Annotated in this window: 50 protein-coding genes and 3 tRNA genes (1 of these 53 running past the window's edge); 27 read left to right on the top strand and 26 right to left on the bottom strand. The window is 56.6% G+C overall.

Annotated elements, in window-relative coordinates; genetic code table 11:
• Window positions 1-191: 191 nt before the first annotated feature.
• Window positions 192-500: a hypothetical protein gene (locus tag ON16_RS03875; RefSeq protein ID WP_202949444.1), complete on the bottom strand. Its 309-nt coding sequence runs from the start codon at window positions 498-500 to the stop codon at window positions 192-194.
• A 683-nt stretch (window positions 501-1,183) separates the two neighbouring features.
• Between ON16_RS03875 and ON16_RS03870 the strand changes: the two genes are divergently transcribed.
• Window positions 1,184-1,492 (top strand): hypothetical protein, encoded by a 309-nt coding sequence (locus ON16_RS03870; RefSeq protein ID WP_040659533.1) that lies wholly within the window; start codon window positions 1,184-1,186, stop codon window positions 1,490-1,492.
• A gap of 43 nt (window positions 1,493-1,535) precedes the next feature.
• Window positions 1,536-1,889 carry a hypothetical protein gene (locus ON16_RS03865; RefSeq protein WP_040659531.1) on the top strand — a complete coding sequence of 118 codons (354 nt, stop codon included), beginning with the start codon at window positions 1,536-1,538 and terminating at the stop codon, window positions 1,887-1,889.
• A 217-nt stretch (window positions 1,890-2,106) separates the two neighbouring features.
• On the opposite strand, the gene ON16_RS03860 is transcribed toward ON16_RS03865, so the two are convergent.
• The 5 genes from ON16_RS03860 to ON16_RS03840 all read right to left on the bottom strand — a co-directional run bounded on the left by ON16_RS03860 (window position 2,107) and on the right by ON16_RS03840 (window position 5,010).
• Window positions 2,107-2,193: transfer RNA gene (locus ON16_RS03860), tRNA-Leu, on the bottom strand.
• Between the two features lie 90 nt (window positions 2,194-2,283).
• Window positions 2,284-2,370, bottom strand: a tRNA-Leu gene (locus ON16_RS03855).
• Between the two features lie 53 nt (window positions 2,371-2,423).
• Window positions 2,424-2,510 (bottom strand) — tRNA-Leu (locus ON16_RS03850).
• Window positions 2,511-2,676: 166 nt separating this feature from the next.
• Complete coding sequence (locus tag ON16_RS03845) at window positions 2,677-4,050, bottom strand: citrate synthase (protein ID WP_040659529.1); 1,374 nt, start codon at window positions 4,048-4,050, stop codon at window positions 2,677-2,679.
• 240 nt (window positions 4,051-4,290) lie between these two features.
• Complete coding sequence (locus ON16_RS03840; RefSeq protein ID WP_040659526.1) at window positions 4,291-5,010, bottom strand: NAD-dependent protein deacylase; 720 nt, start codon at window positions 5,008-5,010, stop codon at window positions 4,291-4,293.
• A 48-nt stretch (window positions 5,011-5,058) separates the two neighbouring features.
• Here ON16_RS03840 and ON16_RS03835 point away from each other — a divergent pair, with 48 nt between their 5' ends.
• Window positions 5,059-5,394 carry an arsenate reductase family protein gene (locus tag ON16_RS03835; RefSeq protein ID WP_040659524.1) on the top strand — a complete coding sequence of 112 codons (336 nt, stop codon included), beginning with the start codon at window positions 5,059-5,061 and terminating at the stop codon, window positions 5,392-5,394.
• A gap of 112 nt (window positions 5,395-5,506) precedes the next feature.
• On the opposite strand, the gene ON16_RS03830 is transcribed toward ON16_RS03835, so the two are convergent.
• From ON16_RS03830 to ON16_RS03820, 3 genes are all read right to left on the bottom strand, one after another.
• Window positions 5,507-6,376, bottom strand: coding sequence for an SPL family radical SAM protein (locus ON16_RS03830; protein WP_040659522.1), 870 nt, complete (start codon window positions 6,374-6,376; stop codon window positions 5,507-5,509).
• A gap of 60 nt (window positions 6,377-6,436) precedes the next feature.
• A complete protein-coding gene (locus tag ON16_RS03825; protein ID WP_040659520.1) occupies window positions 6,437-6,847 on the bottom strand; it encodes a peptide deformylase in 411 nt (136 codons plus the stop codon).
• Window positions 6,848-6,925: 78 nt separating this feature from the next.
• Window positions 6,926-7,312, bottom strand: coding sequence for an MmcQ/YjbR family DNA-binding protein (locus ON16_RS03820; protein WP_040659518.1), 387 nt, complete (start codon window positions 7,310-7,312; stop codon window positions 6,926-6,928).
• Between the two features lie 360 nt (window positions 7,313-7,672).
• Between ON16_RS03820 and ON16_RS03815 the strand changes: the two genes are divergently transcribed.
• The gene (locus ON16_RS03815; RefSeq protein WP_040659516.1) at window positions 7,673-8,527 is read left to right on the top strand and encodes an AraC family transcriptional regulator; all 855 of its coding nucleotides are present in this window, start codon (window positions 7,673-7,675) and stop codon (window positions 8,525-8,527) included.
• A gap of 94 nt (window positions 8,528-8,621) precedes the next feature.
• Here the strand turns inward: ON16_RS03815 and ON16_RS03810 are convergent, their stop codons facing one another.
• Window positions 8,622-9,266 (bottom strand): hypothetical protein, encoded by a 645-nt coding sequence (locus ON16_RS03810; protein ID WP_040659514.1) that lies wholly within the window; start codon window positions 9,264-9,266, stop codon window positions 8,622-8,624.
• A 621-nt stretch (window positions 9,267-9,887) separates the two neighbouring features.
• Here ON16_RS03810 and ON16_RS03805 point away from each other — a divergent pair.
• From ON16_RS03805 to ON16_RS03790, 4 genes are all read left to right on the top strand, one after another.
• The gene (locus ON16_RS03805) at window positions 9,888-10,583 is read left to right on the top strand and encodes a PHP domain-containing protein (RefSeq protein ID WP_081579577.1); all 696 of its coding nucleotides are present in this window, start codon (window positions 9,888-9,890) and stop codon (window positions 10,581-10,583) included.
• Window positions 10,584-10,818: 235 nt separating this feature from the next.
• On the top strand, window positions 10,819-11,919 hold the full coding sequence (locus ON16_RS03800; protein ID WP_040659512.1) for an extracellular solute-binding protein: 1,101 nt from the start codon (window positions 10,819-10,821) through the stop codon (window positions 11,917-11,919).
• A 55-nt stretch (window positions 11,920-11,974) separates the two neighbouring features.
• Window positions 11,975-12,955 carry an ABC transporter ATP-binding protein gene (locus tag ON16_RS03795; protein ID WP_040659510.1) on the top strand — a complete coding sequence of 327 codons (981 nt, stop codon included), beginning with the start codon at window positions 11,975-11,977 and terminating at the stop codon, window positions 12,953-12,955.
• Window positions 12,952-14,637: an ABC transporter permease gene (locus ON16_RS03790; protein WP_040659508.1), complete on the top strand. Its 1,686-nt coding sequence runs from the start codon at window positions 12,952-12,954 to the stop codon at window positions 14,635-14,637. Before ON16_RS03795 ends, ON16_RS03790 begins: the two co-directional genes overlap by 4 nt.
• 13 nt (window positions 14,638-14,650) lie before the next feature.
• Here the strand turns inward: ON16_RS03790 and mnmM are convergent, their stop codons facing one another.
• From mnmM to ON16_RS03775, 3 genes are all read right to left on the bottom strand, one after another.
• Entirely contained in the window at window positions 14,651-15,220 is a 570-nt protein-coding gene (gene mnmM, locus ON16_RS03785; protein WP_040659506.1) for a tRNA 5-(aminomethyl)-2-thiouridylate-methyltransferase MnmM, read from the bottom strand.
• Between the two features lie 112 nt (window positions 15,221-15,332).
• Complete coding sequence (locus ON16_RS03780) at window positions 15,333-16,208, bottom strand: AraC family transcriptional regulator (protein ID WP_040659504.1); 876 nt, start codon at window positions 16,206-16,208, stop codon at window positions 15,333-15,335.
• 272 nt (window positions 16,209-16,480) lie between these two features.
• A complete protein-coding gene (locus tag ON16_RS03775; protein WP_040659502.1) occupies window positions 16,481-18,019 on the bottom strand; it encodes an amidohydrolase in 1,539 nt (512 codons plus the stop codon).
• A 764-nt stretch (window positions 18,020-18,783) separates the two neighbouring features.
• Between ON16_RS03775 and ON16_RS03770 the strand changes: the two genes are divergently transcribed.
• From ON16_RS03770 to ON16_RS03735, 8 genes are all read left to right on the top strand, one after another.
• The gene (locus tag ON16_RS03770) at window positions 18,784-20,163 is read left to right on the top strand and encodes a hypothetical protein (protein WP_040659500.1); all 1,380 of its coding nucleotides are present in this window, start codon (window positions 18,784-18,786) and stop codon (window positions 20,161-20,163) included.
• 172 nt (window positions 20,164-20,335) lie between these two features.
• Window positions 20,336-22,165 (top strand): ABC transporter permease, encoded by a 1,830-nt coding sequence (locus ON16_RS03765; protein WP_040659498.1) that lies wholly within the window; start codon window positions 20,336-20,338, stop codon window positions 22,163-22,165.
• A 3-nt stretch (window positions 22,166-22,168) separates the two neighbouring features.
• On the top strand, window positions 22,169-23,818 hold the full coding sequence (locus ON16_RS03760; protein ID WP_040659496.1) for an ABC transporter ATP-binding protein: 1,650 nt from the start codon (window positions 22,169-22,171) through the stop codon (window positions 23,816-23,818).
• Window positions 23,819-23,970: 152 nt separating this feature from the next.
• Window positions 23,971-24,795 (top strand): HAD family hydrolase, encoded by an 825-nt coding sequence (locus ON16_RS03755; RefSeq protein ID WP_051131506.1) that lies wholly within the window; start codon window positions 23,971-23,973, stop codon window positions 24,793-24,795.
• The gene (gene pgmB / locus ON16_RS03750) at window positions 24,783-25,415 is read left to right on the top strand and encodes a beta-phosphoglucomutase (RefSeq protein WP_040659494.1); all 633 of its coding nucleotides are present in this window, start codon (window positions 24,783-24,785) and stop codon (window positions 25,413-25,415) included. The genes ON16_RS03755 and pgmB overlap by 13 nt, the downstream gene beginning before the upstream one ends.
• Window positions 25,416-25,582: 167 nt before the next feature.
• Window positions 25,583-26,602 (top strand): ABC transporter substrate-binding protein, encoded by a 1,020-nt coding sequence (locus ON16_RS03745; RefSeq protein ID WP_144032040.1) that lies wholly within the window; start codon window positions 25,583-25,585, stop codon window positions 26,600-26,602.
• Window positions 26,599-28,296 carry a sensor histidine kinase gene (locus ON16_RS03740; RefSeq protein ID WP_040659492.1) on the top strand — a complete coding sequence of 566 codons (1,698 nt, stop codon included), beginning with the start codon at window positions 26,599-26,601 and terminating at the stop codon, window positions 28,294-28,296. Before ON16_RS03745 ends, ON16_RS03740 begins: the two co-directional genes overlap by 4 nt.
• Entirely contained in the window at window positions 28,290-29,048 is a 759-nt protein-coding gene (locus ON16_RS03735; protein WP_040659490.1) for a response regulator transcription factor, read from the top strand. The genes ON16_RS03740 and ON16_RS03735 overlap by 7 nt, the downstream gene beginning before the upstream one ends.
• Before the next feature lie 147 nt (window positions 29,049-29,195).
• Here ON16_RS03735 and thiM read toward each other — a convergent pair whose 3' ends face one another.
• Together thiM and thiW are read right to left on the bottom strand one after the other, a co-directional pair.
• Window positions 29,196-29,999, bottom strand: a complete 804-nt coding sequence (gene thiM / locus ON16_RS03730; RefSeq protein WP_040659488.1) for a hydroxyethylthiazole kinase — start codon at window positions 29,997-29,999, stop codon at window positions 29,196-29,198.
• A gap of 4 nt (window positions 30,000-30,003) precedes the next feature.
• On the bottom strand, window positions 30,004-30,525 hold the full coding sequence (gene thiW / locus ON16_RS03725) for an energy coupling factor transporter S component ThiW (protein WP_040659485.1): 522 nt from the start codon (window positions 30,523-30,525) through the stop codon (window positions 30,004-30,006).
• A 627-nt stretch (window positions 30,526-31,152) separates the two neighbouring features.
• Between thiW and thiE the strand changes: the two genes are divergently transcribed.
• The 3 genes from thiE to cytX all read left to right on the top strand — a co-directional run bounded on the left by thiE (window position 31,153) and on the right by cytX (window position 33,983).
• Complete coding sequence (gene thiE, locus ON16_RS03720) at window positions 31,153-31,791, top strand: thiamine phosphate synthase (protein WP_040659483.1); 639 nt, start codon at window positions 31,153-31,155, stop codon at window positions 31,789-31,791.
• A 207-nt stretch (window positions 31,792-31,998) separates the two neighbouring features.
• Window positions 31,999-32,808, top strand: a complete 810-nt coding sequence (gene thiD, locus ON16_RS03715) for a bifunctional hydroxymethylpyrimidine kinase/phosphomethylpyrimidine kinase (RefSeq protein WP_040659481.1) — start codon at window positions 31,999-32,001, stop codon at window positions 32,806-32,808.
• On the top strand, window positions 32,805-33,983 hold the full coding sequence (cytX, locus tag ON16_RS03710; protein WP_040659479.1) for a putative hydroxymethylpyrimidine transporter CytX: 1,179 nt from the start codon (window positions 32,805-32,807) through the stop codon (window positions 33,981-33,983). The genes thiD and cytX overlap by 4 nt, the downstream gene beginning before the upstream one ends.
• A 63-nt stretch (window positions 33,984-34,046) precedes the next feature.
• Here the strand turns inward: cytX and ON16_RS03705 are convergent, their stop codons facing one another.
• Complete coding sequence (locus ON16_RS03705; protein ID WP_040659477.1) at window positions 34,047-34,379, bottom strand: DUF3870 domain-containing protein; 333 nt, start codon at window positions 34,377-34,379, stop codon at window positions 34,047-34,049.
• 284 nt (window positions 34,380-34,663) lie between these two features.
• Here ON16_RS03705 and ON16_RS03700 point away from each other — a divergent pair, with 284 nt between their 5' ends.
• The gene (locus ON16_RS03700) at window positions 34,664-35,557 is read left to right on the top strand and encodes a DUF4392 domain-containing protein (protein WP_040659475.1); all 894 of its coding nucleotides are present in this window, start codon (window positions 34,664-34,666) and stop codon (window positions 35,555-35,557) included.
• A gap of 214 nt (window positions 35,558-35,771) precedes the next feature.
• Here ON16_RS03700 and ON16_RS03695 read toward each other — a convergent pair whose 3' ends face one another.
• Both ON16_RS03695 and ON16_RS03690 read right to left on the bottom strand, forming a co-directional pair.
• A complete protein-coding gene (locus ON16_RS03695; protein ID WP_040659474.1) occupies window positions 35,772-36,737 on the bottom strand; it encodes a metal ABC transporter substrate-binding protein in 966 nt (321 codons plus the stop codon).
• A 166-nt stretch (window positions 36,738-36,903) separates the two neighbouring features.
• Window positions 36,904-37,497, bottom strand: a complete 594-nt coding sequence (locus ON16_RS03690) for a LysE family transporter (protein ID WP_040659473.1) — start codon at window positions 37,495-37,497, stop codon at window positions 36,904-36,906.
• Window positions 37,498-37,663: 166 nt separating this feature from the next.
• Here ON16_RS03690 and ON16_RS03685 point away from each other — a divergent pair, with 166 nt between their 5' ends.
• Together ON16_RS03685 and ON16_RS03680 are read left to right on the top strand one after the other, a co-directional pair.
• Window positions 37,664-38,581: a LysR family transcriptional regulator gene (locus tag ON16_RS03685; protein WP_040659472.1), complete on the top strand. Its 918-nt coding sequence runs from the start codon at window positions 37,664-37,666 to the stop codon at window positions 38,579-38,581.
• A gap of 96 nt (window positions 38,582-38,677) precedes the next feature.
• Window positions 38,678-39,388 carry an MgtC/SapB family protein gene (locus ON16_RS03680; protein ID WP_040659471.1) on the top strand — a complete coding sequence of 237 codons (711 nt, stop codon included), beginning with the start codon at window positions 38,678-38,680 and terminating at the stop codon, window positions 39,386-39,388.
• 62 nt (window positions 39,389-39,450) lie between these two features.
• Here the strand turns inward: ON16_RS03680 and ON16_RS03675 are convergent, their stop codons facing one another.
• Entirely contained in the window at window positions 39,451-40,608 is a 1,158-nt protein-coding gene (locus tag ON16_RS03675) for an FtsW/RodA/SpoVE family cell cycle protein (protein ID WP_040659469.1), read from the bottom strand.
• A gap of 318 nt (window positions 40,609-40,926) precedes the next feature.
• On the opposite strand from ON16_RS03675, the gene tsaE reads away from it, so the two are divergent.
• From tsaE to upp, 3 genes are read left to right on the top strand one after another with little or no spacing between them, the layout of a single operon-like run.
• Entirely contained in the window at window positions 40,927-41,355 is a 429-nt protein-coding gene (gene tsaE / locus ON16_RS03670; protein ID WP_040659467.1) for a tRNA (adenosine(37)-N6)-threonylcarbamoyltransferase complex ATPase subunit type 1 TsaE, read from the top strand.
• Window positions 41,352-42,062 (top strand): tRNA (adenosine(37)-N6)-threonylcarbamoyltransferase complex dimerization subunit type 1 TsaB, encoded by a 711-nt coding sequence (gene tsaB, locus ON16_RS03665; RefSeq protein ID WP_040659464.1) that lies wholly within the window; start codon window positions 41,352-41,354, stop codon window positions 42,060-42,062. Before tsaE ends, tsaB begins: the two co-directional genes overlap by 4 nt.
• Window positions 42,059-42,691, top strand: a complete 633-nt coding sequence (upp, locus tag ON16_RS03660) for a uracil phosphoribosyltransferase (protein WP_040659462.1) — start codon at window positions 42,059-42,061, stop codon at window positions 42,689-42,691. Before tsaB ends, upp begins: the two co-directional genes overlap by 4 nt.
• A 101-nt stretch (window positions 42,692-42,792) precedes the next feature.
• On the opposite strand, the gene ON16_RS03655 is transcribed toward upp, so the two are convergent.
• The 7 genes from ON16_RS03655 to ON16_RS03625 form a co-directional block, all read right to left on the bottom strand.
• Entirely contained in the window at window positions 42,793-44,034 is a 1,242-nt protein-coding gene (locus ON16_RS03655; RefSeq protein WP_051131505.1) for an AI-2E family transporter, read from the bottom strand.
• An 89-nt stretch (window positions 44,035-44,123) separates the two neighbouring features.
• Entirely contained in the window at window positions 44,124-45,479 is a 1,356-nt protein-coding gene (locus ON16_RS03650; protein ID WP_040659460.1) for an MATE family efflux transporter, read from the bottom strand.
• Window positions 45,480-45,629: 150 nt separating this feature from the next.
• A complete protein-coding gene (locus ON16_RS03645; protein ID WP_051131504.1) occupies window positions 45,630-46,112 on the bottom strand; it encodes a gamma carbonic anhydrase family protein in 483 nt (160 codons plus the stop codon).
• A 17-nt stretch (window positions 46,113-46,129) separates the two neighbouring features.
• On the bottom strand, window positions 46,130-47,362 hold the full coding sequence (locus ON16_RS03640) for an aminopeptidase (protein ID WP_081579576.1): 1,233 nt from the start codon (window positions 47,360-47,362) through the stop codon (window positions 46,130-46,132).
• Between the two features lie 245 nt (window positions 47,363-47,607).
• Window positions 47,608-48,480, bottom strand: coding sequence for a YihY/virulence factor BrkB family protein (locus ON16_RS03635; protein WP_040659456.1), 873 nt, complete (start codon window positions 48,478-48,480; stop codon window positions 47,608-47,610).
• A 170-nt stretch (window positions 48,481-48,650) separates the two neighbouring features.
• Window positions 48,651-50,369, bottom strand: coding sequence for a vWA domain-containing protein (locus ON16_RS03630; RefSeq protein WP_040659454.1), 1,719 nt, complete (start codon window positions 50,367-50,369; stop codon window positions 48,651-48,653).
• The gene (locus ON16_RS03625; protein ID WP_040659865.1) at window positions 50,369-51,295 is read right to left on the bottom strand and encodes an AAA family ATPase; all 927 of its coding nucleotides are present in this window, start codon (window positions 51,293-51,295) and stop codon (window positions 50,369-50,371) included. The genes ON16_RS03630 and ON16_RS03625 overlap by 1 nt, the downstream gene beginning before the upstream one ends.
• Window positions 51,296-51,533: 238 nt before the next feature.
• Here ON16_RS03625 and ON16_RS03620 point away from each other — a divergent pair, with 238 nt between their 5' ends.
• Both ON16_RS03620 and ON16_RS03615 read left to right on the top strand, forming a co-directional pair.
• The gene (locus ON16_RS03620) at window positions 51,534-54,059 is read left to right on the top strand and encodes an efflux RND transporter permease subunit (protein WP_051131503.1); all 2,526 of its coding nucleotides are present in this window, start codon (window positions 51,534-51,536) and stop codon (window positions 54,057-54,059) included.
• Window positions 54,052-56,496, top strand: partial view of a coiled-coil domain-containing protein gene (locus tag ON16_RS03615; protein WP_040659452.1) — the 5' portion only. Its footprint extends 1,125 nt past the window's final position; the window shows 2,445 of its 3,570 coding nt (coding positions 1-2,445); the start codon lies at window positions 54,052-54,054; its stop codon lies beyond the right edge, outside the window. Before ON16_RS03620 ends, ON16_RS03615 begins: the two co-directional genes overlap by 8 nt.

Below are 56,496 nucleotides of genomic sequence, written 5' to 3'. Positions count from 1 at the left end.
TTTTACTATCCGGTATTTCTTATCCCCGCACAGCCGGGGATTTCTTTTGGTCGTTCCAAAACTAGAGGGTGATCGGCCTTTCATGCCGATCACCCTCTTCGTCCACCGCAGATATCGCTATACCGAAATCGGTTTACTCATTTATATTGTACAGCTTTTCAAAAGCCGCAGATATGAGCAAGCTTTTATGTTTACTGGGGGTTGCTGGCACTGGGTGCGGCTTCCGTGCTTGCAGATGCGGCTGCACTCTGATCGGGTGCGCCAAAAGCAGCATCGGTAGAACCAACAGCAGAGGTAGCAGCAGAATCAGCGGCAGAACCGGCAGCGGGAGCTGCGGGCTCGGTAGCTGCGCTAGCAGCGGGATCAACAGCAGAGCTGGTAGCAGCAGAAGTAGGAGCCGAAGAACCGGCGGAAGACTGTGCAGGCTCAGAGCCGCCGCACGCTGCCAGAGCGGTCACCATCAGCGCAGACAAAACAATTGCAAAAAACTTCTTCATCAAAAACATCTTCTTCCTTTAAATTTGCCGTCCTCCGACGGCTGGGTAAGCTTTATAAATGCGTTAGCGCATTTTAAGCTATCAAGAATGCGAAAAACAGAACGTTCCATCGTTTTCAAAAGGGCCCTTTTGAGTTGCGGCATTCTTGACCTGGATAGTTGTAGCACGATTGTCGAGTAATGTCAATAGCATTTTTTACTCAAAAAGCCAAGCCACAAAAAAAGCAAAAAGCATCCTGAACCCACGAGAAAAAGCTGGTATCACGTAAAATATGGGTAAATGATTGCGTATTTTTTTTACAAGACCGCACTTTGCAAAAATAAAATAATTCCCCGTGTTATGAAGAACAACTGTCTGATGTGACCATTCACAATGCAGATTTATCCGGGGTTTTGTTGACATTCTTAACGATTTCTTAATTATTTTTTATCCATTGAAACGCCGAGTTTTAAGCCGCGCCCTTGTCCACACCTGCCGCGAATACATTGTGTTTTCAAAAATTATACAGTATCACGCTAAATAGTTACTTATATTTTCTTTAAACGTAATTAAAATCAGATTTTGGGACCAGCGGCTAATTCCCGCAAATCTGTGGCAGGAGATAGAAACGGAAATAAACGGCCATGGTCCAAAAAAGCGGAACCCAACCACGCAAATGCGTAAAGAGCAATTCATGAAAACAGCTTGTGGCTGTTGCCATTGCCACGGTGCTTCTCGCCACGCTGCTAGGGAAGGGTTCTTATGACAAAGTTCTGGGGCATCAGGCAGACTTTTACTTTTTCTCCGATCCGCAGCAGCCTGCGGAAGTTGAGAAAAATCTACTGGATTTGGCCAACATGGCGTATGCAGCGAATTTTTATGCAACGGCCACCAACAGCTGCACCAGCACACTGGACGGCATTTGTATGTACCGCCTTTGGCCAGCACCATCACCGGTACCGCTTATAATAAAACGATGTTTGAGGATATCGGCCAGAAAGTCCCCCTCTGTCTGACGGAATTCGCGCCTTTGCGCCGGGTCTAAAGTTCAACGGCGCGATGCTGACGCTTGCAGATGCCTTTAACGAAGCCAATTTCTTTGACACCATGGATTGTTTCGATTGGTACGATCAATACGCCAGTACGGATACGGGCCATTCGGATGTAATTTTAAAGCCGATTAAAAGCCGATTTCAATTTCTTTTCGATGAAGGTGTAATTCAGCTCTCCGACTTCTCTCTGCAGCCCGCTTACCGTTCCGCCACGATGTACAAGACGCGGACCACCGCCATGACAATTAAACCCAGTGAACAATGGAATATACAGCAGAAGCGAGCCACCGACGAGTTTGCGCTCATGCCATTTACAGCGACGACGAGCCAGCTTTCGACTATGCCATCAGTGCGCCGTTGAGCTGTATAGGAGTAGACGCCAGTGTCGGTAAGGATGCAGGCAAGCTGGATTTGGTTATGAGACTTTTGGATGATATCAGCACACCGGAGATGCAGACAGAGCTCCTCTGCGGCAATGCGACCTATAATTATAGGATTTATGCCCAATGTTGAACAATCAACCCCCGTGAATATAGGCATAGCAGAAGGCCGTCAACAAAAGTCGACGGCCTTTTCAATGGTGCGCGAGGCGGGACTTGAACCCGCACGCCCTTGCGAGCACTGGCACCTGAAGCCAGCGAGTCTGCCAATTCCACCACTCGCGCACATAATATGAACTTCATGCAGGGAAACATACCTTGCAAAAACCTTCTCAGAAATATCTTTCAGAAAGCATATGCTTTCTGAAAGATATTTGGTGCGCGAGGCGGGAGTCGAACCCGCACGCCCTTGCGAGCACTGGCACCTGAAGCCAGCGAGTCTACCAATTCCACCACTCGCGCATATCCATCTGAGATTTTTCACAGTCTTTTTTCCACTCCTCGCGAAGTGAAAATGGTGCGGCTGACGGGATTTGAACCCACACGTCGATTCGGACACCAGCACCTCAAGCTGGCCTGTCTACCAGTTCCAGCACAGCCGCAAATCTGTGCCCTACAAAAGACTGCTTGATTATTATAGCCAGAAGCAGATAAAATGTCAACCTTAAATTTCCCTTTTCGGCAAAAAATTTATAATTGCGCTTTTTTCTCAAAATTCAGGCGCGCGCCGGACGGCATTTTTACCTCCCGGAGCGCGCCTTATATCGTTCAGCGTTCCGCCATGGGCGTGTATCCCCGGTGCTGTTCCACACATTCATACCGCGGACGAATCAGCTTTCCGCCGCCGGACAGCTCCTCCATTCGATGCGCGCTCCAACCGGAAATGCGGGCCACAGCGAACAGCGGCGTATAAAGCTCTCTGGGCAGGCCCAGCATCTCAAAGACAAAGCCGCTGTAAAAATCAATATTGGTGGAGATCGCGTCCTTATGGCGCCTCTCCATCAGCAAATCCTTGCCAATCCGCTCCACTCGTTCATAGAGGTTCAGCTCCGGCTGGCGCTGTTTCTCTCTGGAAAGGGTGGCCACATAATTCCGAAACACCTCGCACCGCGGGTCCGTCCGAGTATAAACCGCGTGGCCCAAGCCGTACAGCAGGCCCCGCCCGTCAAACGCCTCGCCGCCCAGAATGCGGCTCAGATAACTTTTCAGTTCCTCCTCGTCGTCCCAGTTGCGCACATGAGCCTTAATATCCGCCATCATCTCCATGACCTTGCTGTTAGCTCCGCCGTGGCGCGGGCCTTTCAGCGACGCCATGGAGGCCGCGATAGCGGAATAGGTATCCGTGCCGGAGGAAGTGACGACGTGGTTGGTAAAGGTCGAGTTATTACCGCCGCCGTTGTCGGCGTGAAGCACCAGCGCCACGTCCAGAACCCGGGCCTCCAACTCCGTATAGCTGCCGTCTTGACGCAGCATCCGCAAAAAGTTTTCCGCAGTGGAGAGTTCGGGCCGGGGTTCATGGATAAACAGTCCCTCACCCTTGTTGAACCGGTGGGCCTGATAGGCATAAATCGCCAGAAGCGGCATGATGGCAATCAGCTGCAGACTCTGGCGCAAAACATTTTCAAGTCCGATATCATTGGGCCGGTCATCGTAACAAAAGAGCGTCAAAATCGCCCGCTGCATCGTGTTCATCAAATCCTGCGGCGGTGCTTTCAAAATAACATCCCGCAAAAAGTTGCTGGGCAGCGTTCGATAGGTGGCCAGTTGAACGCAAAAGTCCCGCAGCTGCTCGTCGGACGGCAGTTCACCGAACAAAAGCAGATATGCCGCCTCCTCAAAAGCCAGCCGTCGCCCCTCAGACCCCCGCACGATCTCCCGGCAGTCGATGCCGCGATAATACAGCATACCGTCTATTGGCAGGATGCTTCCGTCTTCTTCCACCGTGTAAGACAGGATCTCACCCACGCGGGTCAGCCCCGTCAGCACGCCCTGTCCGTCCTCATCCCGAAGACCGCGCCGGACATTATACTGCTGATACAGCTTGGGATCAATGTAATTCTTCTTCTCCCACTGCTCCTCCAACGCCCGAATCGCGGGCGTAATTTGGGAGTAGACGTTCTCACCTTTTTCCGACCATATCATTCCGCTGTCTCCTCTCGCTGGATTTTATGCTTTATGGCGCTTCAGCAGCATATCGGCGATGTTTCGCAGGAGTGTCCGCCGCCAGCGCATAATGCAATTGTAGCACCGTACAGCTTCATTTACAACCTATATTTTAGGTTTTTTCTTGACGAATCCCCCAAAAATTGCAGTCAAAATATGATCGTCATTCATTTTCACACCAATTGGTGAAAATCGGAATTTCGGCAATCGGTTTCCTCCTCAGATTTGTGCCAACGTCTCCCCAATGGGGTCGGTGATTACCAGATCGGCGTTCAGATCGGCGGCCACAGCGGCCTTGTTGATCAGTACCAATTTGTCTCCCCGATAGTAGCGGATCAGCCCCGCCGCCGGATAAACGTTCAACGATGTGCCGCCAATGATCAGCATGTCCGCCTCAGAAATATATCGGATAGCTCTTTCCATCGTCTCTACGTCCAGCCCCTCTTCATAGAGCACCACATCCGGCTTGACCCGTCCACCGCAGGACGCGCAGCGGGGCACGCCCTCTGCGTGGAGCATAAAGTCAAGATCGTAAAATTTGCCGCAATTTTCGCAGTAGTTCCTGTGAACGCTGCCGTGAAGTTCCATGACTTCCCGACTGCCCGCCGCTTGATGCAGCCCGTCAATGTTCTGCGTGACAACGGCTTTCAGCTTCCCCTGTCTCTCCAGCTCCGCCAGCTTTACATGAGCGGCATTGGGCTTTGCATGGGGAGCCAAAAGCTTGGCCCGATAGAATCGAAAAAAATCTTCCGGCTTGCTTTCGTAGAACGTATGGCTTAAAATAGTCTCAGGCGGGTATTTATATTGCTGGTGATACAGTCCGTCGGTACTGCGAAAATCCGGGATTCCGGATTCAGTGGACACACCTGCTCCGCCGAAAAAGACAATATAATCGCTTTCTTTCACCATTTCTTTTAATTTTTTTGTGCTTTCTGTCATAAAACAGCCCCCATATATGTTAATTTTATCATCACTAAGGAGTTTCCCATGAATATTCAGATTTTCGGCTCTTCCAAATCCTTTGACAGCAAAAAAGCCGAGCGGTGGTTCAAAGAGCGCCGCATCAAATACCAGTATATCGACACACCCACCAAGGGATTATCTCCCCGCGAATACCAGTCCGTCAAGCAAAAAGTGGGGTTTGAAGCGCTGGTAAATGTAAAATGCAAGGCATACGAGGCGCTATACATGGCCTATATCACGCCGGATGCGCAGGAAGAGAAGCTGCTGGAATACCCGGAGCTTTTCCAGACACCCATCGTCCGCAACGGCAAAGAAGCCACCGTTGGCTATCACCCGGAGATCTGGGAGACTTGGGATTAAAAAGCGCGGGTATCCATTTCCCAATGGATACCCGCGTCTGTCTTTCGGCAAAGACCAGCTTTCCGGGCGAGCTGCGCTTCCAGTCCATGCTGAAATCCAGCGCGGCGTTCGTTCAGTCAAACAGGCTCATCTGCGCCTGCTCCTTTATTTCGAAGGTATTGAGATCCTGAAAAATTCGGTCGTTGTCGTGGAGGATTCCAGCTTCGTTGCAGCGGCGGCGGAACAGCCGCGTCAACTGGCGGCTGTTGGGGCTGTCCAGCAGATAGGCATTGCCATAGCGCCGGATGTATTTCTCTTTCAGGCCGGGGAAATGCCGGTCCAGCTGCTGGTAGAAATACTCCCGATTCCCCTCCCGCAAGGTCAGCCCCATGCCAAAGCAAATGATGCCTTTGACCTTGGCCTCGGCGCAATCGTCCAGAATCCCGTTGATGTTTTCCTCCGTGTCATTGACAAACGGCAGGATCGGGCAAAGCCACACCACTGTGGGGATTCCGGCGTCCCGCAGGATTTTCAACGCTTCAAACCGCTCTTTTGTGGTGCTGACCCCCGGCTCAATCTTTCGGCAAAGAGCCTCGTCATAGGTGGTCAGGGTCATCTGCACCACGCACTTAGCCTGCCGGTTGATGCGCTTCAGCAAATCCAAATCCCGCAGAACGCGGGCGGATTTGGTAATAAGCGTGGCACCAAAGCCGTATTTTTCAATCAGTTCCAGCGCCTGCCGGGTGTGGCAAAGCTCCTCCTCCAGCGGGATATAAGGATCGGTCATGGCGCCCATACCGATCATACAGGGCTTCCGTTTGCGGCGCAGGGCTTCCTCCAGAAGCGGGATGGCATTTTCCTTGACCTCTACATCTTCAAAAGCGTGTTCCATGTGGTAACAGGCGCTGCGGGAATCGCAGTAGATGCACCCGTGCTGGCAGCCACGATACAGGTTCATGTTGTTTTTTGCGGAGAGAATTCCCTTCGCGGTTACATAGTGCATCTGCGCGATCTCCTTTCCTTTGCAAAGCCGCCCAAAGCTGAACAAACCAAAGGCGCGAAATTATATCAAAATTCCTTCGCAGTGGTCAATTTCGTGCTGGATGATCTCCGCCGTCCAGCCGGTAAAAGTCTTATAGCGGGTTTGGAACTCCGCAGTCTGGTACTGCACCTTGATGGATTGCCAGCGTTTTGTTTTGCGTGTCCCGGCGAGAGACAGACAGCCCTCCTCTGCCGCGTAGGGCTCGGATTTTTTCACGATTTCCGGATTGAACATCACCACATAGCTGCCCTCGTTGTCAAAGGCAATGATGCGTTTGTTCACGCCGATCATGTTCGCCGCCATGCCCACGCAGCCGTCCTTGTGGGCGCAGAGCGTTTCCAGCAGGTCCGCCGCCACACGCAGATCCTCGACCGTGGCCCGCTCCGCCTTTTGTGCCAGAAATGTCTCGTCCTTCATAATTTCCCGAATCACTGTTTTCTCCCATCTCCGCCGTAGGCGGAATGCGGTTTTTGCCCACGAGCGTTCCAGCCCGCAGCAGCACAGCGGTTTTTACTGCGCCTGCTCTGCAATTTCCCGCTGCATTTTTTTCGTCAGCTTGCTGAACACCAACTCATAGGAGCGGTTGCACAGCCCCCGCAGTACATCGTCCGGCACCGCGCCGTCCAAAAAGACAGAAATCCAGTTGCGCTTGTCCGTGTAAAAGCCGGGGATGATATCCGGGTATTCCGCCCGCAGCGCCTCGGCCAGCATCGGCTCGCATTTTAGGGTCAGCAGCTCCCGGCAGTCATAGCCCTGATGCTCCGGCCCCGGCTGACAGGTGGCGGCAAACAGCTTGCCGCCCACCTGATAGCGCCACCAGCCCCATTCCAATTTATAATCCTTCGCGCAGCCTTTTTTTGCTTGCAGATAATCGTCCAGCCAGTTGTATTTGTTCATTTTTATGACCATTCCTCTCCGTTGGCTTTGAGACAGGCAAAGTATAACCTTTTCCCCGCTCTCAGCAAGTGGATACGCCTCCCGCAGCCAGTCCATCCGCTTCTCACCAATCTGCACTTTTTCGTCGCCGCCCCTGTATCATAATCCTATTTTATCCTATACCGTTCCAAACGGCAAGAATTCTCTTGCAATCAGGCAGAAAAAGAGGCGGAATTTTTGTTGTACAATCCGTAAACGGCCGCTGCGATCAAAAGCGGCATGGCATAGTTTTTTCCTCCAGCTTGCCGCAGCTGCGCAAGGAAGGTCGAGAAATCCCATTGCCGATGCGGTATCCTATTTTCAGTCAGGGAGGTGAACAGCATGACAGACAAAACCCTCGCCGTCCAGCGGATGCAGGACTACATCGAATGCCATCTAACCGGGGGCATCACACTGGCCGATCTCGCGTCCGCGGCGCAGTTTTCGCCGTGGTATGCCGCCCGCATATTCAAGGAGCTGACCGGTCTTGCGCCCGCCGAATACATTCGGCGGCTGCGGGACGAAACGTGCAAGGTCATCGACGCGGCGTTTGATCTGGGATTTTCCAGCGTGGACGGCTATCAGCGGGCATTCCGCCGGGAGTTTGGCTGCAACCCCAAGGAATATGCTCTGCGGTCGGTTCCTCTGCCGCTGTTCACCGCCTACGGCGTTAAATTTCGAGAACTGGGGAAAAAGGAGCATCGAACGATGGACAATTTGAAAAGTGTTTTTATTCAGATCGTAGAAAAACCCGCCCGAAAGGTGATCGTAAAGCGCGGCGTCAAGGCGGCGGACTATTTTGCCTATTGTCAAGAGGTGGGCTGCGACGTGTGGGGCATGCTGACCAGCATGAAATCACTCTGCGGCGAACCGGTGTGCCTGTGGCTGCCGGAGCAGTACCGCAAGCCCGGCACCTCGGCGTATGTGCAGGGTGTGGAAGTGCCCGTGGACGATGACAGCCCGATTCCGGAGGGCTTTGACAAGATCGACCTGCCCGCCGCCACTTACCTCCTATTCCAGAGCGAACCCTTTGCCGAGGAGGACTACTGCCAGGCCATCGAGTCGCTGCAAGCGGCTATGGGCAAATACGCGCCCGCAGCCATCGGCTGCCAATGGGACGACGAGAATCCCCGCATCCAATTGGAACCTATCGGCGCGCGGGGCTATATCGAACTTCGGGCAGTGAAAAAGGCATAAGCGAAAAGGCTCAGGCTGATTTACATCAGCCTGAGCCTTTCTGATTCTCTGTGGTGCGGATATCCGGCTGGACACCGGCTTAAAAAAGCAAAATTTACGGGACGTAAATTTGCGTGAGATTGGTAATAAATTCGTCCTGCACAGTAACCGTTGTGGCATAGGGAGAAAAGCTGCGGTCGCTCTTCTCCATCGCCATCAAAAAGTCGCCCGCGTAGGCTATCTGCCCCGGGTTTTCCAGATCGGAGTCGTCTAAAAAAATGAATTCCTGACCAATTGGAAGCGTCGTCTCGCCAATAGCATAATAGCTTTTTGCATCATCTGTCAAGATCTCATAAAAGACTCCGCTGTCGTCCGTGGCCAGATAGCAGCCGCCCTCTTCCAGTCCGCCGTTGATTGTCACAAATCCATTCTCATCTCTCTCGATGGATTCCACAGGCATCCTGTTTCCGTCGATCACCAGCGTGTCGCCGGCTGTCAGTTCGGAGATATCCACCAAATCGAATCGCTCGTAGTCATAAACCGTCATATGAACGCCCAGCATACCGTCGTCACTCAGATACACGTCGGAGGCCTCAAAGCCCGCGGCAAACGTGCAGTTGTCAAGAGTTTCGACATCCAGTGTGCCGGGAAGCGGCTCCACCGTTTTCCCGCTTGTCTGCGCCGGAGTGTTTCTGCCCGCGCATCCGGTAAGTGCTATTATTCCGGCAAGCATCAGCAAACCGATTATTTTTTGCTTCATTCTTATCATCCTCTCAAGTTTCATCTGATCCTTGTGTTGCGTATGGGAGTATAGCACCGTGCGCCGTCTCCCGCAAGGATATAATCGTAACATTCCTTACAGTGCGGTTACAATATCGGCGGTTTATCCGGGCCTTTTCTCAAGTCTTTTGACATATGTAATTGTGATCGGCACAAACCGAAAAATTCAGATTCCGCGCCTCTTAAAAAGCACTGGGCGGGGCAAGGCTTGTCATTGTTCACATTTTCTTTGCATTTCGTTTATGATTTCTTCAATTTCTTATGGTAAATTATAGACACTTCAAAGGGAACTCTGCTCGTTCCAATCCGCGAAAGCGGTTTTCATATATTCCCCCTCTCTCTCTTTTCTCTCCTTTCTCTTGCGGGAAGCTGTGCAGCAATGCACAGCTTCTTTGCTTTTATTCGATGAAAACGGCCACCATCGATTCGACAAGCGGCAAACGCTAGTTGGGTTCGGCTGCGGTCGTATATTAATCGGTATTTTAAATGATAAGGCATTATAATAGATAATCGCAGAGATGAATTGACTTCTCAAAAAAATTCCTTTATACTTCATGTACTTTGTTAAAAAGTCACAATGGATTCGTAAGGAGGGCGGGACTTGTTTGTAGATTTGCATATGCACGAGCATACATTTTCTGGAGACAGCCACCTGTCGCTGGAAGAAATAACAGCCCGGGCCAAGCAGCTGGGGCTGGACGCAGTCTGCATTACGGATCATGACAGCATGGGTCTGCGGGAGGTTGCCCGGCAATATTCCGCCCAAAGCGGATTCTCGATTTTTACCGGAATTGAGTTCTACTCTCTTCAGGGCGACATTGTCGCCTTTGGCATACAGGACTATCCAAGGAAACGCGTCAGTGCCCAGACCTTTATCGACTGCGTCAAGGCACAGGGCGGCGTTTGTTTCAGCGCCCATCCCTTCCGCAACAATAACCGGGGACTGGCCGCCGCGCTGGATACTGTCACCGGTCTGGATGGCGTTGAAGTGCTCAACGGCAGCACTCTGCCCGACGCGAATCAGGCGGCGGCGAACCGCGCCATTTCTCTGCATCTGGCGCAGCTCGGCGCCAGTGACTGCCACATCCGGGAGAAGGTAGGGGTCTATGCCACTTGGTTCCCCGACGAAATCCACACGGAGGCGGAGCTGGTATCCGCCATCCGGGCACATCGGTGCAAGCCCGCCTATTATCAGGACGGGGAATATCACATCTGGGACCCAGAGGAAAAGACCTTTTATCAAGCGGGTGTCACGCCCCATCGCACGGTAGAATACAGCGAAGTGCATTCCGCCTGATCGCAGCTTTGGATTTGACGGCGGCTTTTTCCCACATATGGCATCCATTTTTTAAGGGTAACACCACACAGAGATTGCGTGCAGATTGCTCGGAATTTTTCCGTCATACTGACGTATGGCAAAACTTTTTTGTGCAAGATGGCGGAAAATATGCAAGCAAGCTGTGCGCAAAGCCGCTCGGTGTTCTTTGTGCGGTGTTGCCTAAGATATCAATTTACATACAAAGGAGATCATCATGGGTAAAAAAGTAGTTTCGCTTCTCTTGGCAGGATTCATGGCACTGTCTCTGGCCGCCTGCGGCTCCACCGGGACAGGTTCCGCGTCCGGCAGCGCGGCACAGCAGTCCGGCTCCGCATCCGCATCCACCTCCGGCGCCGCGCTGGAGGATACCGTGGTTGTTTACACCACCCACTCCGAGGCCATGCTGGAAGAAATTGCAGCCGCCTTCACTGAGAAGACCGGCGTACAGGTGGAGTTCATCAACCTGAAGGGTGAACTGGCCGACCGGGTTCGGGGCGAGATGAAAAACCCGCAGGCCGACATCATGTACGGCGGCGACACCGCCACCTATATGCTGCTGAAGGATGAGGGCGCTTACACCGCGTCCAATCCCTCTTGGGGCGGTGATCTGGACAGCGCGTTCAAGGACGGGGACGGTTTTTGGTACGGCACCATCCAAACTCCTGTAATGCTGTTTTACAACACGGAACAGCTCTCCGCCGCGGATGCGCCCAAGGACTGGGGTGATCTGGCAGACGCCAAGTACGCGGGCAAGATCGTTTCCCGAGATTCCCTGTCCTCTTCCATGCGCTCCACCATCTGCAACCTGATGTATTTTTACAGCCAGCAAAACGGCGAGGACAGTGCGCTGGAATATCTGGCCGCGCTGGACGCCAACACCAAAAGCTATTACAACAGCGGCAGTATGATGTTTGAAGCCATTGGCAAGGGCGAAGCCGCCATCAGCTTCGGCGTCCTCAGCGACATCACCACCAACCGGGACGAGAACGGGATGCCTCTTGAGATCATCGACGCCGCCAGCGGCTCTGTGGTCATCACCGACTGCATCGCCGCCCTGAAGGATTCTCCCCACCCCGCCGCGGCGCAGGCCTTTTTGGAGTTTGCCGGCAGCGCGGAGGTACAGACCATGCTGGCCAACGACTTTAACCGGATGCCCACGCTGAAGGCCGCTCTCGCCAACTCTCCCGCATGGATGCAGACCGGTTATGCCGCCATGGATGTGGACTGGTCCGCCATTGCCGCCAACCAGAGCGACTGGCTGAGCAACTGGGAAACGAACATCTGCAACGCTGACAAGGCGGTTGCATCCAAGTAAGCAGCTATGATAAAGTAGTGGGGACTTCCCCACTACTTTTTTCAGGTGAGTGTATATGAACGAAATTGAACTGAACGGCATTACCAGCCATTACGGCCAGACCCGGGTTCTGGACGATGTGTCGTTCCGCATCGCCCAAGGTGAACTACACACACTGCTGGGGCCTTCCGGCTGCGGCAAGACCACTCTGCTGCGGCTGCTGGGCGGATTTCTCCAGCCCACGGCGGGCCGCATTTTTCTGGATGGCCGGGAGATTACCTCCCTGCCGCCGGAAAAGCGGAACATGGGCATCGTGTTTCAGAACTACGCCCTGTTTCCCCACCTGAACGTAGAGGAAAACGTGGCCTACGGCTTGAAACTTCACCGCATCAACGCCGCACAGGTTCGGGAGACTGTCCGCGCCCAGCTGGATTTGATGGGACTGTGGGAGTGTCGGACGCGGAAGATTCAGGAGCTGTCCGGCGGGCAGCAGCAGCGGGTTGCCATTGCCCGGGCGCTGGCCGCCAGCCCTCGGATACTGCTGCTGGACGAACCCATGTCCAATCTGGATGTGTCTCTGCGAATCAAGATGCGTCAGGAACTGCGCCAGATTCAGCAGAAGGTGGGCGTTACCACGCTGTTCATCACCCATGACCAGCAGGAGGCTCTTGCCATCTCCGACACCATGTCTGTCATGCACGACGGGCGCATTGAGCAGACCGGTTCCCCCCGTGAAATTTATGAGTCGCCCAAGACGTCCTTTGTCGCTACCTTTGTTGGGAAGACCAATATGCTGGATCGGGCGGCAATGACAGCTCTGGGCGGTCACGGCGAGGCGGAGACGTCCTATCTCCGACCGGAGCAGCTGGTGCTTGAACCGGTGAAAACCGCTCAAACACCCCTGCCGGGGCAGGTGATCCGGGTGCATTATCAAGGCGCTATGGTGGAATATGAAGTGAAAACGGATGCGGGAATCCTCTGCGTGCTTGCGCTGAACAATCACCGCGGCAACGGACCCGTCGTTGGCGGCGCGGTGTTTGCGGGGCTGCGCCCATGAGACAGCGCCATTCGGTACAAACGCTGGCGCGGGCGGTCTTTTCCGGACTGCTGTTGTGGCTGATTGTCGGCTATATCCTCTATCCCATGGCGCAAACTGTGGTGCAGTCCTTTTCCACAGAGAGCGGGTTTGGCCTCGCCGGGTATCGCGCGTATTTTTCCAATCCCCAAAATCGGCTGGTGATCCGCAACACCGTGCTGGTGGGCGCATTCGCAGTGCTGGTCTGCGGCACGGTGGGCACTGCGCTGGCGGTTTATATGCGTTTTTTGTGCCGCAGACACCAAAAGCTCCTCCACATTTTGCTGCTCAGTCCCGTGATGATCCCCGGCGTGATTATTGTCATTGCGTTTATCCAGCTCTATGGCGAAAGCGGGATCATCACCAAACTGCTGGAATCGGCGTTTCACCTCTCTACCCCACCTTATCGGTTCAGCGGCTTTGGCGGCATTTTGTTCGTACTGGCCTATACCCAATATGTGTACTTTTATCTGAACGTCTACACGGCCCTGCGGTATGTGGATAAAAACGTGGTGGACTCCATCCGCAGCTTCGGCGGCGGTACGTTTGCCGTCATCCGGGATGCAATTTTTCCGGTGATTCGTCCGGCAATTGTGATCTCAGCCCTGACCACGTTCATCTCCGCCATCAGCGCCTATTCGGCCCCCAGCCTCATTGGCGGCAGCTTTAAAGTGCTGAGTATGCAGATCGTCAAGGCCAAGGCCAACAATCAGATGGCGCTGGCCTCGATTCAGGTTGCGGTCCTGCTGGTGATCGGCCTTTTGATGACTGTGGTTCTGACCCATTACAGTAAAAAGTACGCTTGGGAAATTTCCGTGAAGTCCGCATATTTCCACATGGAAACTAAACGCGCCTCTTGGCTGCGGCGGGGGCTTTCGGCTCTGGTAATCCTTCAGGTTGTGCTGGTGGTTCTGCCTGTTCTGGCAATTTTCTACCTGTCCTTTATTGAGACTCGCTCGATTATGACGGACATCTTCCCCTGTGCCTTCACGCTGGAAAACTATCTGACCATTTTTGAAAAGCCCCGGGTGCTCCGCCCCATGCTCAACAGCGTGAACATGTCCCTGCTTGCAGTGCTTGTGGGTTTGGTGCTGACACTGCCGGTGGCCTATTGGGAACGCAGGAACCCCACCCGGCTGGTTCGCTCCATGGAGACACTGCTGATGCTGCCTTGGAGTATGCCGGCCAGCGTCATTGCCATCAACTTAATCAATGTATTTAACGTGGAGAGCGTTTTTGCCTTTGGCCGCTCTCTCATCGGCACCTTCTGGATTCTGCCCATCGCCTATACCATTGTGGCCCTGCCGCTGCTGCTCAGTTCCAACCGCGTGGCCATGAGCGGCATCAGCGTCACCACTGAGGAGGCCGCCCGCAGTCTGGGCGCGGGCACATTCCGCCGTTTTTTCCAGATCATTCTGCCTAATATCGTCTCGGGTATCCTCTCCGGCGCGATTCTCGTCTTTGTCCGCACCATGGGAGAGTACACCATGTCCGCCCTGCTGTACGGGGTGTACAACCGGCCCATCTCCGTCAGCGTGGTCACCAATATGCAGGAATACAAGGTGGGCATCTCTCTGGCCTATGGCTCCCTGCTGATTCTTCTGTGCTATGGTCTTTTGTGGATCGTGCTGAAGATTGACCGGCGGCGGTTTGCCATGGAATAGGCGCGGCGGATGGTCAGCCCTTTGCTGCGCATTCCTTCCAGACGAAGATCGGCATGGGCGGTTCGCCCCGCCGGTTGCTCCACGCGCAGCACAACACGGAAAACGCCCGGTCATCCAGCGTTTTTAAATGCTCCAGCACGGCATTCCTCTCCTCGAATCCGTTTTCCTTTCCGTAATAGAGGGCAATCGCCATCACTCCGCCGGGCTTTAACAGCCGGAGCGCCGCGTCAATAGCCCGGACAGAGGAGTTTGCCTGTGTGAAAATCTGGGGATCGCCGCTGGGCAGGCGGCCGAAGTTGAACATCACGCAGTCCACCGTCTCGGGCTTGGCATACTGCTCCATATTTGCATGGCTGTCCAGAATCACCTGCGCTTCCAGCCCCTCCTGCGCCAGCAGAGCGCGGGTCTGCGCCACAGCGTCCGGTTGAATATCGAACGCGATGACGCGCCCCCGCTGTCCCGCCAGCCGGCACAGCAGAGCCGTGTCCCGACCCTTGCCCGCAGTTGCGTCGATGCAAAGTCCGCCCTCCGGGACGTATTGGCGCACAAACTCGTGTACCATGGCAAGCGTATTGCGATTCATTTGAAATCCTCCTTCTATGTGAAAACAGTGGTTGATACGAAGAAACTGCCGGAGCGGTCAGCTCCGGCGGTTTCTTTTTCTGATGATGCGCAGTCCGTTTTGGCTGAACCGTTTACTTTTTCTCCTTCACCGCGATCCAAATCTCGCAGGTGTAGTCCGGGTTCTGCACGTCCGCCGAAGGATAGACCTCCAGCTCCACACCCTGCCCGTACTCATAGTTGCTCTGGGGAAAGAACTCCGTGCAGATCTTCTTGTAGGTGTCCTTGAATGCCTCAGGCATCTTGCCTCGGCAGGTAAATACCGCATAGGTATAAGCCGGAATCTCAATGATGTCCAGTTTTTGGCCATTCAGCGGTGTGCCGTTATATTCCGCGCCGATGCCATAGGGAAATCCGGAATCCGCCAGCTCCTCTGAAAAACAAATGCCCAGCACGCCGTTCAGATGGTCGAACTTGCCGTATTTGCAAATCGCGTCCATCGTGCCGTCTGCACTGCACTCGTTCCAGAATACGTGGATATCCGCTGCGGCGGTATCGCCCTGAGGTTTGGTCACCTGCTTCTTTTTGCAGATAATTTTAAATGCGTCTTTCTTTTCGATCCTGTAATCCATGGTACTGCCTCCCGATAAAATCAGTTTTACGGAGAGTCTGGAGAAAGATTTGACGTTTCCGCCGTGGCGCGCTTCCGTGGGCGTAATGCCATGGAACCGGGTGAAGGCACGGGAAAAGCTCTCGGGGGTGTCATAGCCGTACTTGAGCGCGATGTCGATCACCTTGTCATTCATACGCATCAAGTCCTCGGCGGCCAACGTCAGGCGGCGCATCCGAATGTAATCGCCCAGCGAAAACCCACAGAGCATGGTAAACATCCGCTGGAAATGAAACACCGACGAGCAGGCCTCTTTCGCCGCGGTTTCATAGTCGATTTCTCCGGTCAGATGCGTCTCTGTATAGTCCAGCGCCCGCTGAATCCCCGTGATCCAATCCATCTTTCCATCTCCTTCCGCATGATGTGATTCTATCGCGCTGCGCTCCGCCCTTCATGACTTCTTGTGCGGTGTGATGTCAGGATTCCAAATATTAGGCAGTCGAAGCGCATTGCGCACCACACCCCGGCGAGAGTATCCAAGCTCTTTCCAGTAAAATGGGAGGTTATTGATTCTTCCACTGCAAAGCGTTTCTTTCTAACTGTTTGACAAATTCATCTTTTCCGTTGCAATACTTTTCAATATCATAAGGAAATTCCAGTGCCAATTGCGCTTTAAATTTTCTTGTAAATGCACTTTCCGGACTTATAGGTCTGCAAGATGGGGATATCGGCAATTTCTTCAGAGGGTACTTGCAGGGGGTCCTGCTCCAAAACGACAAAATCCGCTTTCTTTCCGGGTGCAAGCGTACCCTTGGAGGCTTCCTCTCCATATTGATAGGCCGCGTTGATCGTGACCGCTTTCAGTGCGTCCAGCGCAGAAATCCGCTCCGCCTCGCCCAGCAGAACGCCGTCTTTTGTCTTTCGGTTCACGGCACACCACACGGTCCGCAGCATATCCGGTTCAAGCACCGGTGTGTCCTGATGGAACGTGAACCGGATTCCCTGCTCCAGCGCGCTTTTGGCCGGGCTGATGGTTTCGGCCCGCGCCATACCGAAGTTTTGGATGTGCACATCGCCCCAATAATAGCAGTGCGCCACGAAGAACGACGGCAGAAACCCCAGTTCCTTGACTCGGGGCAGCTGGGCCGTTTCCAGCAGCTGGGCGTGGATAATCACGGGGCGGATCGCCGCCAGCGCCTGCTTATCCGCGATCTTTTCGGCGGCGGACAGCAATTGTTCCACCGCGGCGTCCCCATTGCAGTGGGCCAGCAGCTGCCGCCCGTCCGCAACCGCCTTGCGCAAGGCCGCCAAGACCTGCTCGTCGGTCATGGAGGACACGCCAAAGCAGTCGTCCGAACCGACATACGGCGTTTTCATCCAAGCGGTTCTGCCCTGAGGAGAACCGTCCAGAATGGTTTTATACCCGCCCAGCCGAAAGCCGTTCACATATCCGGCGGCGCTGTCGGGAAACGCATCGTAAAACAGTTTTTCATCGTCAAGCTGCGGATACCCCACCACATCCAGCGTCAGCGCGTTTTGAGCCAGCAGCATTTGATAGAGCGGCAGCATCTGCTCGACCATCAAGCCTTCCTGGATGGTGGTGATCCCGAAGGAGGCATAGTGCGCAAGCGCCTGCTTGTATGCGCTCATCAGCTGTTCTGGAGCCGGCATGGGCAGCTTTTTCACCGCGTCTACAAATACGGTTTCTTCCAGATAACCGTCGCGATCCTTTCCCGTCAGCTCCGCAATCTCCAGTCCGGCGGTGTTGAACACGCCGAAATGGCCCGATTGGTGCAGCAGCACAACCGGATTATCCGGGAACGCCTCGTCAAGCAGCTGCTTCGTAGGGTGCTCTTTTTCCCGCAGCTTGTTGTGGTCATAGCCGTTTCCGATCAGCCACTGTCCCGGTTTCAGGGCATTGTCCTTTGCAAACGCGCGCAGCAGTTCCACGACCGACTGAAAGGAATCCGCTTGCGTAAGCGAGGCCTGTAAAAGCGTGTTTGCATAGGAAGAGAGATGACTGTGGGCGTCGATAAATCCCGGCAAAACGGTTGCGCCTTTCAGGTCCACTTTCTCCGCGTCCGGCGCCGCGGTTTCCAGCTCCTCGTTTTTGCCAACCGCTCGAATTGTATCGTTTTCCACCAACATGGCCTGCTGTGGCACTTCGTCTTCCAGCGTCAGGATATTTCCGTTATAAAATAGAGTTCTCATCAATCGCATCTCCTCCGTTTGTGTGCTGGCGTTCCGTCTGGAACAGCGCGGGGATAAATGTCTCCGCTTTGACCGTTTCATCAGCTTTTGCAACAAGCCGAAATTTATGTTGCGTCTTCTGTTTTCAATTTTGTTTGAAGAGGATGATTTTTATTTACACGTTCATTTTACCACTTTTTTCTTTTAATGCACACCGCTATTTTTATAGGGTAACACCGCACAGAGATTGCGGACAGATTGTGCAGTCAGATTGTATCGGAATTTTGCCGCCATACTAATGTATGGCCAAAAATATGCATGCAAGCTGTGCGTAAAACCGCTAGGTGTTCTTTGTTCGGTGTTGCCATAGGTCCCATGGGTGCTTTTCGGGGCTGGACGGTGCGCTATCCTCCATGCCGGTATCCGACGTACTGACGGTCCCCTCTCCGCGTCGGCTTTCTGCCAGACAGGTCGCACCCTGCGGACATCTCCCGCCGCCCGGCCATTTGTTTACGTAATTTTTTCCTCGCGTGCTCGCATATCGGCCAAAATCGACCCGATTTGCGGGCGTTTTTCTTTCGCACAACTGTGCAGGTCGTTCATAACAGCTCTGCTATTTTTCATTTCGAATGTGCAGTTTGTTCAAAAAAGCGGTTTTTCACAAATAACATCAGATTTGTCCAGTAGAATTTTTCCTCTTGCCTCTATAAAATGTAACCAGAGACTGACGTAAGCAAAATGCTCGTTACGCAACAAAAAAACATTTTGGAGGAGGACATCAGCACATGAAAAAGAGGTTTCTTGCACTGACTCTGACACTGGCTATGGCATCGGCACTGCTGGCCGGCTGCGGCACGCAGCCCGCCGCTTCCGCCCCTGCCGGTTCCGGCTCCGGCTCTGCCACGGAACCCGCCGCCGAACTCACCGCCACCCAGAAGATTATCGCAGAGGCCGAGGGAATGACTCTGGATGAACTGGCTCAGAAGGCCATTGAGGAGTCCAACGGAAAAACCTTCTACGGCGTGGGCAACTCCAGCCGCGGCAAGACCGCACTTCCCCTGTTCATTGAGTATCTGCAGTCCATCGACCCCAGCTATACCATGGAGTATGACTGGCAGCAGCCCAAGAACAACAAGATCTTCGATCAGCTCACCGCCGACGCGCTGAAGGAGACCGGTACCTATTCCATGACCCTGATTCAGGACGGCAACCAGATCGAGAGCAAGATGGTTCAGCCCGGTGTGCTGGACACCTTCATCCCCAAGGACTGGGCCGATGCCAACGGCACTACCGCCGATGCGTACACCGGTTTCCTCCCCTTGCAGACTTTGAACAAGGTCTTCCTATACAACAACACCGGCTCCAAGACCTATGACAACTGCTGGGATTTTGTGGCCGAGGGCGAGCACGGTCTGTACATGGATATCGACTCCGAAATCGTGGGCAAGAACTTCCTGTATATGCTCACGGAGGATACTTACGCCGGCTGGCTGAAAGAGGCGTTTGACGCCCTGTCCGCCGACGAGCAGGCATACTTCCAGCCCGTCATCGACGAGATGGCTACCGACGCTTCTGATCTGGGGCTGGGCGAGAACGGCAAATACGCTCTGGCATGGATCAAACTTTGGGTCGAGAGCTACAACGCCCAGACTGACGACGGCCCCATCTGCAACACGCTGGTGGACCAGTCCGCCACCGATCAGTTCGGCCTGCTGGTGTACTCCAAGCTCCGCTCCGTTGAAGAGTCCGCCACAGTTTCCGTCAACAACGTGAACGTGGCCGCCTATCAGGATGGCTACACCGGCATCGGCGGCTTTGGCTACTGCCACTATCTGTTCGTCACCGACAACTCCCCCCTGCCTTGGACCGCTTGCGCCTTCCTCGCCTACATGACCTGCACCGAAGACGGCTTCTCCGCCTGGGGCAAGGACATGGGCGGTTACTCCGCCAACCCCACCGTGGCTGAGGCCACCGAGGCCACCTATCAGCATCAGAAGGGTGGCTTTGTGGACGGCGTGGACACCTTCCCCGCCAAGAACGACCGGGGCTATGACTGGTGGACCGGCGACGGCAAGCTGGTTTTGGAAGACCCCACCTACTGCAACTCCGTGGCCTTCACGGTGGGCAGCTGGATCGAACTTCTGACCAAGTACAGCGCGGGTTAATTCCTCCCATCTTTAAAGCGATGTAAAAAGTGCCCCTGACGGGTGGCTTTCAATAACCGTCAGGGGCGCTTTTTCTCAACCCCATGCTCCAGTCCGCATATACCGCCGCAGGCGGTCCTGTGGGAGCGGCCTGCCGCACCCCGCACCAAGTCCGGGAAAGGAATGGTCTTCTATGAACCAGTCGTCTACTGTGAGCGCCGGCAAGTCCGCCATTCGGCTCAACAAGGTAAAAACCTATCTCTCCAAACCCCACAATGTAATCCTGTTGTTGATGGGCATCGTGCTGACGGTGACCACCGTGGCCCCCATCATCGCCATCGTGCAGGATACCTTTAAAATCCACGCCGGCACCATTGACGCCTATCTCACCGGCAAGGCCAGCGGATACACCCTGATCAACTACATTGACCTGTTCACCAGCCGTCTGGCGATGAGCAATTTGTGGACGCCGCTCATCAACACCGTGCTGCTGGCGGTGGGAACCTGTGTGGTGGCAATTTTGTTCGGCGGGCTGTTCGCGTTTCTCATCACCCGCACGAATCTCTCCTGCCGCCGCTACCTCAGTTCCATCTTCATCTTCCCCTACATCATGCCCCAGTGGACGCTGGCCGTGGTGTGGCAGAACCTGTTTAACTCCAACGTCGTCACCGGCACATCCAACGGATTGCTGGCCGCCACACTGGGCGTTCAGATGCCCATCTGGTGGTGCAAGGGCCTGTTCCCCAGTCTTGTGGTGCTGGGATTGCACTACGCCCCCTTTGCCTACATCCTTATCGGCGGCATTTTCCGCAATATGGATGCAAATTTGGAAGAAGCGGCCACAATTCTGGACACGCCCAAGTGGAAGACCATGTTTAAAATTACCCTTCCTATGGTCAAGCCCGCCATTCTCTCCACCATCCTGCTGGTGTTTGGCAGCTCCATGGGTTCCTATCCTGTGCCCCACTATCTGGGGCTGACCACCCTCGCCACAAAATATGTCTCCCTGAACTCCAAGTATACCGGCGAGGCCAGTGTTTTGGCGATCATCATGATGGTATTCGGCGTGGCGATCATGTTTATGAATCAAATGAGTCTGCGCAGCCGGAAGAACTACACCACCGTTACCGGCAAATCCGGTCAGACCTCCAAAATCAATCTGGGCCGCGTGGGAAAGCACGTGATTGCGGCCGCGCTGATCGCGGTGACGTTTTTCACCAGCATCTTCCCCATTGTCTCCTTCGCGTTTGAGACATTCCTGCCTAACCCGGGGGATTACAGCTTCCTCTACACCGGGGACAGCTCCAACCTGACCACCAAGTGGTGGACCACCAGCGAGAACATCACGGAAAACGGAATGTACGGCCAAAAGGGTATCCTTCACAACGAAACCATCTGGCACGCCTTCAAAGGCACTATTTTGGTTTCCGTGTGCTGCGCCCTGCTGGCGGGCACCATCGGCACGATGATCGGTTACGCCGTGGCCAAGACCCGACGAAGTAAATGGGCCAACTATGTCAACGCGGTGGCGTTTTTACCGTATCTGATGCCCTCCATCGCCGTGGGCGTGGCGTTTTTCATCCTGTTTTCCAACAAGTATGTGAACCTTTTTAATACGTACACACTGCTCATTATCGTGGGCACCATTAAATATATTCCCTTTGCCAGCCGGTCAAGCCTGAACTCCATGCTTCAGCTCTCCGGCGAGATCGAAGAGGCCGCCATCATTCAGGATATCCCTTGGATCAAGCGGATGACCCGCATCATCATTCCCATTCAGAAGTCCTCCATCATCAGCGGCTACCTGCTCCCCTTCATGACCTGCCTGCGGGAGTTGAGCCTGTTCATGCTGCTGTGCGTACAGGGCTTCGTCCTCGCCACCACGCTGGACTATTTCGACGAAATGGGGCTTTACGCCTTCTCCAGCGGTATCAATCTGATTTTGATCCTTACCATTCTCGTTTGCAACGCCCTTGTCAACAAAGTCACCGGCGCAAGTCTGGACAAGGGAATAGGAGGTTAAGCCATGCCTGAGATTATATTAACCCATGTGACAAAACGCTGGGATAAATTTTACGCCGTAGACGATCTGAATCTGGTCATCGACGACAACGCCTTCGTCACTCTGCTGGGCCCCTCCGGCTGCGGCAAAACCACCACTCTGCGCATGATCGCAGGGCTGGAAACCCCCACCAGCGGCCGCATCACCATCGGCGGCCGTGTGGTGTTCGACAGCGAGGCGGGCATTAACATCCCGCCCAACAAGCGCAAGGTCGGCTTTTTGTTCCAGAACTATGCCCTGTGGCCCAACATGACCGTGTATCAGAATATCTCTTTTGGGCTTTCCAACATCAAGGAAGACCTGCCCAAAATTGATCTGGAGGCCCGAAAGGCCGCCGCTCTGCTCCGCATTCTGCAAAAACCGGACGACGTGGTAAAAACTATTTTGGAATGCGCGGACAAAAGCGGAAAACTGGACATGGATCGCGCCTACATCAAACTGATCGACCGCTATGAGATCTCGCTCTACACCGCCAAGGCGCTGATAAACTACAAGCTTCAGGAATCCATGGAGCCGGTCACGGTTGCGCAAGCGCGGCGGGGCGAGCTGGAAGCCGCTCTGAAGTCCGCCCGGGAAAAGTGTGCCGCCGCGGGCTGCACCCTGAACGAACGGTTTGAGTACGAAAAGGACGGCAAGCTCGTCACCTCTGTCCGCAAGCTCTCTCAAGAGGAGATCGACCTCGCCGTCCGGCGGGTGGCCCGCATCGTGAAGATCGGCATGTTTATGGATCGCTACCCTTCCGAGCTGTCCGGCGGACAGCAGCAGCGGGTTGCCATTGCCCGGACGCTGGCCCCGGAGCCGACGGTGCTGTTCATGGATGAGCCGCTGAGTAACTTGGATGCAAAGCTGCGCCTTGAAATGCGGTCCGAACTGCAGCGGCTGCACATCGACACCGGCTCCACCTTTATCTACGTCACCCACGACCAGATGGAGGCAATGACGCTGGCGACAAAAATCTGCCTGATTGAAAACGGCGTTCTTCAGCAGTACGACGCGCCGCTGGACGTATACAGCAAACCCAACAACCTGTTTGTAGCGGACTTTGTGGGCAATCCCGCCATCAACTTTATTGAGGCCAAGGGCATTCAGCAGTCCGACGGCTCCTTCGCCCTTTCGGCTTTGGACGGCATCCCGCTCTCCTTCCAGCCCAACGCACCGCTGGATCTTGCCGCGTGGTACGCGCAGGCCGATGCGGCAGACGCATCCCGCAAGGCGGCGGAATCCGCCCGGGCGCAGGATAAGAAAAGCGTTGAAAAGGGGAACAAGGACGTTCTGTTCCGCTATCATGTTGCCCGCGTCAACGATGCGGATGAGGACTTTGACAACGAGACTGCCCCTACCGATGGGGACTTTGTGGTGGGCGTCCGCCCGGAGTTTTTAACACTCAGCGACAATGGCGCCATCGAGGGTGAAATTTACTCCGCCATGCCCACCGGCATGGAGACGACCGTGAAGGTCCGCGTGGGCGGTTTCCTGCTCACCGGCGTGGTGTTTGGCGGTGTGCTCTATCAGATCGGCCAGAAAATCCGTCTGGACTTTCAAGGGGATAGTATGGTACTATTTAGTCGTAGAAACGGTCGAATGATCGCGCAGGGGTCCCTCAACGTTAAGTAAATCAATTTCCGGCTAAATGACCGGGTCTGTGTCTTCTGAGTGGGGGACGCGCGAAAAAGAGGCCCCCAGGGCCTCTTTTCGCATATCCGCCTGCGCATAGGCAACCGCCTGCGAATCCATACCGTTCCAATTCAACACAAGGAGTTCTATCTATGATCCGTCTCATCGCCTCTGATATCGACGGCACGCTGCTGCCTTACGGCGAAACCGCCATGCCGCAGCGCCTTTTCCCCCTGATCCACCGCCTGCGGGACCGGGGTATTTTGTTCGCTCCCGCCTCTGGGCGGCAGTATCACTCCCTGCGCACCCTCTTTGCCCCGGTGGCGGACGAGGCTTGCTTTCTCTGTGAAAACGGGGCCGTGCTATACGGCCCCGGTACGGAAGAAGGCGCGCCGCTGTTGAGCAAGACCCCTCTTCCCCGGCAGGAAGCGCTGGAACTGGCCCACACAATTTTAGGGCTTTCCGGCTGCGATGTTGTCATCGAGGGCCAAACCGTCAACTATGTCTGCGGCGGCAGCCCCGCCTTTCTCCGCCAGCTGACGAAGGGGCATGGGAATCTGGTGCAGACGGTGGATCAGCCGGAGGACATTTCGGAGGACATTGTCAAAATCGCCGCCTTCTGCCCCACAGGATTTGACGAACCGGTGAAAATCCTCGGCCCCCGGTGGGGTGATTGGTTTCACATGGCCGTGGCGGGCCTTGGATGGCTGGATTTCACGCTGGCTACCAAGGGATCGGGCCTTAGCGAGCTGTGCGCGGGGCTGGGTCTGTCTCTTTCGGAAACGGCGGTCTTCGGCGACAATTGGAACGATCAGTCCATGCTCCATGCGGCAGGCCGGGCCTATCTGATGGAGGCCGCGGACCCGGCGCTGCGGCAGGCATTGACCCGCTCCCGCGCGGACGAGGGACGGGATGCGCCCCGTGTCTGCGAAAATGTCTGCGATGAACTGGAGGCAATTTTACAATGCGGGCCATAATTTTTGATCTGGACGGCGTTCTGGTTTCCACCGACCATTTCCACGACGACGCGTGGCGCGCGCTGGCTCGGAGACTTAAGATTCCCTTCGACGAGACGGCCTGCCGCCGCCTGCGGGGCGTGTCCCGAATGGCGGCGCTGGAGCTGGTTTTGGAGCAAAGCCCCCGCCGCTATACAGCGGCGGAAAAGGAGGCGCTGGCCGCGGAAAAAAACACCGCCTACCGCGCGCACATTGCCGGGATGACCCCGGCGGATGTGGCGGACAGCACCCGCACCACTCTCAGATCGCTGAAACGTCGGGGCCTGTTGCTGGCCGTGGGCAGCAGCAGCAAAAACGCCCGCTTCATTCTGGAGCAAACGGCGCTGACATCGTATTTTGACGCAATTGTGGATGGAAATGAGATCACCCGCTCCAAGCCGGACCCCGAGGTTTTTCTAAAAGCCGCAGCAAAGCTGGACGTATCTCCGGCAGAGGCACTTGTGGTGGAGGACGCGGCGGCGGGCATCCGCGCAGCCCGCAGCGGCGGCTTTCAAAGCGCCGCACTGGGACCAGATGCAGCGGAAGAGGGTCTTGCTAGTCATCAAATTCAGAATTTAGCAGACCTTTTGGCGCTGGTTTAGCCGTCCGCGAAAAGCAGAAACAGCGCGCTGGGTTTTGTGGTCTTTGATCCCGTTCTTACCGCCCGCGCGGCGGGAATCCAAACGTAAACGGGTATATTCCTGTTTACTGTTCCGGGACTTTCCGGGCGATAAGGCACCTAGGTAAGACGTTGAAAGGAGTGCCCGACATGCTGAAAAAAGGACTGTCACTGGCCCTTTCCCTGCTCTTTTTAACCGGCTGCGCCGGGGCGCGGGGGCAGTCTGTCTCCACCTTTGCCCCGGCGGAGGAAAACCGTGTGGTGATCTATACCTCCCACAAGGAGGAGGTTTACGGCCCCATCGTCAAGGAGTTCGAGGAGCGCACCGGCATCTGGGTCGAGGTGGTCACCGGGGGTACCAACGAGCTTTTAACCCGCATCGCGGGCGAAGCGGACGAGCCGCTGTGCGATGTGATTTTTGGCGGCGGCGTGGAGAGTTTGACGGCCTATGAAGACTATTTTGAGCCGTATGCCTGCGCGGAAGCGCGTCTTATCCGCCCCGGTCTTCATCCCCAAGATGATCTATGGACGCCCTTTTCCTCGCTGCCCGTGGTACTGATCTACAACACCAAACTCGTCTCTCCCGGCGAACTCACCGGCTGGGCGGATCTTTTGAGCGGGAAGTGGACGGGTCAGATCGCCTTGGCGGACCCCACCGTGTCCGGCTCCAGCTACACGGCGGTGGTAACCATGCTGTCCATCCTCCCCGGAAACGACTGGACGCTTCTGAACCGAATCGTCACAGAGCTGGACGGACACATTCTCCCCGATTCCGGCGACGTGGTGGCAGCGGTGGCGGGCGGCGTTCGCTGCGTGGGGGTCACGCTGGAGGAAACCGCCCTAAAACGGCAGGCACAGGGGGCGGACATCGCCATCGTCTATCCCGCCGAAGGTACCAGCGCCGTCCCCGACGGGAGCGCCCTCATCGCCGGCGCACCGCACCCGGACAACGCCAAAGCCTTTTTGGACTTCGCCCAGAGCCGGGACGTGCAGGAACTGGTGGTGAGTCAATTTTCCCGCCGGAGCGTCCGTTCCGACGTGTCCGACGGGGACGCTCTGCCCCCTGCGGAAGAACTGGGTGTGATTGACTATCCCGTTCGCTGGGCGGCGGAATTAAAGGACGAATTTGTTTCCCACTGGACGGAATTGACCGCGGGGGACGCATCATGAAGAACTTTTCTTTCCGGCAAAAGCTGCTGGGCGCTTTTCTCGCCATCGGCATCATTCCCCTGCTCATCTGCACACTGCTGATGCTGAACATTTTCCGCATCTCTCTGAATCGAAACGCCGAGGACACCGCCCAAAGTCAGATCAGCGCCATGACCGCCGACCTTACATCCTTTCTTGCCGACTGCGAGACGGTCATGAACCAGCTCCGCATTCAGCCGGAAGTCATTTTGGCGCTGGATGGCGGAGCAGGCGGGGACACGCAAAGCGTCTACTCCGCGCTGTATAATACCACTTCCTCCCTGTTGCAGGAAGCGAATTTCTCCATTTACGACAAAACCGGCCAGCGGGTTTTCTCCACCGCCAGCCAGCCGCAGTTTGCCGCGCTGCCTGTTCGCTGGGGACTTTTATCCGCCGCAGAAAATAGCGGCGGCGTGGTCTATCGGGGAGCGTCCGCCCTCTCCAAAAGTTCCGCCTGTATGCAGGCCGCCTGCACCATCCGAAATGGAGGTGTACCGGTGGGCTATGTGGTGCTGGATATGACGCAGGCGCATGTTGAACTGCTGTTTGACGGAAAGTACAGCGCCACCAGCAGCCTTCTGGTTCTGGACGCCTTTTGGGATCAGATATACGCCTCTGCCGATATTCCCTCTGAAACGCTGGCGTCCCGTCTGCGGGGCCAGCTGCTGGGAAATCAGCCTCTTTCCGACGAGCGAGGCGCATATGATTACTATGTGGTTCAGGAGCCGCATTCTCAGTTCTATCTGATCTTGCAGCAGCCAAAGCCCCTGGCCGAGTGGATGACCCGCCTCTTGCATCTGGTGGCAGGGCTTTCCATTCTCTTGTGTCTGGGACTGTGCGTAGTCGTCTCCATGCGGTTCAGCCGCCAGCTGTTTGAGCCGATTCGCGCACTGAACAGCGCCATGCGGCAGGTGGAGGAGGGCAATCTGAACATTCAGATCGACAATCACCGCACCGACGAAATGGGCCAGCTCTCCGGACGGTTCAACCGGATGACCCAGCGTCTGCGGCAGAATCTGGCGGATTCCCTCCGCCAGCAACGGGAGCTGAACGCCGCACAGGTTCGCATGATGCAGGCCCAGCTGAATCCTCACTTCCTCTATAACACGCTGGACACCGTCAAATGGATGGGCAAGATTCATCAGGCCCCGGAAATTGCCACCATCTCCGCCGATCTTGCGGACATCCTGCGCAGCAGCATTTCCGCTGACGAGTTCGTTCCGCTGCGGCAGGAGCTGAACCTTGTGGAGCGGTACGTGGAAATTCAGAGCATTCGCTTTTCCGGTGCGTTCGTTCTGAAAAACAACGTGGATGACGCGCTTTTGGATGCGCTGGTTCCAAAGCTGATGTTGCAGCCATTGGTGGAAAACGCGATTCTTCATGGCTTCGAGGGCTGCGGCAGCGGCGAGATCTCCATCGACGGCTGGAGCTGCGGGGAAACGCTGACCATCACCGTGCGGGACAACGGGCGGGGAATTTCGGAGGAGGCGCTGCGGCGCTTTCAGTCGGGCGAGTTACCGGACGCACAGAGCCATCTGGGGCTTTACAATGTGGACGCCATTTTGCGCCTGCATTACGGGACGGACTTCGGGCTTCGCTTCGTATCCGCCGCACAGGGAACCTGCGTCCGCATCATGCTGCCTTTGGACGGGAAAGGAGAAGAGTCATCATGCTGAAAGTAGTTGTGGTGGAAGACGAGGAACTGGTCCGCAAGGGCATCGTTTTAACGGTGGACTGGGCGGGTGCGGATTGCGCCGTGGTGGGCGAGGCTGCCAACGGCGAAGAGGGGATGGAGGTCATTCGCCGCTATCGCCCCGATCTGATTGTCACCGATATCCGCATGCCCAAGCTGGACGGCATTGAAATGCTCCACCGCCTGCGCGCGGAGGGGATCGACGCCTATGTGGTAATTCTCACCGCGTACAGTGACTTTTCCTATGCCCAGTCGGCATTGAAGCTGGGCGCGGTGGATTATTTACTTAAACCTTTTCACGACGGAGAGCTGGAAGCGGTCATTTCCCGCATCCGCTGCCGCGAGCAGGAATCCGCCGCGCAGCACACCGCCGTCCCCGCCGCGGGACTGTCGGAAGACGGCGCGCCGGAAAAAAGCAAATACGTTAAGGAGGCGCTGGCTTATCTCGCCGCACATTACAACGACCCGGACGTCAGTGTGTCCAGCGTCGCCCGGAATCTGGGCGTCAGCGACGGACATCTGAGTCATGTATTTAAAAAAGAAACTTCCTACACCCTGTCCGGATACCTGACCAATTACCGGATGCACAAAGCAACCGAGCTTCTGCGGGACTGCCGGGTCAAGGTTTACGAGGTGGCGGAGCTGGTGGGTTACCGGGACATCACCTATTTCAGCAGCGCGTTTAAAAAGGCCATGGGGCTGTCTCCTTCAGAATATCAAAAACGCTGCCAGTGACAATTGTCACATGAAAAGGCCCGGGGCTGTTCCATGGAACAGCCCCGGGCCTTTTTCCGTTTCATAGCAAACTATCGGTGTACACGTTTTCCCGGCGCAAAAGACAAACAGAGAACCTCTCTCAGATGCGGGCCGAGTCTAGCGGCATTAAAGCGCCTCCACCCGGGCCAGCTGGGCAAATTTCAACGGTTCCAGCGTGGACGCGGCATCCATCAAGGCGGAGTGAAACGCCCCCGCTCCCTGTCCGGGCACCAGCAGTTTCTCCGCTTCCGCCCCGCAGACCTTCCAAAAGGCGGAGGCCAGAGCCGCCGCCGTAAAGATGTCCGGCTCTACGGCGGCAAACGCCCCGCAGAGGACGGAGAGCATACATCCCGTTCCGGTGACCCGAGCCATCCAATCGCTGCCGCCTAAAACGCGGCAGGCCCGCGTTCCGTCGGTAACAACATCCTCCGGGCCGGAGAGCAGCACGGCGGAGCCGTACCTTTTGGCCAAAGCTCGTGCGCAGTCAAGTCGGGCCTCCAGAGACGCGCGGGCGGTAGAGTCCACCCCCCGCTCCTCCCCGCCACGGCGCAGCAGGGCCTGCGCCTCTCCCAGATTCACGCGAAACAAGCTGGGCGTAAAGCGTTCCAGCAACCCATCCGTCTCTCGCAGCCGCCATGCCGACGCGCCCACTCCCACCGGGTCCAGCACCACCGGCTGATTTTTCACGGCCGCCTCGCCGCACAGGCGGCAAACCTCGAACTTCTCTCTGTCAGGCGTTCCGGTATTCAGCACGGTGGCGGCACTGATGAACGCAATTGCCGCCATTTCCTCCCGGGCCTGCGCCATCATGGGCGAGGCCCCCGCCGCCAGCAGCACGTTGGCGCAGTCGTTGGCGGAAACCAGATTCGAGATACAATGGACTAGGGGCCGAGCCTCTCGCAGCTCATTCAGGCGGTCAAACGGCAGCATAAAATCAACTCTCCAGCGTGGCGCGCATCGTGTTGATCGCGCCGGATTTTTGCAGGGCGAAGACCAACAGCCCCGCCAGAATGGACCCGGCGACGGTGGAGATCAAAAACGGAATGATATAAGCATAAAACGCCACGGCAGCAGCATCCACACCCATGAACATTGTTGCGATGGGATAGGCGCACAGCCCGCCCAGCACGCCGGTGCCCAGCACCTCGCCCGCCAGCGTGGCGGGCAGATTCTTGGTCTTCCAGAACACCACGCCGCACACCAACGCACCGATCATGCTGCCGGGGAAAGCCATCAGGCTGCCCATAGCCATCAGGTTGCGCAGAAGGCTCGCCACAAACGCCACGGCCACGCCGTACCACGGGCCCAAAAACACCGCGCAGATCACATTGACCATGTGCTGTACCGGGGCGCATTTGCTCCCCAGCACGGGGAAGGAAAGCAGACTGCCCGCCACGGCCACGGCGCACAGCACACCCGCCAGCGCCAGCTTCTTGACTGTACCTTTTTGTTTCATCGGAAAGGGCTCCTTTTCAAAATGGCAGGGAGAAACACACAGCTTCCCCTTGCGAGGATGAGGCGGCAGACATTTGTCCCCCGCCCTTCGGTCGAGGCTCACTGGCCTCCTCTCACGCCGGAACACGGCTTCCCATCGCTGCGTATTTTCTTGTCTCCGGCACAAGGCGCGGGCGCTCCCCCGTTCCCTGCTCCCGGCCCGGCCGGGCACCGTGTCCGCCATCTCCTCCCCTTAGCTTGCAAAACAAAAAACGGGGGCGTGCGCACGCCTCCGTTACTTCCCTCTCGCTCCCTACGTTGGCATTACCCAAATCAGGTTCATGGGTCGAAGCGCGCGCTTCCTCTCAGCCTTTCGGCTCCCCTGTTTTTGCGCTATGATACCATTCCCGGTGAAATTTGTCAAGAGGCGCTGAAAGTGGTTGCATTTTGAAACGCAGGGGCGTATAATAAATTGACAAACAAAAAGGGGAGTCCGCTGTTTCGCGGGCTGAGAGGGAGTCGAAAGGCTCCGACCCATGAACCTGATTTGGATCATGCCAACGTAGGGAAATACCGCGTGCTTTGCCGCAGAGATTCCACATTGGAATGTCTGCGGATTTTTTATCGAAATTTTAAAGGAGCGTTCATCATGAAATTAAAACGGGATATTTTTCGGCTGTACGCCGTCACCGACCGCGCTTGGCTCAACGGCGGATCTCTGAAGGAACAGGTGACGGATGCCATCGCCGGCGGCGCGGGTATTGTGCAGCTGCGCGAAAAGGTGTTGGACGACGCGGGGTTTTTGGCTGAGGCCCAGTGGCTTGTTCCCCTGTGCCGGAAGCTGGGCGCCATCAGCATTATCAACGACAATGTAGAAATTGCGCTGGCCTCCGACGCAGACGGCGTTCATGTCGGGCAGGAGGACATGGCCGCAGTGAATGCACGGGCCGCTCTCGGTTCCGCAAAAATTGTGGGTGTCTCTGTCCATAACGTGGACGAGGCGCTGGCCGCGCAGGCCGCAGGCGCGAATTATCTGGGCGTTGGGGCCGCTTTTGCCTCTCATACAAAAAGCGAGGCCAAGCCCCTCTCCAAGGAAACCATCCGGGCCGTTACTGAGGCGGTGCATATTCCTGTGGTGGCCATCGGCGGCATTACGGAAGACAATATATCGGAGCTTTCCGGCTGCGGACTGGACGGCGTGGCGGTTGTCTCCGCCCTTTTTGCCCAGCCCGACATAAAGGCTGCGGCAGCGCGGATGCTGGCTCTTTCAAAGAAGATTGCTCGCTAATCGGTCGCGTCTTTTTGTCACTCTCGTTCTTCATCCTGTCCCGTGCAAAGCCTTTGCTTTGCACGGATACGGAGAAAATTTCCTGTACGGCGCAGTTTTCCGCGAAGCGGGAAACGAAGCGGTAAGGGGAATTTTCGACGGCGCATTGGGGGCACCACCTTGCGCCGTCTCATAAAATCAATGGCTGTCATTTGGAAAGGAGAAATTATGAAAACAGCATTGACAATCGCTGGAAGCGATTCCAGCGGAGGCGCCGGTATCCAAGCGGACCTGAAGACCATGACGGTGAATGGCGTATACGCCATGAGCGCCGTCACAGCCCTAACCGCTCAAAACACTACCGGCGTCAAAGACATTTTGGAAGTCCCGCCCGCCTTTTTGAAGACGCAGCTGGACTGCATCTTCTCGGACATCCCCCCCGACGCGGTGAAAACCGGCATGGTTTCCTCCGCGGAGCTGATTGCCGCTATCTCGGAAAAGCTGAGGCAATACGGCGCGAAGAATGTGGTGGTAGACCCCGTGATGGTTGCCACCTCCGGCTCGCGTCTGCTGCGGGAGGATGCTGTGGACGCACTGAAAGATCAGTTGTTGCCGCTGGCCACAGTCATCACTCCCAACATTCCGGAGGCGGAGCTTTTGAGCGGTCTTTCCATCACCTCTCCGGCGGAGATGGAGTCGGCGGCGGCGGCCATCGGTCAGCAGTACGGCTGCGCCGTGCTTTTGAAGGGCGGCCATCGGGTCAACGACGCCAACGACCTTCTCTGGCAAAAAAGCGGAAGCCGCTGGTTCCAAGGCCACCGCATCGACAATCCCAACACCCACGGCACCGGCTGCACCCTCTCCAGCGCCATCGCGGCGAATCTCGCCAAGGGCTTTTCCCTGGAATCCAGCGTGGAGCGGGCCAAATCCTACCTCTCTGGGGCGCTGGGAGCCATGCTGAATCTGGGCCACGGCGCGGGACCTATGGACCACGCCTTTGACATCAAAGCGGAATATAGAACGGAGGCGGCGGAATGAAAAAAACCTCTGTTTTTCAAAACGGCCTTATCTGGTTCGGTGCAGGCGTTTCCATTGCTGAAATTCTGACCGGCACTTACTTCGCCCCTCTGGGCTTTGGCAAGGGTCTGGCGGCCATTTTTCTAGGCCACCTGATCGGCTGCACACTTTTGTATCTGGCGGGCCTGATCGGCGGCAGAACCGGCCTTTCCGCCATGGAAACCGTGAAACTGAGCTTTGGTCAAAAGGGCGGGCTGCTGTTCGCGTTTTTAAACGTGCTCCAGCTGGTGGGCTGGACCGCCATTATGATCTATGACGGGGCTATTTCCGCCGGAGGCATCGGCGGCAGCGCAAAGCTCTGGGCCGTGGTGATCGGCGGGCTGATCGTGGTATGGATACTGATCGGCCTGACAAACTTGGGCTGGGTCAACAAAATTGCCATGGCGGCACTGCTGATTCTAACCATTCTATTGTGCGGCGTGATTTTCGGCGGAAACGCCTCTGCCGCCGCAATGGATGATTCCCTGACCTTCGGCGCGGCGGTGGAGCTGGCGGTGGCTATGCCGCTTTCCTGGCTGCCTCTTATCAGTGACTATACCCGGGAAGCGGCAAAGCCCAAGACGGCAACGCTGGCCTCCGCCGTAGTATACGGCGTTGTTTCCTGCTGGATGTATACCATCGGTATGGGCGCAGCCATCTTTACCGGCGGCAGCGACATCGCCCAAATCATGCTGCAAGCGGGGCTGGGCGTGGCGGCGCTGGTAATTCTGGTGCTTTCCACCGTTACCACCACCTTTCTGGACGCTTGGAGCGCGGGCATCTCCGCCGAATCCCTCAGTAAAAAGTTTTCCGGAAAATGGATCGCGGTGGCAGTCGCCGTGGTAGGCACAGTGGGTGCTATTTTGTTCCCCATGGACGATATCACCAATTTCCTCTATCTGATCGGTTCCGTGTTCGCACCCATGATCGCCATCCAGATTGCCGACGTGTTTCTGCTCCACCGCAACAGCGGGAAGCGAAATGCAGATGTGCGGAATCTGGTAATTTGGGTTCTCGGTTTTGCGGCCTATCGCGTTTTGATGGGGGTAGACACCCCGGTGGGCTGCACCCTTCCGGACATGGTTCTCACCATGCTTTTGTGCGTGGCAGCAGAAAAAATGCTTCCGGCAAAAAACAGAGAGAAGACCGCGGCGTAACGGTTTTCTTAAAAGTAATGAACAGGAGCGCGGACATAAGTCCGCGCTCCTCTCCTGCTCAGATCAAATACTCTCCCCGTCCAGCGCCGCCCGATAGCGGTTTGCCGCATCTTTTAAACAGGCGATCAGCGGCTTTTGCGTGAGGGCAAAATAGCGGGTGCGGATGGACGCTTCCAGTGCGGGCAGATCCGCCGGCAGGCACTTTCCCACCAGCATGTCCCGGACAAATTCCGCCGTCACGTCCAGAATCGTGTTGCAGGTCATGTCCAAAATCCGCCCGGTGTCCCGCTCCATCACAAGGCTGATGTAAAATTCGCCATGGGTTTGATAAATGGCGTCCGCCCGGCTGGGCTTCGCCTGTCCCACCACTAAAATCGCGTTTTCCGGATACTTCACGGCGCGTCTCCTCTCTCTGCCATTCCATACTTTTTTACCGCCATCGTACCATAAAAGTCACTAAAAATCCAGTTGGAAATTTGCCGTTTCGCCGCCTTGACGAAGGGCTGCATGGTTGTTATACTGAATATAAATCAAAGTGTGTTACTTTGGTTATTCATTCGTTTTTGCCCGCACGGATCGCCTCTCCGGCATTTCCGCCCGCGGTCAAGATCCACGAATTTTGTGTTACACAAAATCAGTGGGTCTTTTTTTGTGGAAAAGGGCCCAAAAGGAGGCCCTTTATGGAGTTTTATTCTCAACTGCACGCCCTTTTATGTCATGACGCCACAGGCCGCGGACTGGCGCAGGCCGCGCCCGCGCCGGATTTTGGCGCGCTGACGAGCTCACTGCTCTCAGCCAAGCGGGCGGTGATCCTCACCGGGTTTCCCGTGAACTGCGGCGGCGTTTTTCGCGGCGAAACCGACGGTCCGGGAGGCGCGGCGAATCTGGCCCGCGCCCTTATGGCGGTTGACTGCCGCGTCACGTTGCTGACAGACGCTGTCTCCCTGCCCATGGTGCGGGCTGCCGCAAGCTGTCTGGCTCCCGGTACGAAAGTGGTCTGTCTCCCCCCGGAGGGAACGAAATTGTTTGCGGAATCTCTTCTGGAGCGGCTGCGCCCCACCCACTTTTTCACCATTGAGCGCCCCGGTAAGGGCACGGACGGACATTTCCACAACATGCACGGCGTCGTGATTGATTCCATGGTGACGGACACGGACTTTCTGCTGCCGCTGGCCCGCCGACTCGGTGCGGTCACCGTCGCCATTGGCGACGGTGGCAACGAGCTGGGAATGGGGGCACTCAGTTCTCTCATCAAAGCCCACGTGACCCACGGAGCGGCCCTTGCCGCTGTGGAAGCCGCGGACTTCACGCTGGTTTCCGGGGTGTCCAACTGGTGGGGCTGGGGCGTGGAAGCCCTGTTATCCGCCGCCACGGGCCAGCGTCTTCTGCCCTCTCCGGCAGAGGAATTTCAGCTGCTCTCCGCCGTGGTCGCGGCTGGCGGAGTGGACGGCTGCACCCGCGAATCCGCCCTCAGCGTTGACGCGCAGTCATTGTCTGAGCATCAGCGTCTGCTGTGCCGCATTGGAGATGCATTGAATGAATCCCTGCTCCTTGATGATGACAGAGCCGTCTGAATCTCCATAGTTTCAAAACGCGCCAACCACTCCCCGAAAGAACACCCGCCGTCTTTGAATCGAGACAGTGCGGTATTCCTGAACGAACGCAAATTAGATGATAAAAACAAGAGGACTGCACAGGAAAATTCCTGTGCAGTCCTTCTTCTCAGTCTATTTTCGCGACCGCTTCACCGTTGGAATCCACAGCCGTCCTGTTCCCGCACCAGCACGCTTACTTCATGGTGGCTTTCAAAGTCTCCAGATTCCCCTCCATCAGGGTTAGATACGTCGCGCCCGCATCCATATCCGCCTTGGACACATTGTGGCAGCTGTGGAACAGTGCGGTCTGCGCTCCGGCAGACTCCGCGATGCTGTCCGCCACCAGATGGTTGGAGAACTCGATGTAGTACACCGTCCCCAGACCCTCTTCTTTTACCTTCTGCGTCAAAAACGCAATGGTGGCGGCGGAAGGCTCCGTCTGAGTGCTGCACCCCGGAAATGCTGCGTAGCAGTCCAGTCCGTACTCGTCCGCAAAATAGCGCAGAGGGAACCGATCCCCAAACACCATCGTCTTATTGGTGACAGTTTCAAAAAAGTCGTTGAACTTTTCGTCAAGCTCCAGAATCTTTCCCGCATAATCCGCAGCGTTGGCTTGATAAGCCTCTGCATGGTCCGGGTCCAACTCCGCCATACGCTCACCGATAGCAGTGGTAATGGCGGCTGCGTTTACCGGAGAGGTCCAGACATGCTCATCATACTCTAAAACCTCTCCCGCGCCATGTTCATGCTCCTCCTCAGCGGTCATTCCCTCCGTTTCAGCCTCTTCCTTCAATTCCACACAGTCCATCATTTTCATTTTCTGCACGCCGCCGTCAATGGAATCCAGCAGTGTCTCTACCCATGCGTCGGACTCTCCGCCCAGATATAAAAACAGGTCGCTGTCCCCCACCGTCAAAATGTCCTGCGGGGTAGGCTCATAGCTGTGACTCTCCGCACCGGGGGGCAGCAACAGCGTCACCTCCGCCAAATCGCCGCAGACAGCCCGGGCAAAATCATAGGCGGGGAAAACGGTAGCCGTCACCTGCAATTCTTCCTTCGGCTCGGCGGAGGCAGCGGGCGCAGACGCCGTGCCTCCGCAGCCAGACAGCAGCGCCGCAGCGGACAGTGCCGCCAGTAACCGTATCAAGTGCTTCTTCAAAACAGATCTCCCTTTCAATTTGAGAATTATTTTCATATTGGTCAGTATAGCACACAGCGCGAAAAATTGCAAGAAAAAAGATTGCTTTGCCTGAAACGCAGAAAAAGGCTCCCCGCGCTTTTAAACAAGCACAGGGAGCCGCGGCGCAGTTCATGTAATCTGTCCGTTATTTTCCCAGCTCCATCAGCATGGACGCCGCACAGGCCACCAGCAGCAATGCCATAATTGCGTTTAGAATTCTGCCGTATTGCTTGAAAAAGTGTTCCACGGCGGCTCCAAACAGCAGCCAGCAGCAGGTTCCGGAAAAACCGATCAGCGACAGTAGCACCACATATCCCGCCACGGCGGCAAAGCTGTGGTAATTCGGCAGGACAAAGGAGGACATGACCGTGATCCCGTACAGGATCACCTTCACGTTCACAAATTGCAGCAGCAGCCCGGCCATCAAGCTGTTGGACCGAGCCGCGCCCCGCTTCTCCTCATGAGGTTTGTCCCGCCACACAGTCCACGCCAGCCACAGAATATACGCCGCACCCACCCACAGCATCACTGGCTGGACTGCGGGAATAAAGTCGTACAGCAGCGCGCAAAACGCCGCGCAGCAGGACATGACTGCCAAAAATCCGATTAGAATCCCCAGATTAAAGGGAAACGCCTTTTTCAAGCCATACTTCCCTGCATTGGTCATGGACATGATGTTGTTTGGGCCCGGCGTATAGGCAGAGAGAAACACATAGGAGTAAAATGCCGCAAAATTCATAAAAAATCCCCCTGATGATTGGAGCATGACCGCAAATCGGAACTTTTGCGCTGCCTGTTGCAATCGTCTTTCTTTGGGGATATCATAGCATAAACAGTTTATGCAATCAAATCAAATGATTTAAATTGATCCTGCAATATTTTTGAAATATCAGAGAGGAGCCGGAATGGACCTCAAATACTTGAACACCTTCCGCACCATTGTGGAAGAGGGCAGCTTTTCCCGGGCGGCGAATAAGCTGAATTACACCCAGTCTACCATCACCTTTCAGGTCGGGCAGCTGGAGCAAGAGCTTGGCGCGGCACTGTTTGAAAAAATCGGACGGCGGATGATCCTGACGAAGGCCGGAGAGCAGTTGATCCCCTATGTAAAAGAGGTGATGGCGTCCGTGGAGCGGATGCGCTGCTTTGGGGACGGGCTTTCGGAATATCGGGGCGACTTGCGCATCGGCGTTGGCGAGACGCTGCTGTGCTATCGTCTGCCGCCTATTTTGAAGGAGCTGCACCGGCGTGCGCCGGAGGCGCGGCTGTTTCTCCATTCCATGAGCTGCTGCGACATCCGGGACGGGCTTTTGGATGGTACGCTGGATCTGGGCGTCTTCTATCAGGAGGTTGGCGGCTTTGGGTCCAATCTTGTCGCCCATCCCTTCGACCGCTGTCCCATTGCGCTGGTGGCGTCTGCGGAGACTCGGCGGAATCATCCCGACTTTCAAACGCCGGATCAGAGAATTCCCGTCCCGCTCGTCATCAACGAGCCGACCTGCATCTTCCGCCAGATGTTTGAGCAATATCTGCGGGAACGCTCGATTCGGCTGGATCACACCATTGAGCTGTGGAGCATCCCCACCATTAAAAATCTGGTGAAAAATGATGTGGGCGTCACCATTCTTCCCCGATTCACCATTGAGGACGAACTGGCACGGGGCGAGCTGGTGGAAATCGAAACGGAAATTGCCTCCCCCGTCATCACCGCAGTTTGCGGGCGGCATAAAAACAAGTGGGTCAGTCCGCTGATGCAGCTGTTTATCGACCTGACCGCGCGGGAGCCGGTCGTGCCGTTCCCGGTCGAATCACAAGTTGTTTGACACCTTTGCCGGACTCGGCAGCGGTCTGCCGTTTCACTTGGATTTTTCCAGTTCCCGGCATATTCTTATAAGATAGACAATCGGAGGTGCTTTTTCATGTCCACTACTTTACTGACATTTTTAGACCCCCTGCGGGAGCTGACGCTGGCCTCCATCGTGTTCCGCTTCACCCTGTCCGTGATCTGCGGCGCGATGATCGGCTTTGAGCGGGGGAAAAAACGGCACGCTGCGGGACTTCGGACCCATGTGGTGGTGTGCATCGGCGCCACCGCCGTGATGCTGGTGAACCAATATCTGACGCTCTACTTCAATCCCAACGCCGACCCCGCCCGTCTGGGCGCTCAGGTCATCAGCGGCATCGGTTTTCTGGGGGCGGGTACGATTGTCATCACGGGCCACCAACGGGGACAGCAGGTCAAGGGACTGACCACTGCGGCGGGCCTGTGGGCCTCCGCCTGCATGGGCCTTGCCATCGGCATCGGATTCTACGAGGCCGCCGTCATCATGTGCCTGTTCCTGTTTGGCGTGATCGTGTTTTTGAACAATCTGGACCAGCGGTATCTAAAGGCATCCACCGTTTTGCGGATTTATGTGGAACACACGGTGGAGCTTCCCTTCTCCGCAATCTTGCAGACCATCCGTGCGGAGGGCTGGCATGTGACCCATACCGAATACCTCGGGCAGGAAGGCCGCGACGGCGCGGGGTCCATTCTGGATCTCCAGCGCACCGGTCGGGAGAGCGATGCAGAGCTTCTTCTGGAAGCTCTGCGCAAGGTCCCCGGAATGTTGTTTGTGGAGGATGTATGACCAAAAAAGCTCCGTACCCTGACCGTGTCAGGGTACGGAGCTTTGTCATTTCTATGATTTTGCTATCGTTTCCACTTCGTCAGTCCCCGCTTCTTCACGCCCGAGACGATTCCCATGGCGGCATACAGCGTAACGATGGACGAGCCTCCATAGCTGAAAAAGGGCAGCGTCAAACCGATGACCGGCATGACAAACAGACACATGCCGATGTTCTCCACCGTCTGGAAAATCAGCATTCCCGCCATCCCGACGCACACCAGCCTGGCATAGTCCGACGAAGCCTGCCTCGCCACCCAAAGACAGCGCAGGATGATGGCCGTAAGCAGCAGAATAACCAGCAGGCATCCGAAAAAGCCCAGTTCCTCGCCGATCATGGCAAAAATAAAATCCGTGTGCCGCTCCGGCAGAGATCCGCGGCCCGCTTGGGTTTGGGTTCCGTTAAACAGGCCCTGCCCAAACCAGCCGCCGCTGCCCAGCGCAAGAAGTCCCCGCGTCTGCTGCCAGCCAACGCCCTGCGGGTCGAAGCTGTGGTCAAACAGCACATGAAACCGGTCCGACATATGGGACGGGAGCTTATTCATGAAGTACAGCGCCAAAACGCCCGCCGTCATCCCCGCGCCGCCCAGCAGAAACCACCGCCACGCAATGCCCGCAACCAGCGCGACGCACACAAAAATAAACACATAGACCAACGCGCTGCCCATGTCGCTGGACACCACGTAGATCAGCCCCACCATAAACAGCAGATGCGCGGCAGGCATTGCAACGCTTCCAAGGCTTTTCAGCTCCCGCCGCTGTTCCTTGATCCATTCAAACTGCTTGGACAGCAGGATGATAAACGTGATCTTTACCACTTCCGCCGGTTGGATCGAAAAGGGGATGTGCGGGATTTCCAGCCAAGCCCGGTTTCCGTTCCGGGTGACGCCCAGAGGCGTGCGCAGCAGAAGAATGAAAACGACGCTGACCGCCAGAATAATTCTCCAATGCTTCACCAGCAGCTCCACATCTACCATAGACAAAAAGATGTAGGCCACAAGGCCGATCAGCATCGCCGCGCCCTGAACGCCCACATAGCGGATCATACTGCCGCTTCCCAGATAGTTGGTGGCGCTGGCAATCAGCACCATGCCAAACAGTGTGGACCCGCAGCAAAGGCCCAGAAGAACCAGATCGGCCTGCTGGACAAAATCGGAAAGAGTATCGCGAAGACGGTTGAACATGGCAACTCCTATTGTTGATTCACCAAAATCCAGAACGGATTTCAGTTACCGGCTTTACCGGTTTGTGCGCGAAGCGCGCTTTATCTTGCTGTATCCGTTATTTGCACAACTGCGTTGTGCACCGCGCTTTGCGCGGCCGCTTTAACAGCCCAAGGATTTCAAAGCTGGGTGACTCTATCAGAAAATCAGAGATTTTACGCTGATTTAGTATACCACAGGCGAGGCGGCGTGTAAACCGATGAAATTTGTTTTTACATGTGAGAGAAACTGTGCTATACTATTTCAGGCAATTTTTTGTGAAAGGAAGGGTGCGCGGGCATGAAATATCTGTCCCACAGCGAAAAAGAGACGGAATTCATTGGCGAAACGCTTGGAAAGCAGCTGATTCCGGGCACTGTGCTGGCCTATCGAGGCGATCTTGGCATGGGGAAGACGGCGTTTACCCGCGGTCTTGCCCGCGGCTTGGGCTGCACAGGCCGGGTCACCAGCCCCACTTTTACGATTGTCAATGAATACGAGGGAAAAATTCCCCTGTTCCACTTCGACATGTACCGCCTGCCGGATTCGGACGCGCTGTTCGACATCGGCTGGGAAGACTATCTGTCCCGGGGCGGCGTGTGCGCCGTGGAGTGGAGCGAACGGGTGGGCGACGCCCTGCCGCAGGACACAATATGGGTGGAAATCACCCGCTGTCCGGAAAGCGACAATTGGAGAAGCATCACAGTGGAAGGAGTGGCGGAAACTTGAAGATTTTAGCACTGGAAACCTCGGCGAAAGCTTGTTCCGCCGCAGTGACGGAGGACAAGCAGATTTTGGCCTCCTGCTATCAGAACACCGGACTGACCCACAGCCGGACACTGATGCCCATGGTGGAATCCATGCTGAAAAACGCAGACTTGCGCATGGAGGAGCTGGGTGCGGTGGCGGTTGCCGTGGGGCCGGGATCTTTCACCGGTATCCGCATCGGCGTGGCCGCCGCGAAGGGACTGGCATTTGCCGCGGGACTTCCCGCCGCCGCCGTCTCCACGCTGGAGGCTATGGCGCTGGGTCTTGCCCACATGGACGGACTGATCGTCTGCGCCATGGACGCCAGACGCTCGCAGGTATACAACGCTCTATTTGAGGCAAAGGACGGAATCCTCACCCGCCTGACGGAAGACCGGGCCATCGGCCTTTCTGAATTGGCTGAGGAGCTGCGAAACAATCCCCGGCCCAAGATTGCCGTGGGTGACGGCGGCACGCTGTGCCAAGCGGCGCTGACGCAAGCCGGCGTTTCCTGCGCGCTGGCTCCCCAGCGGCTGCTGCATCAAAATGCCGTAGGTGTTGCTCTGGCCGCCGAAGAGCTTGCGGCCGCCGGAAAGCTGACCACCGCGCAGGCACTCTCCCCCGTTTATCTGCGCCCCGCACAAGCGGAGCGCTTGCAAGACCGAAAAAAAAAGGAGAACGGAACATGAACGACAACATCCACATCCTGAGCCATCCCCTGCTTCAGCACAAGCTGACCATTCTGCGCAGCAAGGACACCAGCACCAAGGACTTCCGGGAGCTTGTCTCGGAAATTGCTATGCTGATGACTTATGAAGCCACCCGCGACCTGCCGTTGGAGGACGTGGAGGTTGAAACTCCCGTGGCTCCCGGCGTCTTCAAGACCATTGCCGGCAAAAAGCTGGCCATCGTTCCCATTTTGCGAGCAGGCCTTGGCATGGTGGACGGGGTTTTGAAAATGATTCCCGCCGCGCGGGTGGGCCATATCGGCCTGTTCCGTGATCCGGATACGCTGGAGCCTGTGAAATACTACTGCAAGATGCCCGCCGATATCGCGGAGCGGGATGTGATCATCGTCGACCCCATGCTGGCCACCGGCGGTTCCGCCTCCGCCGCCATCAGCTTTATGAAGGAATATGGCTGCAAGCACATCAAGCTTATGGACGTGCTGGCTGCGCCGGAGGGCATCGCCCGCATTGAGAAGGACCATCCGGACGTGGAGGTCTATATCGCGGCGCTGGACGACCATCTGAATGAACACGGCTATATCATCCCCGGTCTTGGCGACGCGGGCGACCGCATCTTCGGTACCAAATAACTTTTTCGCATTTTACGAAACAAGCAAAGGATGGGCCTCTCTCGGAGAGGCCCATCCTTTTTTGACTTGATACCGGTGTGAAAACCCATTCGTCCATTTTCTCAAGTGCGGGGGGGCTTCCCACCTCCGCCGGTATGCGGATGCTTTTCCGCCGCCTTATGGGGCAGAGGTTTGCTGGGCCGCAATTTTGCCGGGGAAATCTTTTTCCCCGAAAGGCGGTCTTTCACATACTGCCGGAATAGGGCGTACAGCACCGAGCAGAGGGGAATAAACAGCAGCATCCCGATGATGCCCATGAGCTTTCCGCCCACCGTGACCGCCGCCAGCACCCAGATAGAAGGCAGTCCCACGGAGGACCCCACCACATGGGGATAGATCAGGTTTCCCTCCACCTGCTGCAGGACGAGGAACAAAACGATAAACAACAGTGCCTGAATCGGATTCACCAGCAAAATCAGCAGCGCCCCAACGCCGCAGCCGATGAACGCCCCCACGATGGGAATCAGGGCCGTCAGCGCAATCAGAACACCCACCAGCAACGCATAGGGCATCCGGAAAATCGCCATGGATACGGCGAACATGGTACCCAGAATCACGGCCTCCAGACACTGCCCAGAGAGGAAACTGGAAAACGTCCGGTTAGAGAGGGCCGCGATCTCCAGCACCCGGTCCGCCACCCGTTCCGGCAGCAGGGCATACAGGCATTGGCGGACCTGACCTCCCAGCTTCTCCTTTTGCAGCAGAAGGTAGATCGCAAAAACCAGCCCGATGACAAATGTGCTCACGCCGCTGACCACGCTGCCAACAATGCTCACACCGCTGAGAACGCCGCCCACACCGGAATTCACCAAAGTCTTGCCAAGGCTTTGGAGCATCTCCAGCGCCTTGTTGGACAAACTTGTCCAGTCCACCTCCAGACTTGCCAGCGCCATTTGCAGTTCAGGCAGTCTCGCCTCCAGCTCCGCCAACCTTTCCGGGAGCTGGGTGAAAAAGCTCTGCGCCTGCTCGGCCACAGACGATGCAGCCTCCCCCAGATTGGGGACGACCACCAGGCCCGCCAGAGCCAGCACGCCCGCCACCAGAGCCAGCGTCAACATAAAGGCCACGGGGCGGCGGAGCTTTGCCAATCGTTTTCCGCCGCTTCCCAAATGCCGCTCCACGGCCCGCATGGGCACGTTTAAAATAAATGCGATGGCACAGCCCAGCAAAAACGGGGATGCCAGACTCAACAGCGCCTGCAGCGTCTTGCCGATGGGGGACAGATTTTGCAGACACCAGTACCCGGCCAGCACAGCAAAGGCCGCCAGCGCCACAGTCCGCACAGTCTTTTTGTTAAATTCCATAACGTCTCCTTTTAGGGAAATTCCACAGGCCGCGGGGCCGGAAAACAAAGGCTGTTAAAAAATTTGCCGGCGAGTGCAGCAACTCCCCGTCAAGAGACGGGCGCGTCGATCAGCCGCTTTTTGCACCAGTCCCCGTGGCGGAAGCGGAAGACAAACAGCACCGCCCGGAAGCACTCATCGCAGGCCATGGCAACCCAAATGCCAACCAATCCAAAATCCGCCACGTCACCCAGCAGCCAGCCGCCCAGTACCGCGACCAGCCACATGGAAAAAAAGCCCACGATTACGGGATACCACACATCGCCTGCGGCGGTCAGGCTGCGGACCATGACGATGTTCACCGCCCGGCCAATCTCCAAGAAGAACTCCACGAGAAGAATCTGCTTTCCCAGCGCGTGGATAGCCGGGTCCGGGGTAAAGATGGAGTACAGCGGGTCCGCGAACAGGAAGATCAGCAGCGTCAGCAGTTCCCCCACAAACAGCGCGATTCGGGTGGTGGACCAGACCCGGGGGTCCACCTCGTCCCGCCGCTCCGCGCCCAGCAGATAGCCGATCAAAATCTGGGTTGCCTGCGCAATGGCAATTGTGTACACATAGGCCACGTTGGCAAAAATGCTGGCGTAGACCTTGGTGGCAATCACGGTGGTACCCATTAGGTTGATAAAGCGCAGAATGAAGATTTGAGACACATTGTAAGAAAGGGACTCCACGCCCGCGGGCGTGGACACAGAGAGAAGTTTTTTGACCATATCCGCCGGGAAGGGCCGCAGAAGGCTACACTTCAGGCGGATTCCGCATCTTTTATGGAACACCCACATCACCAGACACAGCCCCAGAATCTTGCTCAAATCCGTGGAGATGGCCGCGCCCAGCACGCCAAGGCGCGGCGCGCCGAACAGTCCGTTGATGAGAACGGCGTTGCCGCAGATGTTTACCACGTTCATCACTACGGCGGAAAGCATTACCTCCCGCAGGAGGGAAAAGCTCCGCAGCGCGGCGCAGAACACAAAATAAAACCCCTGAATGATCACCGCACCACCCACCACGCGGGTATAGAGAACGGCCTCGTAAAACGCCTCTTCCGGGGTTCGCAAAAGCGAGAACAGCGCGCCGGGCCAGCACAGCAGGAATACTCCCGCCGCAAGGCTGAACGCCCCCACGATCACAAAGCTGGCGGCGCAGACCCGCCCGCATTGGTTCTCTTCTTTCGCGCCGATGTACTGGGTCATCAAAATCGTGGTGGCGGCGCTCATGGCGTCCAGCACAATGATGACCACCGTCATAACCTGATTGCCGTTTCCCGCCGCCGCCACGGAGGATTGGGCCACGTGACTCAGCATGATCTGATCCACATTGCCCACCAGCAGCTGCAACAACAGCTCCACAAAGATGGGCAGGGACATTTTAAACGCACGGAGCGTCTGGGGGGAAAGGCGCTTTTTCATGAAAACCTCCTGCTTGCCGGGAGCCGCCGCATCCGCGGCGGCATTTTTCCCGCTGAAAAGGAAGTATACCGAACTTTTCCGCCCATTGCAAGGGAAAATAAGCTGAAAGCAAACGTTTTCCCCGCTGACTTTCCGTCGTTTCGCTGCGTCTCAGTTCCGGCGGTAGTTTTCCGCCGCCGCCAGATACAACCGGGCCTCCGCCCGGTTGCTCTCGATCTCATCCGCCGTCAGGGACCGGACCACCTTGGCGGGACTGCCTAGAATCATGGACCCGTCCGGCGCGTCCAGCTTTCCGGTGACCAGCGCCCCGGCGCCCACAAGGCAGTCGTTCCCGATCCGCGCCCCGTTCAAAACCACAGCGCCCATGCCGATCAGGGTGTTGTCCCCCACGGTGCAGCCATGAAGGATGGCCCCATGGCCCACGGTACAGCCCCGGCCAACGACGGTTCCCTCGTGGAGCAGGCAGTGATCCTGAATGTTGGTGTTCTCTCCCACCTCGATGCGGCCCCAGTCGCCCCGGAGCACGGCGTAATACCAGACATTAACGCCCTTCCCGAGCGTCACGTCTCCGGTCACAACCCCTCCCTCGACGATCAAGACGTTTTCGTCGCTTTCTCTCTTTTGATACGGCATTGGTCTTCCGTCCTCCCTTAAATGGCAAAGTTTCCGTTGACAAACACGGGAATTTCTTTCCCGTCGTGGGTCGTCCCCATGATGGAGAGGTCTTTGGTTCCCACCATAAAGTCAACATGGGTGATGGAATCGTTCAGCCCCCGCAGCTTCAGCTCGTCGCGGCTCATCTGCTGGCCGCCTTTCAGGCAGGGATAAGCCTCGCCGAAGGCGATGTGGCAGGCGGCGTTTTCGTCAAAAAGGGTATTGTAGTAGAGAATCTTCTGATTGGAAATGGGGCTGTCATAGGGAACCAATGCCACCTCGCCAAAGTAAGACGCGCCCTCGTCCACGGAGATAGCGGCCTTCAGCGTCTCCTCGCCCTTCTCCGCATGCGCCTCCACTATTTTGCCGTCCTTGACGACAAAATGGAACTTGTCGATGATATTGCCGTCATTGACCAGCGGTACGGAGGAATACACCACGCCGTTGACCCCGGTTTTCAGCGGAGAGGTGAACAGCTCCTCCGTGGGAATGTTGGCGATATATTCCTGCCCCTTCAAGGTCACATCGTCGCCAGCTTCCCAGATATGATCCTCCGGCAGCTCCACCCTCAAATCCGTACCGAGGGAATTCGTGTAATGGAGAGACTTGAAATTCAGCGCGTTCAGCTTTTCCCTCCGCTGGGCCAGCGTCGATAGATGCTGCTTCCATTTTTCAACAGCCTTGCCGTCTCCGCTGATGCGGACGGCGGCAAAAATTGCATCCCACAGCTGATTCATCGCCTCGTCTTCCGAAATGCCGGGGAACACCCGCTTTGCCCACGAGGGGATGGGGATGGAGGCGATGCACCACGGGAATCCGCCGCACATCTGAAGACGGTCAAACTCCCGCAGGCCCTTGCCGCTGGCCTGCTGCGCGCGGACGAGCCGCTTGGAATCCACGCCCTTCAGGTTTTCCGGGTCGCTGGCGGAAATCGCCAGATACGCCGCGCCCTCCTGCGCGTAATCATTAAAAAAGTGCCGCCGCCAGAGGGGAACGCTGTCGAATACGTCCTCCGCCGCACAGAGATATTTCATGCGGTTCAGCGCGTCATCGTTCCAGTTCATCACCACTTCGCGGCAGCCCGCCTCATAGCCCTCAGCGGCGCACATCCGGGCAAACCACGCGCACTCCACCGGGGCGGAGATCACCAGAGTCTGCCCCTTTTGCACATTCAGCCCCACCTGAACCAGCAGGGCGGCATATTCCTTTAACTTTTCCTCATGATCCATGTTCATCCATCCTTTCTGATGTACAGTATGCCAAATCCTGTTTATTTTATCGCAGGCGCAAAGCGTTGTTGCGATAAATGGTATCAATCTTTTAGCTGCTTTGCGGCTATTTTATCGCAGGCGCAAAGCGTTGTTGCAATAAATGGGAGTAATCGCCAAAGCAACCGATTTGTGGCTATTTTATCGCATTTCGGAAGGAATGTAAAGGAGGGGGCCCAAAGGGACTCCCTCCTCTTTATTTCTCACTATTCCTCGCTCAGGCCGTCCTTTTCCTCCCTACGCAGGGAGATCAGCGTCCCGTTCAGCTCCGCCCCCATAATGAGCGTTGCCGCGCTCATATACAGCCACACCAGCAGGGCCATTGCCGTGCCGATGGAGCCGTACAGCAGGGAGTAGTTTGCAATATTCTCCATGTAGATGGCATAAATCCACGACAGAACCAGCCACGCCGCCAATGAAGCCAGAACACCCGGAAGCAGATTCCGCCAAGGCTGGCGGGAATCCTGTGTGATGGCATACAGAGCCAGCAGTGCAAAGCACGCCACCACCGCCGCCAGCGGGAAACGCAGCGTGGCCCACAGCTCCGCCACGAACTGGGGCAGGTGAAAATGCTCCACCGCGTATTGAAGAACCGTGTTGCTGACGCTCATCAGCGTCAGAGTCAGCACCAGCGTCAACAGCAGCAGAACCGTATAGGCCAGCGTCCGGATCAGGTGCACCACCGCATGCCGCGGCGGGCCAAGGTGATAAGCCGTGCGCACGGAGCGCATCAGCGTGTTGGCCGCCCGCATGGGAAAGTAAATGGAGAACACCAAGCCGAACATCAAAAGGCGCACGTTGGAATTTGCCTCCACATGGACGAGATACACCCCAATAAAATCCACTGCCACCTTGGGCAAAATCTCTCCCAAGTCCGCCAGCGTTACGGCCACATTCAGATGCAGCAGACCCAGCAGAGCACTGACAAAAATCAGCATGGGGAAGATGGCAAACAGCAGGAAAAAGGCCAGCGCCGCGCTCTGTATGGTCACATTGTGCCGCATATACCGCCGCGCCATCAGGCAGATGCCTCTCCAAAACTTGTTTTTCGGCAGTGGCCGCATAGTGGAGTTGTTCATCGCGTCATCCTCCCTCCCTCATTTTTATACAGTATTTACCGGCGGCGTAAAAATATGACTGTTGGGGCCGCCGGCCCGTGAGCCTTGTTATTTTATCACGGTTCCGGCCCGCCGTCCACTCCTCCTGATTTTTTATCCGGGGCAGACGGAAAACGCCGTCTGGACGAGGCTCACAGATTGCGAATCTGATTTTGAATAAGGCTCCCCACCGTGTCGGCAAACTGATCCAGCTGCCGGATGCGTGTGAAGTTCCGCCCGTAGATGGTTCGAGCGGAGGGCAGGTCTTCGTCGTCCCCCGTGAACACGCAGATTACCGCCGCACCGGTGCGGGTGATAACCCGGACCTCCCGGGCGGTGTCCAGCACGCCGGTCTGCTCCGCGTAATCAAGATAGCTGCTGCCGCGAGCGATCTTGATTACATCGTTGGGCTTGGCGTCGGAGAGAATGATAACCAATCGGTGTTCGCAGGGCGCGTTGTCCAGCTCCCGTCCCAAAGCGCGAACGGCCAAACCATCCCGATTGCAGCCGGTGGTGAAGTAGTGGAAGATATTCTCGTTGCGCTTCGTCTCCTGATAGTCCCGGAAGCGGGTCATGATCGTGTATCCGCTGAGGGAGCAGAACGCCGTCACACGCACGGGGATGCCGCAGCGGGTCAGGCTCTCTGCAATCATGTACCCTTGGGCGGAAACCGTCTCCTGCCGCTGGGTCTGGGATGTGGAACTGTCCAACAGAATGTCCACACACAAATCCCCCATGTCGCCCCGCAGCGTCCGGTTGAAAACCTTGTCGTCGTTCAGCGCCTCTGCCCGCCAGACCCGCATGGCGTCCAGAACACCCGCGGCACTCCGCACCACCGTTGGCTGCAAGTTGGCCAGCATGGCATTGCGGATGCGGGCGGTGAGCCGGACAATGCTGGCCCGATTCCGCGTCAAATCCGCGTCATAGGCGGCCTTGTTCTTCTCCATCTGCTTCAATGCCGCCCGGCGCTGGGCGCCTGCATAGCCCCGGGCGGTTTTGTCTAGATCGTCTCCGCCCCGTGCGTAGTACAGCTTGCAGTTTTTGTGGTCGCCCACGCACAGCTCCTGTTCCAGCTTTTGCACTTGATCCTTGGAGTACAGCGGCGTTCCGAAATAGCTGGCGATATAGCTTCGCAGCGCTTCTTCACTCTGGGCAAGGGTCATCTCCCCCAGACGTCGCAAAGGCGCTGGGCCGCCTTCTCCGGTCTGATCCTGACTGTGTTCTCCAAAGCCGTATCCAAACCCCCGGACTGCGGGCAGACGAACCCGGTTTCCCCGCCGAGCGCCGAACAGGCGGCGCTTTTTGCCGGTGGGCGTGTCCTCGGACGCGGACTGCGCACCGTCGCCGGGGAGATATCCAAAATAGGTGGTCAGCACCCCTTGGAGCCGCTGGGCCAGCGCTGGACCATCCAAATCGCCGGGCAGATCCAACGCCGCCAGAATCTCGCTGTCCCGCAGTGAAAGCGCCGCGTCCTGCCCCAGAATCTCCCGGCAGCGCCCGGCGGAGAGAACGTGGATGGGCCGGTCGGAGGGAAAGTGCTCATATTCCGCCAGCGCCCGCCGCGCGTATCCCCGCCGCAGAGCGGGAATCGCCGGACGGCGGTCCCTCTCCCGGTCAAACACCGCGCTCTCCAACCCCAACCAAGTAAGCTGCTCATAGAGCTGACTGTCCACAGAGCCTTCAAAGGAGGCAAACAAAGTCTCCAGCGCCCCGCCCCAGTCCCGGCGGACGCAGCCCACCACCGTGTTCCAATACAGGTCCGCCCGGCCCTCGGCGTCATAGGTCTTCAAACTCGGCTCAAACTCGTATTCCTCCGCCGCGGTCCAAACCTGATTTCTGGCCCGGCGCTTTTCATTCTCCTGAATTTCCATCAATCTTCAAAGGCGTCATGCCCCGTCAAGTCCTCCGGAATGCGGCCCCGGACCACGTCCTGAACCAGCTGACGTTCGAAATCGTCAAAGCACTTGTTCACAATGCCCAGCTCCAGCGCCCGCGCAGCGGGCAGCCCTTGCCGCATCAGGCGGATCGCGGCCAAAAGCCCCCGCAGGTCCAGCGCCTTGGTGGAAATTTCCGCGCTGTCGCACTTTTTGCGGATGTCGGTGAACAGGCACATAAACTGCTGGGCATAGGCTGATTTCAACCCCGGGAATTCCCGGTTCAGCAGCTTCAACAAATTTTCCTCCGTGATGGGCGGCATGTCAATGACAAGGAACCGAGAGGCCAGCGCTTCGTTCAGATCCCGGGTTCCGGCATAGCCATAGTTCATGGTGGCGATGAAGCGGGTGGCGTCCGACAAGGGGATGCGGTCATATCCCGGCACGTCGATGCAGCGGCGGAAATCCAGCGTGGCGTGGAGCACCGCCAGCGATTCGTTTTTGGCCATGTTTATTTCGTCCAAAATGCCAAAGCCCCCTTCCAGCGCACAGCGGGCAATTGGCCCGTGACGCAGGGAAACCTCTCCATCCGCAAGGGTATCCGTGCCGATCAGGGACGCCGCATCGGTATTGATGTAAAAGGACACGTCCCACTGAGGACGGCCAAACAGAGCGGAAAGATTTTCCGCCAAATCATTTTTTCCGGTGGCCTTTGGGCCAACCAGCAGCAGATGCTCTCCGCTCAAGAGGGCAGAGATCGCCTCTTCCCACACGTCCTTTCCGTAATAGGGATAGCGGGGCTTTGGAATCCGGTGGGCCACGTTTTGTCCAGCCGGAGCCTGCTTTGTCCGCCAGTCCTCCACTGCGTCTAAAAGGCGCTGGTTCACGCCCTCCGTCCGCAGAAAATCCATCTGTTCGCTCATGCTTTCCTCCATTCCGCGGGCAAGAACAGCCACCTGACCCGCGACCTTTTTTGCTGCTTTTGTTATACGCGCGTTTCCTGAATTTGTCAAACTTTTCACCAGCATTTTGCCACTTTTTATACGAAATTTTTGCAAAACGGTTGTTTCTTCCCCCTAGAAAGAGTAAACTAGCAAAAAGTCATATCATCGCCGCGCACGGCCTTTGGCGGTGCAGAGTGATGAAGGAGGTTTTTCAAGTTTGAGCAAACAAACCGAAAGAGGCAGTGAAAAGCAGTCCCCTGTGGAACAGGCCGCGGCGTTTATCGTGGATAAGCGCAAGGCGTTTTATCTCTTATACGTGGGCCTTGCAATCTTCTGCTTCATCGCCAGCGGATGGGTGCAGGTGAACAACGACATCACCGCCTATCTCCCGGACTCCACGGAGACTCGTCAGGGCCTGACCATCATGGATACGGAGTTCACCACCTTTGGCACCAACGACATTCTGGTGGACAACATCTCTTATGCCCAAGCGGAATCGCTGGCCCATAAAATGGAGACGGTCCGGGGCGTGAAAAGCGTGGCCTTTGACGACACCGATGATCACTACAAGGATGCGGCGGCTCTCTTTTCCGTCACTTATGACGGAGAGACGGAGGACTCCATCAGTACGGATGCGCTCAGCAGCATCAAGGATATCCTGTCCGGGTACGATGTCTATTACACCGGCGAGGTGGGCAACGCCCAGTCGGACTCCATCGCCAGCGAGATGCAGGTGGTCATGCTGATCGCCGTGGTCATCATCTGTCTGGTGCTGCTGTTTACCTCTCATACATATATGGAGATTCCCGTGCTTCTGGTGACCTTTGGAACCGCCGCCCTGTTGAACAAGGGAACCAACTTTCTTCTGGGTGAAATCTCTTTTATTTCCAACTCCGTGGCGGTGGTTTTGCAATTGGCTCTGGCCATTGACTATGCCATTATCCTCTGTCACCGCTACACCGAGGAGCGGCTGACGCAGGATGCGCGGGAGGCGGTGATCTCCGCACTGAGCAAGGCCATCCCGGAGATCTCCGGCTCCAGCCTCACCACGCTCTCCGGCCTTCTCGCCATGACCTTTATGCAGTTCCGCATCGGGTATGATCTGGGCATTGTCCTGATGAAATCCATTGTGCTGAGTCTTTTGAGCGTGTTCACCCTGATGCCGGGACTTTTGATGAGCTTCAGCTCCCTGATCGACCGTACCCATCACAAGAGCTTTGTCCCCAAGATCAATGTGTGGGGCCGGTTTGTGTACAAAAGCCGCTTCGTTATGCCGCCGATCTTTGTGGTGGTGCTGATCGCAGCGTTCTTCTTTTCCAATCAATGCCCCTATGTATACGGCAGCAGCACCCTTACCACCTATACAAAAAACGACAGTCAGATTGCGCAGGAAAAGGTGGACGAGACGTTTGGCTCCACCAATATGCTGGCGCTGCTGGTTCCCACCGGGGACTATGAGGCGGAGGGCCGTCTGGCCCGCGCGCTGGAATCCATGCCCCAAATTGATTCCGTCACCGCCCTCTCCAGTACCGAGGCCATGGACGGCTACATGCTCACCGACCGACTCACGCCCCGCCAGTTCGCGGAACTGACGGATTTGGACATTGAGGTGGCCCGCCTGCTGTACTCTGCCTATGCGGTGGATCAGGAAACTTACGGTCAGCTGGTGGGCGGGCTGGACAGTTACAGCGTCCCCCTGATTGACATGTTCCTCTTCCTCCACGACCGGATGGAGGAGGGCTATGTAACGCTGGACAACGACCTGACGGAAGAGATGAACGATCTCTATGTCCAGCTGACCGACGCAAAACTGCAATTGAAGGGCGAACATTACAGCCGCATGGTTCTGCAATTGAATCTCCCGGAAGAAAGTCAGGAAACCTTTGATTTTCTGACCACCCTCCACCAAACCGCCGCCCGGTATTACACCGGGGACGTCTTCTTGGTGGGCAACTCCACCAGCGATTATGACCTGTCCGCCTCCTTCGCCCGGGACAACGCCATGATCTCCATTTTAACCATTGTCTTCGTAATTCTGGTGCTGGTGTTCACTTTCCAATCGGCGGGACTTCCCGTACTGCTGATTCTGGTGATTCAGGGCAGCATCTGGATCAACTTCTCCTTCCCTTATTTGACCCAGAGCAATCTGTTCTTCCTGAGCTATCTGATCGTATCCTCCATTCAGATGGGCGCGAACATAGATTACGCCATCGTCATCACCAACCGCTATACCCAATTGAAAAACCAGATGCCTTTAAAGGAGGCCGCTATTGAATCGCTGAACGCGGCGTTTCCCACCATCATCACCTCCGGCACCATTCTGGCCACTGCCGGAACGCTGATCGGCTTTCTCTCCTCCGACACCTCGATTTCCTCCATCGGCATCTGCCTTGGCCGGGGAACCATTCTGTCCATTGCGCTGGTGATGGGCATTCTGCCCCAGATTCTGCTTCTGGGCGACGTGATTATCGAAAAAACCGCGTTTACCCTCAAGCACAAGGGGATTTTGCAGACGAACACCGGGACGCTGCGGGTAAACGGCCACGTCCGGGGCTATGTCTCCGGCATTATCAACGCGGACTTCAACGGCACCATTATCGGCAGCCTCAACGCCAATGTGGAGGCCGGGACTGTCCAAGAAGAGAGCAAGGCCCTTCCGCCATCGCCGGAGCCGCCCACCCCGGAGCTGCCGTCCCCCACCGGAGAAGCAGCGTCCAGAGAGGAGGCCGCCCACCATGCGTAAACGTCTTTTTCCGCTGCTGACTGCGGCGGTTCTCCTGCTCTCGCTGGTTTCCCCCGCCGCGCTGGCGGTTGAGGAATCGTCGGATGTGATCTACATCACCTCCGTCTCCGATCTGATGAATCTGGCGGAAAACTGCACACTGGACACTTGGTCGCAGGGGAAAACCGTCCGTCTGTCCACCGATCTGGTGTTGACCGGCTGCGGCTTTACCCCCATCCCCACCTTTGGCGGCATATTTGACGGCGGCCACTTCACCATCTCCGGACTGGAAGTACATGCAAACGGGTCCAATCAGGGTCTGTTTCGATATATTCAGCCCGGCGGTGTGGTAAAAAATCTCACGGTGAAAGGAACGGTCGCCCCCGGCGGCTCGGCCTCCAGTGTGGGCGGCATTGCGGGAACCAATCGGGGCACCATCTCCGCTTGTGTTTTCTCCGGAGCGGTGCAGGGCCGCTCCAACATTGGCGGCGTCTGCGGCGTGAACGAGTCCGGCGGGCGGGTCGTCTCCTGCTCCGTCAGCGGAACCGTTCAAGGTGAACAGGCGACGGGCGGCGTATGCGGTAAAAACGCCGGAACGCTGCTTTCCTGCACCAGCCGAACCAGAGTCAATATCTCCCCCAACTCCGACGATTCCTTAAATATGGCCGCTTTGGCAGACGGCTCCGCCCTGGACTCCCTCACCACCGTCTCCGACCAGAGCGGAGAACGCTCTCTGTCCGGTTGGCAGGATGTGGGCGGCATTGCGGGCTATTCCAGCGGCGTGGTTCAAAGCTGCGTCAACAGCGGAAGCGTGGGCTATCCCCACATGGGTTATAACATCGGCGGCATCGCGGGCCGTCAGGCCGGATATCTCTCCGGCTGTTCCAACACGGGGCACATTCAGGGCCGCAAGGACGTGGGCGGCATCGCGGGACAGTGTGAGCCATACATTGTCATGGGTGCGGACAGCGACACGCTGGAAAAGCTGCGCTCCGCGCTGAATCGCCTCAGCGCTTTGATCGACATTGCGCTGAACGATGCGGACAGCACCTCAGACCACATTTCCGCCAAACTCACCGCTCTGGGAGACTCCGCCGACAGCGCCAGAGACAGTTCCAAGGATCTGATCGACCGGACGGCGGATTTGCTAAATGCCAATGTGGATACGCTGAACGACCTTTCCGTGGCGGTCACCAACGCATTGGATAAGCTCTCCCCCGCTATGGACAATCTGTCCGACGCATCCGACGATCTGGCGACACTGGCCGCCCGGCTGGAACCGGCGCTGGACGCTCTGGTACAGGCCGGAGATATCGGTGAAACCGCCGCGCGGCAGCTCAGCGCCGCCATGAGCGACCTGAAAACCGCCGCACAGCAAGGGAAATCCGCCTCCGATAAAATCAAGCTGGCCGCACAGAATCTTCGTCAGGCCGTGGTGATCGACGACCAAGCCGCCGTAAATCAAGCGCTGGCTGATCTGGGTGCGGGTCTTGGCGAAATGAGCGCCGCCCTGTCCGCCGCCGCCAAGGCGATGAGCAGCCTTGCCGACGCACTGGGCCAAACGCCCCAAGACCTGACGGCGGCGGCCGCCGCCTTTGCCCAGCTGTCCGTCGCGCTGAACAATCTCAGCTCTGCCAACGGCAAAATTGCCGTGGCCGTGGCCGCCATTCAGGCCAATACGCATATCGACGCGGCCAAGGTGAACGCGGCTCTGGAGCAAATTTCCTCCGCGGCGAACGATCTCTCCGCCGCTTCCGCCGCGCTGGAAAGCGGCTTTGAACACCTGCACAGCGCGTCTAACGCAGCTGGGAACCTCTCCGCCAAGCTGCGTGACGCATTTGAGAAATTAAAACCCGTAGCCTCCGCCGGGGAAAGCGCCGGGCGGAAATTGAGCAATGCCTTTGACAAGCTGAAAGCCTCCGTTGAAGAACTGCGCAAGGCCGGAGACGTGACCTTCACCCCCGTGGACGATGATTTCCGTGCCGCGGGTGACAAGCTGTACGACGACCTTGCCGCCGTATCCAGCGGAATGGAGGAGCTGAATTCCACCGTCACCTCCGCGTCCGACCTCCTGCTGGAGGACCTGCGGGCGGTCAACAGTCAGTTTTCCACCGTGATGAACCTGATGCTGGACGCGATGGACGATCTGCGAAGCGGCTTGAACGGCGACAAGACCCTGTCCGACCACATTGAGGATGTCTCCGCCGAAAACATTGCCGCCACCACGCTCGGGAAAACCGCAGACAGCACCAACACCGGCCTTGTGGAGGCCGACCGGAATGTGGGCGGCATCGTGGGTGAAATCGGCATTGAATACGATCTGGACCCGGAGGACGACAGCTCGCTGGACATTTCCTACACCGCCACCTATCAGTCAAAAGCCGTGGTCACCGGCTGCGTCAACCGGGGAAATATCACCGGGAAGAAGGACTGCGTGGGCGGTGTTGTGGGCCGGATG

The organism is Oscillibacter ruminantium GH1 (assembly GCF_000307265.1).
Classification (GTDB): Bacteria; Bacillota; Clostridia; order Oscillospirales; family Oscillospiraceae; genus Oscillibacter; species Oscillibacter ruminantium.
The sequence above is the reverse complement of the archived record's forward strand: the minus strand, read 5'-3'. Positions and strand labels throughout refer to the sequence as shown.

What these genes read in the sequence shown, in the direction of transcription:
- ON16_RS03865 (WP_040659531.1), top strand. Translation starts at nt 1,536, where the DNA reads ATGCTGACGCTTGCAGATGCCTTTAACGAAGCCAATTTCTTTGACACC.
- ON16_RS03845 (WP_040659529.1), bottom strand. Translation starts at nt 4,050, where the DNA reads ATGATATGGTCGGAAAAAGGTGAGAACGTCTACTCCCAAATTACGCCC.
- ON16_RS03840 (WP_040659526.1), bottom strand. Translation starts at nt 5,010, where the DNA reads ATGACAGAAAGCACAAAAAAATTAAAAGAAATGGTGAAAGAAAGCGAT.
- ON16_RS03835 (WP_040659524.1), top strand. Translation starts at nt 5,059, where the DNA reads ATGAATATTCAGATTTTCGGCTCTTCCAAATCCTTTGACAGCAAAAAA.
- ON16_RS03830 (WP_040659522.1), bottom strand. Translation starts at nt 6,376, where the DNA reads ATGCACTATGTAACCGCGAAGGGAATTCTCTCCGCAAAAAACAACATG.
- ON16_RS03820 (WP_040659518.1), bottom strand. Translation starts at nt 7,312, where the DNA reads ATGAACAAATACAACTGGCTGGACGATTATCTGCAAGCAAAAAAAGGC.
- ON16_RS03815 (WP_040659516.1), top strand. Translation starts at nt 7,673, where the DNA reads ATGACAGACAAAACCCTCGCCGTCCAGCGGATGCAGGACTACATCGAA.
- ON16_RS03810 (WP_040659514.1), bottom strand. Translation starts at nt 9,266, where the DNA reads ATGAAGCAAAAAATAATCGGTTTGCTGATGCTTGCCGGAATAATAGCA.
- ON16_RS03800 (WP_040659512.1), top strand. Translation starts at nt 10,819, where the DNA reads ATGGGTAAAAAAGTAGTTTCGCTTCTCTTGGCAGGATTCATGGCACTG.
- ON16_RS03795 (WP_040659510.1), top strand. Translation starts at nt 11,975, where the DNA reads ATGAACGAAATTGAACTGAACGGCATTACCAGCCATTACGGCCAGACC.
- ON16_RS03790 (WP_040659508.1), top strand. Translation starts at nt 12,952, where the DNA reads ATGAGACAGCGCCATTCGGTACAAACGCTGGCGCGGGCGGTCTTTTCC.
- mnmM (WP_040659506.1), bottom strand. Translation starts at nt 15,220, where the DNA reads ATGAATCGCAATACGCTTGCCATGGTACACGAGTTTGTGCGCCAATAC.
- ON16_RS03780 (WP_040659504.1), bottom strand. Translation starts at nt 16,208, where the DNA reads ATGGATTGGATCACGGGGATTCAGCGGGCGCTGGACTATACAGAGACG.
- ON16_RS03775 (WP_040659502.1), bottom strand. Translation starts at nt 18,019, where the DNA reads ATGAGAACTCTATTTTATAACGGAAATATCCTGACGCTGGAAGACGAA.
- ON16_RS03770 (WP_040659500.1), top strand. Translation starts at nt 18,784, where the DNA reads ATGAAAAAGAGGTTTCTTGCACTGACTCTGACACTGGCTATGGCATCG.
- ON16_RS03765 (WP_040659498.1), top strand. Translation starts at nt 20,336, where the DNA reads ATGAACCAGTCGTCTACTGTGAGCGCCGGCAAGTCCGCCATTCGGCTC.
- ON16_RS03760 (WP_040659496.1), top strand. Translation starts at nt 22,169, where the DNA reads ATGCCTGAGATTATATTAACCCATGTGACAAAACGCTGGGATAAATTT.
- ON16_RS03755 (WP_051131506.1), top strand. Translation starts at nt 23,971, where the DNA reads ATGATCCGTCTCATCGCCTCTGATATCGACGGCACGCTGCTGCCTTAC.
- pgmB (WP_040659494.1), top strand. Translation starts at nt 24,783, where the DNA reads ATGCGGGCCATAATTTTTGATCTGGACGGCGTTCTGGTTTCCACCGAC.
- ON16_RS03745 (WP_144032040.1), top strand. Translation starts at nt 25,583, where the DNA reads ATGCTGAAAAAAGGACTGTCACTGGCCCTTTCCCTGCTCTTTTTAACC.
- ON16_RS03740 (WP_040659492.1), top strand. Translation starts at nt 26,599, where the DNA reads ATGAAGAACTTTTCTTTCCGGCAAAAGCTGCTGGGCGCTTTTCTCGCC.
- ON16_RS03735 (WP_040659490.1), top strand. Translation starts at nt 28,290, where the DNA reads ATGCTGAAAGTAGTTGTGGTGGAAGACGAGGAACTGGTCCGCAAGGGC.
- thiM (WP_040659488.1), bottom strand. Translation starts at nt 29,999, where the DNA reads ATGCTGCCGTTTGACCGCCTGAATGAGCTGCGAGAGGCTCGGCCCCTA.
- thiW (WP_040659485.1), bottom strand. Translation starts at nt 30,525, where the DNA reads ATGAAACAAAAAGGTACAGTCAAGAAGCTGGCGCTGGCGGGTGTGCTG.
- thiE (WP_040659483.1), top strand. Translation starts at nt 31,153, where the DNA reads ATGAAATTAAAACGGGATATTTTTCGGCTGTACGCCGTCACCGACCGC.
- thiD (WP_040659481.1), top strand. Translation starts at nt 31,999, where the DNA reads ATGAAAACAGCATTGACAATCGCTGGAAGCGATTCCAGCGGAGGCGCC.
- cytX (WP_040659479.1), top strand. Translation starts at nt 32,805, where the DNA reads ATGAAAAAAACCTCTGTTTTTCAAAACGGCCTTATCTGGTTCGGTGCA.
- ON16_RS03700 (WP_040659475.1), top strand. Translation starts at nt 34,664, where the DNA reads ATGGAGTTTTATTCTCAACTGCACGCCCTTTTATGTCATGACGCCACA.
- ON16_RS03690 (WP_040659473.1), bottom strand. Translation starts at nt 37,497, where the DNA reads ATGAATTTTGCGGCATTTTACTCCTATGTGTTTCTCTCTGCCTATACG.
- ON16_RS03685 (WP_040659472.1), top strand. Translation starts at nt 37,664, where the DNA reads ATGGACCTCAAATACTTGAACACCTTCCGCACCATTGTGGAAGAGGGC.
- ON16_RS03680 (WP_040659471.1), top strand. Translation starts at nt 38,678, where the DNA reads ATGTCCACTACTTTACTGACATTTTTAGACCCCCTGCGGGAGCTGACG.
- ON16_RS03675 (WP_040659469.1), bottom strand. Translation starts at nt 40,608, where the DNA reads ATGTTCAACCGTCTTCGCGATACTCTTTCCGATTTTGTCCAGCAGGCC.
- tsaE (WP_040659467.1), top strand. Translation starts at nt 40,927, where the DNA reads ATGAAATATCTGTCCCACAGCGAAAAAGAGACGGAATTCATTGGCGAA.
- upp (WP_040659462.1), top strand. Translation starts at nt 42,059, where the DNA reads ATGAACGACAACATCCACATCCTGAGCCATCCCCTGCTTCAGCACAAG.
- ON16_RS03655 (WP_051131505.1), bottom strand. Translation starts at nt 44,034, where the DNA reads ATGGAATTTAACAAAAAGACTGTGCGGACTGTGGCGCTGGCGGCCTTT.
- ON16_RS03650 (WP_040659460.1), bottom strand. Translation starts at nt 45,479, where the DNA reads ATGAAAAAGCGCCTTTCCCCCCAGACGCTCCGTGCGTTTAAAATGTCC.
- ON16_RS03645 (WP_051131504.1), bottom strand. Translation starts at nt 46,112, where the DNA reads ATGCCGTATCAAAAGAGAGAAAGCGACGAAAACGTCTTGATCGTCGAG.
- ON16_RS03640 (WP_081579576.1), bottom strand. Translation starts at nt 47,362, where the DNA reads ATGGATCATGAGGAAAAGTTAAAGGAATATGCCGCCCTGCTGGTTCAG.
- ON16_RS03635 (WP_040659456.1), bottom strand. Translation starts at nt 48,480, where the DNA reads ATGAACAACTCCACTATGCGGCCACTGCCGAAAAACAAGTTTTGGAGA.
- ON16_RS03630 (WP_040659454.1), bottom strand. Translation starts at nt 50,369, where the DNA reads ATGGAAATTCAGGAGAATGAAAAGCGCCGGGCCAGAAATCAGGTTTGG.
- ON16_RS03625 (WP_040659865.1), bottom strand. Translation starts at nt 51,295, where the DNA reads ATGAGCGAACAGATGGATTTTCTGCGGACGGAGGGCGTGAACCAGCGC.